This window comes from Pontibacter ummariensis, assembly GCF_900188175.1.
GTDB lineage: Bacteria > Bacteroidota > Bacteroidia > Cytophagales > Hymenobacteraceae > Pontibacter > Pontibacter ummariensis.
Map to the genome: position 1 here is coordinate 1 of NZ_FZOQ01000031.1, position 55,938 is coordinate 55,938.

At 48.3% G+C, this 55,938-nt stretch carries 57 protein-coding genes and 1 pseudogene (1 of these 58 only partly in view); 13 read left to right on the top strand and 45 right to left on the bottom strand.

Annotation, left to right across the window (positions count from 1 at the left end; genetic code table 11):
* Positions 1-297, top strand: a 297-nt coding sequence (locus CHB92_RS22375; protein WP_308701872.1) for a TrkA C-terminal domain-containing protein, incomplete at its 5' end; no start/stop codon positions are given.
* 643 nt (positions 298-940) lie between these two features.
* On the opposite strand, the gene CHB92_RS22385 is transcribed toward CHB92_RS22375, so the two are convergent.
* The 8 genes from CHB92_RS22385 to CHB92_RS22420 form a co-directional block, all read right to left on the bottom strand.
* A complete protein-coding gene (locus tag CHB92_RS22385; protein WP_089321477.1) occupies positions 941-2,590 on the bottom strand; it encodes a bifunctional metallophosphatase/5'-nucleotidase in 1,650 nt (549 codons plus the stop codon).
* A 407-nt stretch (positions 2,591-2,997) separates the two neighbouring features.
* Positions 2,998-3,630 carry a TlpA family protein disulfide reductase gene (locus CHB92_RS22390; protein WP_089321478.1) on the bottom strand — a complete coding sequence of 211 codons (633 nt, stop codon included), beginning with the start codon at positions 3,628-3,630 and terminating at the stop codon, positions 2,998-3,000.
* A gap of 58 nt (positions 3,631-3,688) precedes the next feature.
* Positions 3,689-4,564, bottom strand: coding sequence for a DoxX family membrane protein (locus tag CHB92_RS22395; protein ID WP_245842821.1), 876 nt, complete (start codon positions 4,562-4,564; stop codon positions 3,689-3,691).
* 151 nt (positions 4,565-4,715) lie between these two features.
* Positions 4,716-5,078, bottom strand: a complete 363-nt coding sequence (locus CHB92_RS22400) for a hypothetical protein (protein ID WP_089321480.1) — start codon at positions 5,076-5,078, stop codon at positions 4,716-4,718.
* 83 nt (positions 5,079-5,161) lie between these two features.
* Positions 5,162-6,418: an MFS transporter gene (locus CHB92_RS22405; RefSeq protein ID WP_089321481.1), complete on the bottom strand. Its 1,257-nt coding sequence runs from the start codon at positions 6,416-6,418 to the stop codon at positions 5,162-5,164.
* Between the two features lie 128 nt (positions 6,419-6,546).
* Entirely contained in the window at positions 6,547-6,873 is a 327-nt protein-coding gene (locus tag CHB92_RS22410) for a rhodanese-like domain-containing protein (protein WP_089321482.1), read from the bottom strand.
* 199 nt (positions 6,874-7,072) lie between these two features.
* The gene (locus tag CHB92_RS22415; RefSeq protein WP_089321483.1) at positions 7,073-8,485 is read right to left on the bottom strand and encodes an MBL fold metallo-hydrolase; all 1,413 of its coding nucleotides are present in this window, start codon (positions 8,483-8,485) and stop codon (positions 7,073-7,075) included.
* 104 nt (positions 8,486-8,589) lie between these two features.
* Positions 8,590-9,435: a sulfite exporter TauE/SafE family protein gene (locus tag CHB92_RS22420; protein WP_089321484.1), complete on the bottom strand. Its 846-nt coding sequence runs from the start codon at positions 9,433-9,435 to the stop codon at positions 8,590-8,592.
* 219 nt (positions 9,436-9,654) lie between these two features.
* Here CHB92_RS22420 and CHB92_RS22425 point away from each other — a divergent pair, with 219 nt between their 5' ends.
* On the top strand, positions 9,655-10,041 hold the full coding sequence (locus CHB92_RS22425; RefSeq protein WP_089321531.1) for a DUF302 domain-containing protein: 387 nt from the start codon (positions 9,655-9,657) through the stop codon (positions 10,039-10,041).
* Positions 10,042-10,207: 166 nt separating this feature from the next.
* On the opposite strand, the gene CHB92_RS22430 is transcribed toward CHB92_RS22425, so the two are convergent.
* Both CHB92_RS22430 and CHB92_RS22435 read right to left on the bottom strand, forming a co-directional pair.
* Positions 10,208-10,621 (bottom strand): YeeE/YedE family protein, encoded by a 414-nt coding sequence (locus CHB92_RS22430; protein WP_089321485.1) that lies wholly within the window; start codon positions 10,619-10,621, stop codon positions 10,208-10,210.
* Between the two features lie 13 nt (positions 10,622-10,634).
* Positions 10,635-11,210 (bottom strand): YeeE/YedE family protein, encoded by a 576-nt coding sequence (locus tag CHB92_RS22435; protein ID WP_089321486.1) that lies wholly within the window; start codon positions 11,208-11,210, stop codon positions 10,635-10,637.
* Between the two features lie 307 nt (positions 11,211-11,517).
* On the opposite strand from CHB92_RS22435, the gene CHB92_RS22440 reads away from it, so the two are divergent.
* A complete protein-coding gene (locus CHB92_RS22440; protein WP_089321487.1) occupies positions 11,518-11,967 on the top strand; it encodes a hypothetical protein in 450 nt (149 codons plus the stop codon).
* Positions 11,968-12,163: 196 nt separating this feature from the next.
* Here CHB92_RS22440 and CHB92_RS22445 read toward each other — a convergent pair whose 3' ends face one another.
* A complete protein-coding gene (locus tag CHB92_RS22445) occupies positions 12,164-12,814 on the bottom strand; it encodes a Crp/Fnr family transcriptional regulator (protein ID WP_089321488.1) in 651 nt (216 codons plus the stop codon).
* 354 nt (positions 12,815-13,168) lie between these two features.
* On the opposite strand from CHB92_RS22445, the gene CHB92_RS26520 reads away from it, so the two are divergent.
* A complete protein-coding gene (locus CHB92_RS26520; RefSeq protein ID WP_089321489.1) occupies positions 13,169-13,408 on the top strand; it encodes a YgaP family membrane protein in 240 nt (79 codons plus the stop codon).
* Positions 13,409-13,622: 214 nt separating this feature from the next.
* On the opposite strand, the gene CHB92_RS22455 is transcribed toward CHB92_RS26520, so the two are convergent.
* From CHB92_RS22455 to CHB92_RS22490, 8 genes are all read right to left on the bottom strand, one after another.
* On the bottom strand, positions 13,623-14,282 hold the full coding sequence (locus CHB92_RS22455; protein WP_245842824.1) for a Crp/Fnr family transcriptional regulator: 660 nt from the start codon (positions 14,280-14,282) through the stop codon (positions 13,623-13,625).
* Positions 14,254-14,532 (bottom strand): hypothetical protein, encoded by a 279-nt coding sequence (locus CHB92_RS25575; RefSeq protein ID WP_144266370.1) that lies wholly within the window; start codon positions 14,530-14,532, stop codon positions 14,254-14,256. Before CHB92_RS25575 ends, CHB92_RS22455 begins: the two co-directional genes overlap by 29 nt.
* Positions 14,529-15,518 carry a thioredoxin-disulfide reductase gene (gene trxB / locus CHB92_RS22460; RefSeq protein WP_089321490.1) on the bottom strand — a complete coding sequence of 330 codons (990 nt, stop codon included), beginning with the start codon at positions 15,516-15,518 and terminating at the stop codon, positions 14,529-14,531. The genes CHB92_RS25575 and trxB overlap by 4 nt, the downstream gene beginning before the upstream one ends.
* A gap of 453 nt (positions 15,519-15,971) precedes the next feature.
* Positions 15,972-16,283, bottom strand: a complete 312-nt coding sequence (locus CHB92_RS22470; protein ID WP_089321492.1) for a rhodanese-like domain-containing protein — start codon at positions 16,281-16,283, stop codon at positions 15,972-15,974.
* A gap of 55 nt (positions 16,284-16,338) precedes the next feature.
* Complete coding sequence (locus tag CHB92_RS22475; protein ID WP_089321493.1) at positions 16,339-17,682, bottom strand: MBL fold metallo-hydrolase; 1,344 nt, start codon at positions 17,680-17,682, stop codon at positions 16,339-16,341.
* A 203-nt stretch (positions 17,683-17,885) separates the two neighbouring features.
* Positions 17,886-19,274, bottom strand: coding sequence for a porin (locus tag CHB92_RS22480; RefSeq protein WP_179223134.1), 1,389 nt, complete (start codon positions 19,272-19,274; stop codon positions 17,886-17,888).
* 31 nt (positions 19,275-19,305) lie between these two features.
* On the bottom strand, positions 19,306-20,148 hold the full coding sequence (locus CHB92_RS22485) for a universal stress protein (RefSeq protein WP_089321494.1): 843 nt from the start codon (positions 20,146-20,148) through the stop codon (positions 19,306-19,308).
* A 57-nt stretch (positions 20,149-20,205) separates the two neighbouring features.
* Complete coding sequence (locus CHB92_RS22490) at positions 20,206-20,823, bottom strand: class I SAM-dependent methyltransferase (RefSeq protein WP_089321495.1); 618 nt, start codon at positions 20,821-20,823, stop codon at positions 20,206-20,208.
* 589 nt (positions 20,824-21,412) lie between these two features.
* Between CHB92_RS22490 and CHB92_RS26340 the strand changes: the two genes are divergently transcribed.
* On the top strand, positions 21,413-21,685 hold the full coding sequence (locus CHB92_RS26340; RefSeq protein WP_258179139.1) for a cytochrome c oxidase assembly protein: 273 nt from the start codon (positions 21,413-21,415) through the stop codon (positions 21,683-21,685).
* 350 nt (positions 21,686-22,035) lie between these two features.
* Here CHB92_RS26340 and CHB92_RS22505 read toward each other — a convergent pair whose 3' ends face one another.
* From CHB92_RS22505 to CHB92_RS22525, 5 genes are all read right to left on the bottom strand, one after another.
* On the bottom strand, positions 22,036-23,130 hold the full coding sequence (locus CHB92_RS22505; protein WP_179223135.1) for a PepSY-associated TM helix domain-containing protein: 1,095 nt from the start codon (positions 23,128-23,130) through the stop codon (positions 22,036-22,038).
* Positions 23,131-23,134: 4 nt separating this feature from the next.
* The gene (locus tag CHB92_RS22510; protein ID WP_089321499.1) at positions 23,135-25,477 is read right to left on the bottom strand and encodes a TonB-dependent receptor; all 2,343 of its coding nucleotides are present in this window, start codon (positions 25,475-25,477) and stop codon (positions 23,135-23,137) included.
* 394 nt (positions 25,478-25,871) lie between these two features.
* Positions 25,872-26,924, bottom strand: coding sequence for a S41 family peptidase (locus CHB92_RS22515; protein WP_089321500.1), 1,053 nt, complete (start codon positions 26,922-26,924; stop codon positions 25,872-25,874).
* A gap of 154 nt (positions 26,925-27,078) precedes the next feature.
* Complete coding sequence (locus tag CHB92_RS22520; protein WP_144266371.1) at positions 27,079-27,603, bottom strand: hypothetical protein; 525 nt, start codon at positions 27,601-27,603, stop codon at positions 27,079-27,081.
* Between the two features lie 118 nt (positions 27,604-27,721).
* Positions 27,722-28,150: a carboxymuconolactone decarboxylase family protein gene (locus CHB92_RS22525; protein WP_089321502.1), complete on the bottom strand. Its 429-nt coding sequence runs from the start codon at positions 28,148-28,150 to the stop codon at positions 27,722-27,724.
* A gap of 120 nt (positions 28,151-28,270) precedes the next feature.
* Between CHB92_RS22525 and CHB92_RS22530 the strand changes: the two genes are divergently transcribed.
* Positions 28,271-28,726, top strand: coding sequence for an Lrp/AsnC family transcriptional regulator (locus CHB92_RS22530; RefSeq protein WP_089321503.1), 456 nt, complete (start codon positions 28,271-28,273; stop codon positions 28,724-28,726).
* 99 nt (positions 28,727-28,825) lie between these two features.
* On the opposite strand, the pseudogene CHB92_RS22535 reads toward CHB92_RS22530, so the two are convergent.
* The 5 genes and pseudogenes from CHB92_RS22535 to CHB92_RS22560 form a co-directional block, all read right to left on the bottom strand.
* Positions 28,826-29,251, bottom strand: a pseudogene (locus CHB92_RS22535) (zinc-binding dehydrogenase); the annotation flags it as partial.
* Between the two features lie 11 nt (positions 29,252-29,262).
* Positions 29,263-29,799, bottom strand: coding sequence for a quinone oxidoreductase family protein (locus tag CHB92_RS22540; protein WP_089321505.1), 537 nt, complete (start codon positions 29,797-29,799; stop codon positions 29,263-29,265).
* Positions 29,800-30,634: 835 nt separating this feature from the next.
* A complete protein-coding gene (locus CHB92_RS22550) occupies positions 30,635-31,723 on the bottom strand; it encodes a PAS domain-containing sensor histidine kinase (protein ID WP_089321507.1) in 1,089 nt (362 codons plus the stop codon).
* Positions 31,724-32,334: 611 nt separating this feature from the next.
* Complete coding sequence (locus tag CHB92_RS22555; RefSeq protein ID WP_245842828.1) at positions 32,335-32,964, bottom strand: chloramphenicol acetyltransferase; 630 nt, start codon at positions 32,962-32,964, stop codon at positions 32,335-32,337.
* Positions 32,961-33,653, bottom strand: a complete 693-nt coding sequence (locus CHB92_RS22560) for an HAD family hydrolase (RefSeq protein WP_089321509.1) — start codon at positions 33,651-33,653, stop codon at positions 32,961-32,963. The genes CHB92_RS22555 and CHB92_RS22560 overlap by 4 nt, the downstream gene beginning before the upstream one ends.
* Before the next feature lie 80 nt (positions 33,654-33,733).
* Between CHB92_RS22560 and CHB92_RS22565 the strand changes: the two genes are divergently transcribed.
* Entirely contained in the window at positions 33,734-34,183 is a 450-nt protein-coding gene (locus CHB92_RS22565; protein WP_218824297.1) for a Crp/Fnr family transcriptional regulator, read from the top strand.
* A 1,375-nt stretch (positions 34,184-35,558) separates the two neighbouring features.
* Here CHB92_RS22565 and CHB92_RS22570 read toward each other — a convergent pair.
* The gene (locus CHB92_RS22570) at positions 35,559-36,686 is read right to left on the bottom strand and encodes a DUF3800 domain-containing protein (RefSeq protein WP_089321510.1); all 1,128 of its coding nucleotides are present in this window, start codon (positions 36,684-36,686) and stop codon (positions 35,559-35,561) included.
* A gap of 203 nt (positions 36,687-36,889) precedes the next feature.
* Here CHB92_RS22570 and CHB92_RS22575 point away from each other — a divergent pair, with 203 nt between their 5' ends.
* Complete coding sequence (locus tag CHB92_RS22575; RefSeq protein WP_089321511.1) at positions 36,890-37,570, top strand: recombinase family protein; 681 nt, start codon at positions 36,890-36,892, stop codon at positions 37,568-37,570.
* A 91-nt stretch (positions 37,571-37,661) separates the two neighbouring features.
* Here the strand turns inward: CHB92_RS22575 and CHB92_RS22580 are convergent, their stop codons facing one another.
* The 9 genes from CHB92_RS22580 to CHB92_RS22620 all read right to left on the bottom strand — a co-directional run bounded on the left by CHB92_RS22580 (position 37,662) and on the right by CHB92_RS22620 (position 45,369).
* Positions 37,662-38,264: a c-type cytochrome gene (locus tag CHB92_RS22580; RefSeq protein WP_089321512.1), complete on the bottom strand. Its 603-nt coding sequence runs from the start codon at positions 38,262-38,264 to the stop codon at positions 37,662-37,664.
* A 92-nt stretch (positions 38,265-38,356) separates the two neighbouring features.
* Positions 38,357-39,175 (bottom strand): DUF5602 domain-containing protein, encoded by an 819-nt coding sequence (locus CHB92_RS22585; RefSeq protein ID WP_144266372.1) that lies wholly within the window; start codon positions 39,173-39,175, stop codon positions 38,357-38,359.
* Positions 39,176-39,312: 137 nt separating this feature from the next.
* Positions 39,313-39,732, bottom strand: coding sequence for a RidA family protein (locus CHB92_RS22590; protein WP_089321514.1), 420 nt, complete (start codon positions 39,730-39,732; stop codon positions 39,313-39,315).
* Positions 39,733-39,868: 136 nt separating this feature from the next.
* Complete coding sequence (locus tag CHB92_RS22595) at positions 39,869-40,747, bottom strand: SDR family oxidoreductase (RefSeq protein WP_089321515.1); 879 nt, start codon at positions 40,745-40,747, stop codon at positions 39,869-39,871.
* Positions 40,748-40,840: 93 nt separating this feature from the next.
* Complete coding sequence (locus tag CHB92_RS22600; RefSeq protein WP_089321516.1) at positions 40,841-42,169, bottom strand: GAF domain-containing sensor histidine kinase; 1,329 nt, start codon at positions 42,167-42,169, stop codon at positions 40,841-40,843.
* A gap of 4 nt (positions 42,170-42,173) precedes the next feature.
* The gene (locus tag CHB92_RS22605; protein WP_106219219.1) at positions 42,174-42,605 is read right to left on the bottom strand and encodes a pyridoxamine 5'-phosphate oxidase family protein; all 432 of its coding nucleotides are present in this window, start codon (positions 42,603-42,605) and stop codon (positions 42,174-42,176) included.
* Positions 42,598-43,065 carry a hypothetical protein gene (locus CHB92_RS22610; protein ID WP_089321518.1) on the bottom strand — a complete coding sequence of 156 codons (468 nt, stop codon included), beginning with the start codon at positions 43,063-43,065 and terminating at the stop codon, positions 42,598-42,600. Before CHB92_RS22610 ends, CHB92_RS22605 begins: the two co-directional genes overlap by 8 nt.
* Positions 43,066-43,086: 21 nt before the next feature.
* Entirely contained in the window at positions 43,087-43,821 is a 735-nt protein-coding gene (locus CHB92_RS22615) for a LytR/AlgR family response regulator transcription factor (RefSeq protein ID WP_089321519.1), read from the bottom strand.
* Between the two features lie 669 nt (positions 43,822-44,490).
* Positions 44,491-45,369, bottom strand: a complete 879-nt coding sequence (locus tag CHB92_RS22620; protein ID WP_089321520.1) for an EamA family transporter — start codon at positions 45,367-45,369, stop codon at positions 44,491-44,493.
* Between the two features lie 273 nt (positions 45,370-45,642).
* On the opposite strand from CHB92_RS22620, the gene CHB92_RS22625 reads away from it, so the two are divergent.
* From CHB92_RS22625 to CHB92_RS22635, 3 genes are all read left to right on the top strand, one after another.
* A complete protein-coding gene (locus tag CHB92_RS22625) occupies positions 45,643-46,392 on the top strand; it encodes a DeoR/GlpR family DNA-binding transcription regulator (protein ID WP_089321521.1) in 750 nt (249 codons plus the stop codon).
* Positions 46,393-46,504: 112 nt separating this feature from the next.
* On the top strand, positions 46,505-47,959 hold the full coding sequence (locus tag CHB92_RS22630; RefSeq protein WP_089321522.1) for an MBL fold metallo-hydrolase: 1,455 nt from the start codon (positions 46,505-46,507) through the stop codon (positions 47,957-47,959).
* A gap of 171 nt (positions 47,960-48,130) precedes the next feature.
* Positions 48,131-48,721, top strand: coding sequence for a hypothetical protein (locus tag CHB92_RS22635; protein ID WP_089321523.1), 591 nt, complete (start codon positions 48,131-48,133; stop codon positions 48,719-48,721).
* Positions 48,722-48,835: 114 nt separating this feature from the next.
* Here the strand turns inward: CHB92_RS22635 and CHB92_RS22640 are convergent, their stop codons facing one another.
* A complete protein-coding gene (locus CHB92_RS22640; protein ID WP_089321524.1) occupies positions 48,836-49,729 on the bottom strand; it encodes a helix-turn-helix domain-containing protein in 894 nt (297 codons plus the stop codon).
* A gap of 313 nt (positions 49,730-50,042) precedes the next feature.
* Between CHB92_RS22640 and CHB92_RS22645 the strand changes: the two genes are divergently transcribed.
* Together CHB92_RS22645 and CHB92_RS22650 are read left to right on the top strand one after the other, a co-directional pair.
* On the top strand, positions 50,043-50,588 hold the full coding sequence (locus CHB92_RS22645) for a cysteine hydrolase family protein (protein WP_089321533.1): 546 nt from the start codon (positions 50,043-50,045) through the stop codon (positions 50,586-50,588).
* Positions 50,589-50,950: 362 nt separating this feature from the next.
* Positions 50,951-52,057 carry an LLM class flavin-dependent oxidoreductase gene (locus CHB92_RS22650; protein WP_089321525.1) on the top strand — a complete coding sequence of 369 codons (1,107 nt, stop codon included), beginning with the start codon at positions 50,951-50,953 and terminating at the stop codon, positions 52,055-52,057.
* Positions 52,058-52,189: 132 nt separating this feature from the next.
* Here CHB92_RS22650 and CHB92_RS22655 read toward each other — a convergent pair whose 3' ends face one another.
* The 5 genes from CHB92_RS22655 to CHB92_RS22675 all read right to left on the bottom strand — a co-directional run.
* Positions 52,190-52,822: an NUDIX hydrolase gene (locus CHB92_RS22655; RefSeq protein ID WP_089321526.1), complete on the bottom strand. Its 633-nt coding sequence runs from the start codon at positions 52,820-52,822 to the stop codon at positions 52,190-52,192.
* Positions 52,823-53,248: 426 nt separating this feature from the next.
* A complete protein-coding gene (locus CHB92_RS22660; RefSeq protein ID WP_089321527.1) occupies positions 53,249-53,503 on the bottom strand; it encodes a hypothetical protein in 255 nt (84 codons plus the stop codon).
* Positions 53,504-53,866: 363 nt separating this feature from the next.
* On the bottom strand, positions 53,867-54,841 hold the full coding sequence (locus CHB92_RS22665) for a CobW family GTP-binding protein (RefSeq protein WP_218824298.1): 975 nt from the start codon (positions 54,839-54,841) through the stop codon (positions 53,867-53,869).
* A complete protein-coding gene (locus tag CHB92_RS22670; RefSeq protein WP_089321528.1) occupies positions 54,838-55,170 on the bottom strand; it encodes a hypothetical protein in 333 nt (110 codons plus the stop codon). Before CHB92_RS22670 ends, CHB92_RS22665 begins: the two co-directional genes overlap by 4 nt.
* Before the next feature lie 21 nt (positions 55,171-55,191).
* Positions 55,192-55,938 carry the 3' portion of a polysaccharide deacetylase family protein gene (locus CHB92_RS22675; RefSeq protein ID WP_089321529.1) on the bottom strand. The gene runs 150 nt beyond the window's last position, so 747 of the gene's 897 nt are visible here — the last part of the coding sequence; its start codon lies off the right edge, out of view; its stop codon occupies positions 55,192-55,194.

Genomic DNA, 55,938 nt, shown 5'->3' on the forward strand with positions numbered 1-55,938 from the left:
CTCAATCTAAGCCAGCAGGACAACACACCGAAAAAGGTTAGGGTGGGGGAGGATTTGGGCTACGACGCTAAAAATAGCCTAGTGGAGCTTTACCTGGATAGCAGTAGCCAGGCGGCTGGGAAGTCCATTGTGGAGCTACAGCTGCCCAAAACGTCCCTCATTGTGCTCATAGACAGGGGGGGTAAATTCGTGACACCTAATGGAGCCACTGTGCTGCAGGAAAAAGACAAGCTCATGGTAATGGTAGATAATGATGAAGAGCTGGAAAAAGTGAACAGAGTCCTTCTAGGTCATTAGTAGTTAAGACTACTAATGGCCTAGAAATTAACACATAGTAATACCATGTTTATTACCCTTTTGCTCTTTCTAAGGCTACAGTAGAGGGGTATTTGCTTTCTAGAGGTCATAAGTAACTGCTCCGGCAACTACAGAATAACGGACAGGGAAAAGGCAAGGCTGACGGAACGGTAATGTGACGAGTTATGGGAAGCTCTGGGAAAGTACCATGCGCTATCTTTCTACAAAGGAGATTTGTATTTAACATAAAATAAATTATAGTGACACTTTTATAGCAGGTGTTCCTTCATCGCACATTATAAGTCTTATAACCTTTCTTATGTTAAGTAGTGTAAGCTTGTGCTCCTGGGCTTCGTGGAGTACCACAAACCATACCAGTAGTAGTACAACACAATTATTTAGCGCTACCGCCTCCAGAAGGGAAACGTCTTTATTTTCCTGATCCTGATTCATTTTCCTAACTTAGATTGGAGCTTATCTTGTACTTTTCTCCAAGAGGGATTTCTATAAGGAGCTTACTGCTAGAGGAATCAGAGCCATCAGAAGGTTTTAAGTCCGTCTGAAGCGGCAGCCATACTTAAAAGAAGAGCAGGAAGTAAGACTCCCTGCTCTTCTAAGAATGAAGTTGATGGATGCTGTGATTTTATCTGAAAATGTAATTTACGTTTGGCAACTGCGATAACACTGGGGAATCCAGATCCAGCGCTTTGGCTCTTCCATCAACCTGAGGTGCTACAGTGCCCTTCACTTTAAGGTACTCTTCTATTACGTCGTGCACGGTATAATCCAGCACCTTCGGGTCTTTGGCATTCGGCATGCGGCAAAGCACATGGTCTGGCTCCCCACTTCTGCGGCAGGCAGCCAACGTATAAACCTTGTTCGGGTCAAGCGGCTGGCCGCCCACCGTTATGGACTGCACGCGTTCGCCCTTCGGAGCATTGGCGTTGAAAGTCATCTTCATGCCGGAGAAGCGGATCACCCAGCCTCCAAACCTTTCCAGTGGCTTCTCTGCAAACACATTGTGCAGTTCCTGCTCCATCCACTCCTGTATCTGCTGACCGGTGGCCTTGCCTGTTTTAACGTTCTCGTTCACGGGCAGCATGTTCCACACATCGCTGTAGGTGATAGGAGCTTTTCCCGACTCGTCCGGTATGATGGGTGTACCGAAACGGAAGCCGTTGGAGATAGCTATATCGGCACCAGTCTTCCAGCGTACCGCGTCTGTAATCATATTATCCAGTGCGTTTTCTACCACCAGGTAACGGTAAAGTGGTTCAGAAGTATATCCCAACACCCGCTCCATCTGCTCTTTGTAAGGAGCCATCTGCTCGTCTACTACCTTCTGCACGGAGGGGTCCGCCGGGTACTTGGCGGGGTCCACGTCGATCAGCTCGTAGCGCTGGCCCACAATCTTACCATCTTTCACATCCAGGTCCAGGCGTCCCACAAAAGAGGCGAAGGCACCAGGCTCCACCACCTGCGCATACGTTTGCTTCAGTGGCTTCCGGATACGCTCATGGGTATCGTTACCCAATATAAAATCCACGCCTTTTATCTCTTCCTGGTCAGCCAGGTAAATTTGTTTAGAGATGCCTAAGTGCGTCACAAGGAACAGGAGGTCTACTTTCTGTTCTTCCTTTAGCTCTCTGATTAATGGCTGTAGGTTGTCTTCTATTTTCTTAAAAACTAGCCCCTTGCTGAAAACCGGGTTTTGCCGGATAGGCACTTCCGGGTCATTATAGGAGATAAAGCCCAGCTTCACGCCTTTTACCTCCTTCACAATATAGGGTGGGTAGAGCATTTCTGCGCTGGACTCATCATAAATATTGGCACATATTACCGGCTTTCCGTACGAGGCCAGTACATGGCGCATTTTCTGGCTCCCGAAGATCACCTCCCAGTTGCCCGGTATCAGAAAATCATAATCCATAGCCTTAATCACAGGGCCAAACACCTCCCCTTCAGACAGCGCCGCCACGGCACTCCCCTGTATCAGGTCCCCACCGTCTACAATCACGGTGCCGCCGGGATTCTCCGCTTTTACTTGCTTAAAAATAGTTTGGATATTGGCCACGCCGCCGCGCTCCTTGAACACGAACTCTTCGTTCTCAATGAACATTTCCTGGTGGGGCAGGAGCTGGCCATGTATGTCGGCTGTCTGCAGAATGGTAATAGTCTCAACGCCGTCCCCTTTTGCCTGGGACTCTTCCTGGTTTGCTGTCTGACAGGAAGTCACCCCCAGCCCTACGAGTGGAAGAAAGGCTAAGAGTTTTTTGTTTATTCTATGAAGCATCTTTGGAATCTAGAGTATATTTTCTTAAAAGTTGTTAATGAAATTGCTTTTGCCTGGAGCTGGTATATCCGGATGAAGCCAGTTGAAGCTAGTCCGACAGGAACAAAAAGGAATTCTGTGGATAGCAACTTACCTTGGACCACAGCTAACCGACAACCTGTCTCTACCTCACCCGAAAGCATAGACAGTGGATTAAAAGGAAAAAGAAGGAATCAGCTGAACCTTGGGGGATCAGGGTCTGTGGCGGCAGCCACAGAGAAGTACACCGTCTGCTTGAAAGCAGGTTCCTGGTAGCGCAACATCGGATTAATATCAACCATTGCTTCCGCGGCCGCCGTGTAGAAGATTTTTACAGAACAGACTATCAACTTTGCACTATTTTCGGGAGTGTCCGCTTACATCATCTGCTATTGCTTCTTAACCATGCTTTGCAGAAACTCCCGAACTTCCGGAGTGTCGTATTCTGCCATGCCTTCCTGCTTAGCCACGATTTTGCCCTCCGGGGAGATGATGAACGTAGTGGGAATGGCGTTCGAATAAAACTCCTGCGGAAGCTGACCGGCCGGCAGGTATACCGGGAAAGTAAAACCTTTCTTACTGATGAACTTCTTCACCTTCTCTACACCTCCTTCGTCTACCGAAAGCATTACGAAGGCAATCTTGTCGGAGCCTACCCTTTCGTAGAGGCTTTGGATATTCGGCATTTCGGCGATGCACGGTGGGCACCAGGTTGCCCAAATGTTCATGAAAACTACTTTTCCCTTCAGGCTCTCAAAAGCCACTATTTTTCCATAAAGGTCTATCATCCTAAAACCTGCACCCGCCCTGGAGGATGCCCCTGAAGAAGATTCTACCGCTACCGCTACAGAATCGGATGCAGGTTCAGGCACATCGGCTTTCTTGATACCAGTGGCGAGCAAAAGGCGCTGCACCTGGCCGATGGCCTCTGTGTGTAAACCGGTAAGGTAAAGTATGCCGAACAGGGCCAGCATCATGGCCCAGCCGGGAATGTTTCGAAATGAAAACTTATGCTTATTCATGACTTTCTTTTTTATTGTTAATGGCCCCTCCCGGAAAGAAGAGAGGCGTAACCATAGACTAAAGCTCTACTGTGACGTACCCCTGCTGCTGCAGGTCGAACATGTAGGTAAGGCCATTTGGCACGATGTCTACACCCTCCACCAGTGTGCCGGGGTCAATGTTGAACTGCTTAAGGGACATGCCGCACACTTTATAAGTGATGCCCGCCGCCTGGCCCTTTTTGAACTCCGCTTCCATATTGCTGCCTTTGACAAAAGCCTCTACAGATCTACCGCAAGCCATGACCACTAAGCTTCCTCTGTTATAAGTGCTGTGAGATGTAATAGTCTCTGCGGTGTTGACGGCTGCTTTCAGGTGGTTGGGTTGGCTGATGAGCACGGCATAGTTGTTCTTGGGGTTTGTTTCAGCAAGCTGCTGCGGTCCTGACTGTGCTACCGAAGTGCCCATGGCACAGGCTCCCAACAGCAGCAGTAACCCCGTGGCCAGGACGGAAATATCTCTGCCTCTGCGAAGGCTGTTCAGCCTACTATTAGATTTCCTGCGCCTGGACTGGTCCAGGCCGTAATACATCGCCCCGTTTACGAGAAAGAACAGCAGCATGCCGATGAGCGCCACGTTTTTAAACAAGGGTCCGGCCCCTGTCGGGTTTGCCACCTGTACTGTCAGCGTAATCGGTAGCAGGATAAGCAAAAGCAGCATGGCCGCCAGCCTTGTCTGAAAACCGGCCAATAGCATGAAGCCCCCAAGCAGCAGCCCGATGCCGGAGAGCACGATCAATGTTTCGGCTGGCGCGATCCAGGTGGCTAAAAAGCCAAATGAGGCTTTTTCGAGCCGGGCAGCGGCACCGACTGTGTTTAATAGGTGGTTAAAGCCTGCGGCGATAAAGATCAGGCTGCCCATTATGCGCAGCACCAGAAAGGATATTTTTTGCATAGGAGTGTTTTCCATAATAACTTTTTGTTTCTTTAAAATGACAGTGATTGGCACAGACACACCATGCCTGTGTTCCCAAGAAAAGGGGACAAAAAGGAAACCGATCAGCACACTACGTGCGTATTTCCATAACCCTTACTTATGAGACATTTTAAGAAAAGCGGGGTGGGTCAGGGTCAGTCTTAAGGTGAGGCGAAAGGTACTTCTGTGGAGTTGCCAAGGTGACGCTGCTCCACAAAGGGAAAGATAGAACCCTCTCCTGCTCCTGAGCGAAGAGAGCGGCATACATCGGGGAACTACAGCCTGTGGTCACCCCGGCTGCATCCTGCTGCCGGGAGTGTGACGGGTGCCGGAAGCATTTTTTTGCACAGGTACGCTTCACCAGACGCTTTGCCCCACAATTCTTCATCAGTACAGCCTGCTCCATACTGTTCAAGCTGTTCACGCTACCTAATTTAGGAAGGTTGAACAGCAGGAACACCAGGCTGAAAATTATAAGAAAGTAGCTCTTCATTCGCTTAAAAACTCATTACCAACGCTTGCAGCTGAACGGGTACTAAGCTCAGCCGCATTGGCTTACTCAGTGAAGTTAATCATTTATACTGCTCGGCATAGTCCGGGAACACACGCTTTGCTTTGCCAGAGCATCTTCTTTGTGCAGCACATCCGCACTTCGGACAAAATCCCTGCGCCAACTGTAAGCAGGGCAGTGCCTAGCAATACTGCCTCCAAACCAAACAGGTCACTGAACAACCCCGCTGCCACGGCCCCTGCCACATAGCCGAAGTCGCGCCAGAAACGGAAAATGCCCAAGCTCTGCGGACGCTGGTTCGGGTGGGTGTTTTCAGCCACCACCGAAAGGAAGTTCGGGTACACCAGGGCCGTTCCGGCACCCAACACAACAAGTGCTGTTACCAATACAGCGTACGAACCGGCGAAAAGCAAAAGCGCAATGGCGATGCCCTGTAGCACCATGCCCAGGCTAAGCAGTTGCTTTTTGCAGTATATGTCCCCGAGCCTGCCTGTCACCAGCTGCCCCAGTCCCCACACAACTGGGTAAATACCCGCCAGCAAACCTATCTCTGCCAGTGAGTAGCCCCTTGTGGCCAGCAAGACCGGCAGCAGGCCCCACAGCATCCCGTCGTTGAGGTTGTTTACAAAACCATTGAGCGTGACAGAGCCAAGGTTGGCATGGCGCCAGGTCGTGTCTTTCCAGATGCTGCCGAGGAAGGGAATACTAGTTTGCGCTGCCTCCACTTTTACGTGTCCGTGCGTGTCACGGAGGAAGAAGATAGTCAGCAGCAAGCCCGCTATAGAAAAACCGATGCCCGGCAAGAACGCGTAGGTGACCTCGCCCGTGGCGGAGGCAATGTATCCCGCCAGAAAAGCCACCAGCCCCACGGCCAGGTAACCGGCGAACTCATTGATGCCCATCGCCAAGCCACGGTTCCTCTCCCCGACCAGGTCTATTTTCATCACCACCGTAGCCGACCAGGCAAGTCCCTGGTTTAGCCCCAGCAGCAGGTTTGCAAAGATGACCCACCCCCAACTGTTTGCATACAGCAACAGCCACGGTACCGGCAGTGCAAACAACCAGCCCGTGAGCAGCAGCTGCTTGCGGGTATACCTTGTTGCCAGGCGGCCCATCATGAGATTGGCGAAGGACTTGGCAAGACCGAAGGCTACGATAAAGGAAAGAAGCGCCGTATGCCCGCTGATGCCGAAAACGGATTCGGCTAACTCCGGAATAACGGACCGCTCCAGCCCTACCATCGCACCCACAAAGCCATTGATGAGCACCAGCAGCCAGAACTGCGCTGCGTTCTCTTTCAAGCCCAGTTTCGTTTCTTCCATTCTTTCCATTATCTAACAATTCCAGGTAAATACCGGTGGCTCAGGAGAGCGGCCACTTGACACCGATAGCCACTGCAAAGACCCATTTGCCAAACCTCCTGCGTACCTGTTATACACTGTCGCTTTATTTAGCGTGGCCAGGCCCCCACGCCACCGGACAGGTTGTAGGCCTTGAATCCCTGGTCTGAGAGCATCTGGCAAGCCGAACCGCTCCGGTTGCCACTGCGGCAGAACACATAGTACTCCTTGTCCTTGTCCAGCGTCTTTAGTGCCGACTGAAACTGAGAGGAGGTCACATCAAGGTTCTTGGCTCCTTTGATGGTTCCCGCACTGAATTCCCCAGCAGTCCGCACATCCAGCAGCTCGGCCTTGGGTGAATTTTGAAATTTTGATTTGAATGTCTTCCCGTCCAGGTTTTCGTAGTTCTTGGGAGCGGACTTGAATATATTGAACATCGCTTTCTGTCTTTTAAGTGTTTTCAATGATTGTAATATTGTAACAAAGGTACGGCTTAGGCCCTCCCCTTTCAGTGACTTTGGTCACACAGACAGAAAATGCTTCGTCTGCCCGACGGGCTTTAGCTTAAGGTGAGGTAAATAGCCCAGGCCGGCTTGAAGCCGGTCCGGGCCTACACTAAACGAAACCAAAACGCTGCTACTTTAATGTGGAAGGACAAACATATGCCGTCCTCGGCACACTTGTTTCGGCAATAGCCTTGAAGCCGCCCTCCACATTCACCACGTTGTCAAAGCCCCGGGCTTTCAGGATAGAGGCCGCAATCATGGAGCGGTAACCTCCCGCGCAGTGCAGGTACACTGCTTCCTCCTTTGGCAGTTCCGCCATATGTTCATTCAAGTAGTCCAGCGGAGCATTGCTCGCCGTCTCTACGTGCTCTGACTCGTACTCACCCGGCTTGCGCACGTCCACCACTTTGATGCCCTTGTCCTGCTCGTACAGACGGGCAAACTCGTCAGCTTTGATCGAATTGACAGCATCAACATCCTTTCCAGCTTCTTCCCAGGCGGCAAAGCCTCCCTTCAGGTAGCCGATGGTATAGTCATAGCCCACACGCGCTAACCTGGTCACAACCTCTTCCTCTCGCTCTTCATCCGTCACGAGTAATATCTGCTGTCTGATGTCCGGGATGAGCGTACCAACCCAGGGAGCAAAGCTACCGTCAATGCCGATGTTAACCGAATTCGGGATAAAGCCATTTGCAAACTCCTCCGGCTTCCTGGTGTCCAGCACCAGCGCGCCTGTCTCATTGGCCGTTGCCTCAAAGGCCTCCGGAGTCAGCGCCTGCAGCCCTTTCTCCAGTACCTCCTCTATATTGTCATAGCCCTCCCTGTTCATTTTCACGTTGAGCGGGAAGTAGCTGGGAGGGGGCAATAAGCCATCCGTTACCTCTTTGACAAACTCCCCTTTAGTCATGTCGGCGCGCAGGGCATAGTTTGTCTGCTTCTGGTGCCCTAAAGTATCGAATGTCTCTTTGCTCATGTTCTTACCACAGGCGGATCCCGCCCCGTGTGCCGGGTATACCAGCACGTCCTCGTCCAAAGGCATAATCTTGTTGCGGAGCGAGTCGTACAGGTGCCCTGCCAGCTGCTCCTGTGTCAGCTCAGATTTGGCTGCCAGGTCCGGACGTCCCACATCCCCTATAAAGAGCGTGTCTCCAGTGAAAACAGCATAGTCTTTCCCTTTCTCATCCTTCAGCAGGTAAGTAGTGGACTCCATGGTGTGCCCCGGGGTGTGAAGCATTTTAATGGTCACCTCTCCCACTCTCAGCTCCTCTCCGTCCTTTGCAATGTAAGCGGCATAGGTTGTTTGTGCGTTTGGCCCGAACACTATCTGCGCCCCTGAAGCCCTTGCCAAATCCACGTGCCCTGAGACGAAATCCGCGTGGAAGTGTGTTTCCAGTACATACTTTATTTTCGCTCCTCTTTGGTCCGCCTTCTCTAAATAGGGGCGAGTTTCACGGAGCGGGTCGATAATGACCGCCTCCCCGTTGCTTTCGATGTAATAGGCGCCCTGTGCCAGGCAGCCGGTGTATATTTGCTCAATTAACATGGCTATTTGCTTTAAATTTTTTTTTTGTTTTATGTACAAAGGTACTTTTTGTGGAGGCCTTGTTCAGTGACTTTAGTTACAGAGCAGGACCTTGTGCTTCGCTTTTAGAAGAAAAGCTCTTTTCCGATGATGTAGACGCCCATTGCGAGCACAAACCATCCGAAGGCCATCTTGAGCTTGTCCGCCTGGATCTTAGTGGACAGGAAAGACCCGAGGAAGATGCCCACAATGGAGAGCGCTGAGAAAACACCCAAGAAGCCCCAGTCAATCTCATAGTTGTAGATGTCCCCGATAAATCCGAAGAGCGACTTTGCCGCAATGATGAGTAGGGAAGTGCCTACCGCCATTTTCATGTCCAGCTTGCTGAAAAGCACCAGCGCCGGGATGATCAGGAAGCCGCCCCCTGCCCCCACCAGGCCCGTCAGCGTGCCCACCACGGCACCTTCGGCCAGAATGCCGCCATAGTTGAACTTCGGCTCTTTTAATTTAACTGGCTTACCGTTTTCATCTAAAATGTCGTGGTCTATGTTCTCGTCGGCAGTGCCGCTTGGCTTCTTATTTTGCCTGATCATGCTGATGGAGGCAAAAACCATAAGGCCGGCAAACAGCAGCATGAGCATAATACCCTTTGTCACTTCAAAACCGCCAATCGTGAAGATACTCTCCGGGATGGCCGGCACAATATAGCGGCGCGTGGCGTATACCGCCACAATGGAAGGGAGCCCGAAGACTAGTGCTGTCTTAAGACTGACCAGCCCTTTTTTGTAAAACCTGTAACTTCCCACCAGGCTGGTGGTTCCCACGATAAAAAGCGAGTAAGCCGTTGATATAACAGGACTTAGGCCCAGCAGGTAAACCAGGGCCGGCACTGTTAAGATAGAGCCTCCCCCGCCAATAAGCCCCAATGAAAGCCCGATCACAAGGGCCGCGATGTATCCTAAAATTTCCATTCTCTGTGTTGTATTATTTTGTGATACAAAAGTAGAGAGGCCTGTAGGCCGGTACAGTGACAAAAATCACATAGGAAAAAATGAATCTCATGCTGGTGCTTTTTCCATTTCTTGGACTGCCTGTGATAATCAGGGATGCTTCTCTGCTGCTTCGGGCCCAGCTCTTAAAACGGAGAACAGGGTTTGGCGTATGCTATAGAGAACGAACTACATGAAGCCATGAATTACCACTTTACCAAAAAAGTAAACTACAGCTACAAAGAGGCATTAGATAAAACCAAAGCCGCTCTTAGCAGCGAGGGCTTCGGAGTCATATCAGAGATTGATCTTAAGGAAAAGTTCAAGGAAAAGCTCTATGTGGACTTTAGGGAGTACAAAATCCTGGGTGCCTGCAACCCTAAGCTTGCCTATCAGGCTATCGGGCAGGAAGATAAGATTGGCGTGATGCTGCCATGCAACTTACTCGTACAGGAGCACGAGAATGGAGAAGTAGAGGTAACGGCCATCAATCCCATGGAATCCATGTCGGCTATTGGCAATGATAAACTAGAGGCAATAGCCAAAGAAGTGAGTCAAAGACTGGAAACGGTTATAGACAGTATTTGAAGGCAGCCTTACCCCATCATCAAGCCCACAGCTGCTTCCAAAAGCATCCTAATTAAGCAGTCGTGGGTGTATAGTTTTTTTGACACTCAGTCAGCAAAGGAGTTGTGCCGCTGCTAGACTACCTCCGTAAAGGAATGCCATTGGTGGGGTGAAAAAAAAGCTTCCCCTAATGAGGAAGCCTTTTTCTAAGAATACCATAGGTGAGTGTGCCCAGTATGGCGCTAAACAGGACGACCAGTATCACACCGTACCCATTCCCAATCAGCGTGTAAATCGGGCCGGGGCAGGCACCCGTCATGGCCCACCCTAGTCCGAAGATAGTGCCGCCAAAGAGGTAGCGGGGAATACTCATGTTCTTCGGCGAAAAGGTAATGGGGTCACCGGTAGTCGAACGGAGCTTGTACTTCTTGATGAGAGCCACGCTGATCATCCCCAGGATGACAGCTGATCCGATGATGCCGTACATGTGGAAGGAGTCGAAGCGGAACATCTCATAAATTCTGTACCAGGAAATGGCCTGGGACTTTGTCATGATGATACCAAACAAGGTACCGATTGACAGATAGGTTAAAAACTTCATGCTGTCTTTCGCTTTAAAGTGTAAGGATAACCGGGAGCAGCAGGTAAGTCATGATCAAGCCGCCGATAAAGAAGCCTACCACGGCAATCAGCGAAGGGACCTGCAGGTTGCTCAGCCCGCTGATGGCATGCCCGGAGGTACATCCCCCAGCATAGCGCGCCCCGAAACCAATGAGGAACCCGCCGATAACCAACATCACGAAGCCTCGCAGCGTAAAAAGGCTCTCCCAGCTGAAGATTTCTTCGGGCAGGTAATTTTCGCCAGGGTTATCGATTCCCAATTCCTGCAACCTCTCAATCGTATCCTGTGCTAGCGGAATCGGATCAGGCTGCTGCAGCCAGGTAGAGGCGATGAAACCGCCGATGATTGCGCCCAGCACGAAAACCAGATTCCAGGTTTGCTTTCTCCAGTCAAAGTCAAAGAAGTCACTTACCCTGCCCCCTCCTCCAATGGCGCAGGTCGTCCGCAGGGTGTCCGACACACCAAAGCTTTTACCGACAAACAGCAGCAGCACCATCGTGAAGGCTATCAATGGGCCTGCCACGTACCAGGGCCACGGCTGGCTCATCCATTCAACTAAACTTTCCATTCTTCTAAATTGATTTTTTTATTGTTATCATAATGGCAATACTCTGAGACATATTCAGATACCGTTTTATATTTATACAAAGGTACCCTATACGCCGGTAGGTCACAGTGACATTTATCACACAGCAACCATCGCTGGCAGGGGGAGTGAAAGCTAAGGGTAAAGGAATGGCCCCTTCAGCACAGCGAGGCTGCCGGATGAAGCGCCCTGAGCCCCTGTGGACGAGCTGCGTCCTTTCCTAAAGGCCTGTGGAAACTGCTACAAAGCTTTGTAACACAAGCGTATAACATGCACAAAGACTCAGAGCATGATGCAAGAAACAGCGGGCCGCGTCAGCGAAAGCTCATCGGACAAGGCCAATCAGCAGGTACAGGCTGAAATTATGGAGAACATTGGCAGGTACAAAGGGGCAAGTGAAGCGGTTTTACGGAAGCGGATACAGCAGCTCGACAAAGAATGGGACCTGGAAAGAAGCCTGGAGGTAAACGCCTCCACACTAGCGCTATCCGGCGTACTGCTAAGTGTATTTGTGGACAGGCGCTGGCTTATCCTACCCGGCGTGGTGACCCGCTTTCTGCTGCAACATGGGCTGCAGGGCTGGTGCCCCCCTCTCCCGCTACTCAATAAGCTGGGCTTCCGGTCCAGACGCGAGATAGATGAAGAGAAGTTTGCCCTTAAACTACTGCGCGGGGATTTCCAGGGTACCTCGGAGAGCTCGGATCCTGCCGCTGTTCTCAAGGCGTTCAGGAAAAGGTAAGGGATTTAGAGCAGCTCGTTTTCATTCACCGGCACTACATCCTGCTGCCCACGTGCTTTGCTGCGCAAAGAGGGATAGTTTTCTCCTATTGCAGAAAGCCTCCGGTGCACCGGTGATGGTTAGTATGAACGAAAACTACCCTTCTTCAATCCAAAGGCTTAGAGGCTTAGCCTCAAAAGGTTAAGGAGGTTCTTGCTTAACGGCTCACCTCCTCCAGTAACGTCTCCAGATCATCCCTCACGTATATTTTGTTTCTTTCCAGCTCCACCAGCTTTCGTTTCTCCAGTTGTTTCAGCAGCCTTGAGACAACCTCCCGGGAGGTACCCAGCTCACTGGCGATTTCCTGATGCGTGACCGACAGCTCCAGCGTCTTTAACTGCTTTGACTTGAGGACCAGGTACTTGAGCAGGCGCTCATCCATCTTTTTAAAAGCAATGTCATCGATGGCCTGAAACATAGCCTGAAAGCGCTTCTGGTAGGTCATCGCGACAAAGTCCTTCCATTGGCTGAACTTGTTTGTCCATTCCTCGTGCTTGCGGACAGGCACTCCCAGGACTTTTGTTTTTTCCTCTGCCACCGCTTTTACATCGCTGGGGCTGGAGGTGCTGCAGCAGGTTAAGGACACGGCGCAGGTCTGGCCGCTGTCGAGGTAGTATAACAGCAGGTCATGCCCTTCCTCATCGGTACGCATCACTTTGACAGACCCCTCCAGGATAATGGGAACCGTTTTCAAATACTGCCCGGGCTCTATGATAGGCTGCCCTGGCTCAAAATCCTGAATTTTCCCATGTTTCTCCAGCTCTTCAAGAAGAGTTGGATCTGTAATAAAAGGGATTTGCATGCTCATACAACTGTTTATGTTTAGTATAAAGTAATGTTTACTACTTGCGGGCTTACTTGGTTGATGCGAATGGTGCAGTAGCTATGGCTTTGTTGGCGTTCGTTTGTTTTCTGTGAGCTGTTTTTTCACTACAGCCAGTGTCTAAGGAAAACACAAGGCGGATACGGCGGAAGTTGTTACAATGCGGCCATAAAACTTTTGTAGGGTATACCTTTTCGCTTGCCAATACTACATAAGGTAATCTGAGGTGACTTTGAAACAGGACCTTCCGAATTTCCCTCCCTTGGCAGTATTCTTGGAAGAGAAGCACGTATGCGTAAGAAACAAGAAATTTTTTGGAATCATTGAAGCGTCGCAGCTATGGAAAAGTTTTTTCGATTTATAGGCTCTCACAACGGAAGAACAGTAAGAGTTGCAGCAGGGTTAGCGCTGATTGGGGCAGGTACCATGCGAAAGGGAAAGCCCTATTGGCCTTTGATGGCGGCAGGACTAGTCCCTCTTTCAGCAGGTTTGCTGGATAAGTGTGTTTTAGGCCCCCTGGCGGGCAAACCGTTTTCCGGTGAACGCCTCCGTGAGCAGATGAGCCGACAAAAAGTATAGCTGCCCCTTTCAGTGGCTGTATTTCCTCCTCACAAGCCGTTGCATTGTTGCGGACATAGCCCGCGGCGAGGAAGGGGGTAATTACATACACCCGTTCATGAAATGACGGCTTTTGCTGGCTTTCAGGCGTAATCCCACATCAAAGGGTGCCCTTCACTTTACCTGTCACCTGCCCTCACAGGAAGGCCTAAGCGGGGGGCGGGCTATATCACCGTTACACCCCCTCTAAATTAAGAACCTCTATGGAATTCCTGTGCAGCTTGACGGCACCTGCCTGCTCCAGCTTTTTGAGCAGACGGGAGATGACCTCCCGGGAGCTGCTGAGCTCATCGGCAATCTGCTGGTGCGAAAGCTTTAGCAGATTGCCGCTTACCTTCACGTGGCGCTTCAGGTAAAACAGAAGCCTTTCGTCCAGCCCCCTGAACACGACACTGTCCAGGGTCAGCAGGAGCTCTTCGAAGCGCTGGCGGTAGGAGGCGATCACGAAGTTGTGCCAGGACTTGTATTTGGCCAGCCACGATTCCGACAGGTGCGAAGGTATCAGGATGATTTCAGAGGCCTCCACGGCCATGGCCATGATCTGGCTTTTCTCGTCGCGGGCTGTGCACATCATGGAAAGGGCACAGGCATTGCCCGGCTCCAGGTAATACATCAGGAACTCCTTGCCTTCCTCGTCTTCGCGGTAAATTTTAAGCAAGCCTTTGGAAAGCAACACAGTCGATTTAATGTACTGACCTGTTCGCAGGGCTTCATCGCCTTCTTCAAGTTGCCTGAAGGTGCTCTGTGTCATGATCTCATCCAGAAGGGGCTGCTCTAACTGAGAAAACTTCTGCAGTAACTCACTTTTATTTGCGCTGTTCATATGCTTGCTCATTACGTTTTTCCCGAGTGCTAGATCCCCTGGTATCTTTATTTTGTTTTCCGGTCTGGGAAACGCTGCATCCCGATGGACCGCAACAGCCTGAATTCGTGACAGCCTGACCTAAAAGTAAAAAAGCAATTGCACCTACCAGTACTTCACTTGTGGCTATAGCCTGTACAAGCAGTGCTGTTCCGAGCACCAAACGAATCCAACGGGCCAGGTGCCAGCCTGTAAAGAGTTGATATTTTAAGTTCTTTATCATGCCTTTTCAGGTAAGCTAAGCGCTGCGTCCTGTTCCTGTTCCATTGCAGGCCCCGACTCCAGGGAAGCCAGGTAACGTTCCGCATCCAAGGCGGCCATACAGCCTGAACCAGCAGCTGTTACAGCCTGGCGGTAGGTAAAGTCCTGCACGTCTCCGCAGGCAAACACACCGTCGATGTTCGTTTTGGATGTACCTGGTATCGTGCGGATGTAGCCATTCCCATCCAGGTTCAGGTAATCTTTAAAAATATCGGAGTTAGGCTTATGACCAATGGCCACAAAAAAACCTTTCACCGGTATTTCACGCGTTTCGTTCGCTACCACATTCCTGACTCTGACACCTTCCACAGCCTGGTCGCCCAGGATTTCCTCGGTCACGGAATTCCAAAGGATCTCGATGTTTTTAGTTCGCTTCACACGCTCCTGCATGATGACAGAGGCACGCATTTCATCGCGCCGCACGATCATGTAGACTTTGCTTGCCAGGTTCGCCAGGTAGGTGGCCTCTTCAGCGGCCGTATCGCCGGCGCCAACGATAGCAACATCCTGCCCGCGGTAAAAGAACCCATCACACACGGCACAGGCCGAAACGCCACTGCCGTTCAGGCGTGCTTCGGACTCCAGCCCCAGCCACTTGGCAGAAGCCCCTGTTGAAATAATAACAGTTTCGGCTTCTATGACCTTCTGGTCGTCTATCGTGACTTTATGCGGTTTGGATGAGAAATCAACAGCAGTCGCGACACCGTAGCGCACATCCGTGCCAAAGCGCTCTGCCTGGCGCCTGAAGTCTTCCATCATCTGCGGGCCGTTGATACCCTCCGGATAGCCGGGGTAATTTTCCACGTCGTTGGTGATGGTGAGCTGGCCGCCTGGCTGCAGGCCCTGGTACAACACCGGTTGCAATCCTGCCCTGGATGCATAAATAGCAGCTGTGTACCCAGCTGGCCCGGAACCGATTATCAATACTTTTACCTTCTCTGTTTCCATAAGAAATATATTGTTGGCACAAGACCGACTCTCTCAGCCCTTATGCAGTTATTGATGTAGTATGACAGCAGCCCAAGTCCCATTGAACGAGGGCAGGCATGTCTAGCAAAGGTAAGATTTTCAACAGCCGTTATCCGTGATTTTAGTCACACAAGAAAGTGACGGGAGGTTGAAGAAGTCTGGTGAAGCAAAACTGAATCCTTGGTTTATGAAATAGAAACTGCCTGTGCTTACACAGCACAGGCAGTTTCTGGAGACATTGATTTCTTTGTACCCGAGGCAAGCCCTCTGCTCAGCAGGGCACCTGTTACAGTGCCATAAAGGGTGCTGCTTAGAGGACTGGAGCTGATCATACAGCTTCCGTTACAACCGTAGAAGGCGTAAAACAGGTAACCTGAAACGGCGCCTAATAGCATTCGCAACACCAGCTTGGAGCTAGCATAAGGTGCTAGTTTATTCAATTTCATACGGCCAACCGCCTATTCCCCCGTTCAGGTTATACAGTGTATCGAACCCTCTTCCTGCCATATAGTTACAGGCCTGCGCACTTCTGTTGCCGGATCTGCAGTAAACCACGTATGGCTTGGTTTTGTCCAGCGCTTCAACCTTCTGCATAAACTGGCGGTCCATCAGGTCTATTACCTGTGCGCTTGGTATCCTGCCCTGGCTTACCTCCATAGGTGTGCGCACATCCAGCACAAGGGCATCGGGTTGCTCCTGCTGAAGCCTTAACATTTCCTCAGCGGATATATCTTTATAGTTCATCGCAACAGTAATTAGGTTTGTAAGGAGATCCTTCTGCAGGATCTCCTGGTATGATTTATTTTTGCTTCAACTCCGTTACAGCTTCGCTCATGTCGAGTACCTTCACGTCCGGCAGGGCAGCCGCCACAATGCTGCTACCGGCTGCAGAGCGGTAACCGCCCGCACAGTGGACCACCACCGGCTTGTCTGCAGGAATCTCACCTGCCCGCTCCCTGAGCTCCGGTAGCGGAATGTTGATCGAGTGCTCGAAGAACTTGCCAGCCTTTACTTCTGATGAGTTGCGGATGTCGACGATGGTGAAGTCATCCTTGCGGGCTTCAAACGAAGCGCTGTCAAATGCATCGCTCATCTCACCGTCCTGCTGGTCATATACAAACACACCTTTTATTAGCAGCTCATACCCGATTCTGGCAGCTTTGGCGATGAGCTCATTCAGCTGCTCTTCGCTTTCACCGACCAGGTAATAACTTTCGTTGGGTCCCATAATGCTGCCCAGCCAGGTTTCAAATTTGTTGCCGTTCTGGATATTTATCGCGCCTTGGTAATGGCCTTTCTTGAACACCTTTTCGCTGCGGGCATCCACAATCACGGCACCTTTCTCGGGTTTGAAGTTTTTCTCCAGTCTTACGACGCCTTCTATGCTTGGCTGAAGGGCAGGAGCTCCTTTCTTGTTCAGGCTAACATCATAACCGAAGTATTTAGGTATAAATGGCTGGTCTTCTGTCAGCACCTTTACAAACTCGTCCTCGCTCATTTGCTGCAGGGCGTAGTTGCTCGCTTTCTCTGCCCCGATAGTGCTGCTGTTGGCTTCACTGAGCCCCTTGCCGCAGAGCGTGCCTGCCCCGTGGGCAGGATACACCAGCACGTCATCCTCCAGCTTCATCAGCTTATTGCGGGTGCTGTAGTACATCTCGCGTGCCAGTTCCTCGCGCTTGGCCGTTACATTACCGGCACTCTCTCGCAAGTCGGGGCGGCCCACGTCACCAATAAACAAGGTGTCTCCGGTAAATACGGCCTTATCTTTGCCCTCGTGCTCCAGCACAATGCTGATGCCGTCAGGAGAGTGACCGGGCGTGTGCAGCGACTTCAGCTTTATGTCGCCCAGCTGCAGCTCGGCTCCCTCGTCAAAAGCCTCGTGCGGGTAGTCTGCCCCTATCAGGCTATGCGCGTAAATAGTGGCTCCCGTCTTATGGTGTATTTCCAGGTGCGAGCTCACAAAGTCAGCGTGCGGGTGGGTTTCTATCACACCCACTATTTTGGCATTGTTCGCCGCAGCATAGTCATAGTAAGGCTGCGGGTCCCGTGCCGGGTCAATCAATACAACCTCACCTGTAGTCTCGCTTAAAACCGCGTATCCGTACTGCGCCAGGCCTTTGTCTTCAAACTGCTGTATTTTCATAGGTCAATTCTTTATGTTGTGATGATTCTGATTTCATTTTCTGATACAAAGGTACCGCACAGGTCGATGGCTCACAGTGACATATGTCACACAGGCCTAAGTCAATGGAGGAGCTACAATTTGAAACGTGTTTTCCCGCACTTCAGGCAGCCACAGGGGGCAGCGGATGCTTCAAGGTTAGCTTTTGGGCTACCTGCCCCCCTCTAAAAAGTTACTTGTGTGATGAAGTTCAGGTTATGGAAGTTAGTGTTATAGTACATATCCTTCAGCGGGATTTCTGTCCCCGGGGAAGCCCTTCCCACATAAAGCAACCTGAAGCTGAGGCCGTGCAATGTAGGGGTTGCCGGCCTGTAGTTTAGGTCGGCCTCCCAACCCCAGTAGGCGGCCGCGCCATACTTGTTGTGCTGGAAGTCCTTCGGGGAGGGGATCCAGGACTTGGCGACGGCGGCCTCTGAGAAGAGGGTCTCCGACCATTGCCTGCGGACTTTTGCCACCAGCAGGTCCGCGTCACCAGTTCCTTCCATCCTGCCCCTTGGCAGGGTGGCAAAAAACTGCTCGCGTCCCCACTCCCGCGGGAACAGGAACCTCCCCTCTCCCCCGATATGCAGGTAATCCAGCGACAGGTGCCAGTTTTCAGGTGCATAGGCCAGCATGCCGCCCAGCAGCCACTGTTTCTGGTCCGGGAAATACACCCGGCTGCTTTCAGGGTTGCCTCCGCCTCCTACTTGAACCTGGTAAAGGCCTTCCACCCCCACCTTTACCTGTGGGGCCACTTCCACCACCGCACGGCCATAGCTGTTGTTGGAGATGTTGTCAATCCAGTAGTTCCAGGCTTCGGCGCTGATGCGGCGGCCGGGGTGCAGTCGCAGGCCTGCCACGGCCACACCCTTTGTGCTGGTGTGGTGGGCATAGGCGGATAGGTTCCCCTGTGTATCCACCCCTGAAGGGAAAATGCCGATGGTTTCATTTGCCGGGAACCACTCTACCGTGCTGCGCGGGGAGAAATGGTCGAACCAGGCAAAAGTCAGCAGTCCTTTCTGCCAGAGAGGCACCTGGACGTTTACTCCCTGAAACGCGTAAGGCTTCATGCGCCCGTCCTGGGGGTTCATGAGCGGAGAGCGGAAGCTGAAGCGACCTATCTTCGCATGCAACCACTCCGTTTTATATTCCAGGTACAGCTCATCCAGGCGATCCAGGTCTGCCTTGTTCTCCGGATCCTGCAGGTCGAAGAGCTCCAGCTCCAGCCGCGGGAGCTTCCCCGAGAGAGGGTCCCGCCGGTTCATATCGGAAGAGAACAGGTTGTAGGTAAACAGCCCCGCAAAGCCAAGGCGGAAGCCGTGGTAGGAAGCTGTTTTGTATGCGATTTCCGCCCCGATGGCGTTGGCATGGTTGTCTGTCAGGTCACGGTGGTTCCAGGTGGCCATAAAATAGTTCCTTACGTGGCCCTCCACTTTCCCTTTTGTAAACAACTCCTGCACACTGTGTATGGCCACCGTGTCAGCCTGCTCCCGTGTTGGATGTTCCTGGCCGAAGGCAGCACACCCTGCCATCAGGAGCAGGAGTGCTGTTGCCAGTGCTTTTGTGTACTGCATTGATTTTAACGATAGACGATACGCTTCTTCTTTAGTTGAGGTGGTAGGTCATCAAAGGACGGATGCAATGGTTAACAAGTGTCTCGGCGATGCTTCCATAAAACAGGTGGTGGATGCCTTTCCGGGCATGTGTGCCAATAAGCACCAGATCCATCTCCGTTTCCTGATTGAAGTTTCGGACTCCCTCCGGCACCTTGTAATTATGGTGCAGGTGCAGCTCATAGTTTTGCAGGCCCAGGCGCCGGGCGAATTCCTGCATGTTCTGCTTTATTTCCTGGCTTCGCTTTTCATCTTTTCTTTCGATGATCTGCAAGAGATGGATCCTGGCTTCAAACAGCCGCTGAAACAGTTTTATGGTGGCGATACTCTGCTCCGGCTGCTTTTCTGCCTGAAATTCCGCTATCCAGAGCAAATTATGAATGGGGGTGATGGATGCCTGCTGATGCACCGTGATAACGGGTACATCCGTAAACCGCACCACGTGCTGCGCCTCCGAACCGGATACTTTCTCCAGCCACCCGTCGGCACCTGCTGTGCCCATGACGACAAAGTCAATGTTATGCTGGGCGGTATAGCTGGCAAGGGTAGTGGTAAGCCCGCCAAACAGCACCTCGCCGGTGAATTTGAAATCCACGTGCTGTTTCAGTTCCGTGAACTGCTCCATTGCCTTTTGCTCCAGTGCCCGGAAGGCTGCCTTGTCGATGGTGTCGGATGAGGCGATGGTGCCTCCCCAATCCGCAGCATTCATTTCTACCACGTGCACCAGGTGCGTGTTGATGGGGGTGGTCTCCATCAGGAAGGTCAAAAACTCCAGTGCTCTGAAAGACACGGGTGTAAAGTCCACCGGCACCACCACGTTTAACTTCTTTTCCATTTTCTTATTTGATTTTATGGCCTAAGCCTGTTTTGTGTATAAAATGTGCATCTTTTCTTATGCCTTGCTTTCTGCCGCTCCCGGTTTGGTGGCGACCATTCTGGTGACACAGCCTGCCCCGCTATGGTAAGCGCCTTCTTTCAATAGCGTTTCCTGTTCCTCCAGCAGGTTTATCTCCAGTGGAGTGAAATCGGAGCGGAGCATTCCGGCGGTATAAAGCATGCGCTGGTCTTTCGGCCCGCCGGAAGCATAGGCCAGTTGACCTGGATGAAAGGCTTCCAGTATCACCACTCCGCCCGGCTTCAGCCATTGAATCACGTTTCGATGCAAACGCTCCCGCAGGACAGGGAGGAAATGCGCATAAATCAGAGCCACCGCGTTAAGGCTATTTGGCTCCCTATCGAACTCAGCGGCCTCAGCCAGTCTGTAATTTATGCTTACTCCCTGTTGTTGGGCAAGCCACAAAGCTTTGGCACGGCCAGCCTCACTATAGTCGAAAGCCAGCACCTCCCAGCCTTTGAGGGCGGCGTGTACAGCGTTCCTGCCTTCGCCTTCAGCAGGCAGCAGCAGTTTGCCAGGAGTTAGTTTTTTTAACTGCTCACGGAAGAACACGTTAGGCGCTGAGCCGTAAGTCATGTCTTCCTGGCTGTACCGGTTGTTCCAGAATTCCTGCATCGTTTTATGTATTAGGATGTTGAAGGAGGAGGCTGCGGATAACAGATCGGCTTTACCGGCATGTTACAGTTGCTGCCACATTCCCCATATGTTCCATTTAACTTGTGCAAAGGTGATCAATAAAAGGAGCCTGTTCAGTGACATTGGTTACACAAGCAGACTTCAATAGAAAGAGACTGTTTAAACAATACAAAGGATAGGAGGTAAAATGGCTTGTCTTTCCTGATGGGCGGCTAATGGTGTTGATCCAGATGAAGGCTCCCACGGGCGTCTTAGAACCCTGCTAAAATGGCTCCGTATGCAACCGGTAAGCTTCCGCCTCGCTAGAAGGCTTGTTGATGCTCTCCAGCTACTTGTAGGTTTTTACCTGTAAAAGAAAACCAATGATAGAGAGAGGGACGTGCCAGAATCCCCTACCCTTAGTAACTCATGCAGCACTCGTCCTATCACAAAGCCCACGGCGGTATCCTCTCCAATGGGTACCGCTGCTAATGATTGTGGCTGTCACTGTTGTTTATTTGTGTGCCGCCTTAAGTGGTATGAAGCAAAGAAGCAACTGTAGTGGTTGGCGTACCAATTGCTTCATTGCTTGGCGTCTTCTTACTCGGGGTGTTCATGCTGCCGTCTCTCATGCGGCGGGCATCAGGAACTGCGAGGGCACATGGTGCAACACTTGCTGATTGGCATGTTCGCACCGCTGTTCCTTGTTTTGGGAGCAGCCTGCACTATAACCCCTGTCGGTCAAAGCTGTGCGGGGTGTCACAGCTGTACCAAGAAGCAGGGTATTTCAAGTACTCCACCTTTTACCAGGCCTATCCTATTCTTCATTTTTATCATAGTTATGATGATACGCTTTCAGTGAGTATCAACATTGCCGGGCTGATGAAGCTCAAGTACCATGCTGAACAGTCCCGCGTTCAGCCACATGCATGCGGAACTACACCTCCTACGGGATTCCCTAAACAAACTGTTTAAGCACTTAAAAAGAAGGTTCGGACAAAAATCCTGTCAGAAAACAGAGATAGACTGGCACCGGCTAAACTTACCAGATAGTCTGTTCAAAGAAGGTTTATCAAAAGATCAAACCTTACCAGAGCGAAAGGTTTGGACAAGTTTTCTATCCTCTAAAAAAAACAAGAGTTGGAAAGATATATGCTCTGGTGCAGTGGCTTTTTTCCTGTTGTTATGGCAATGAGTTTGCCCTGTAGGAACTTACCTGATCACCTTGGCAGCTCTGGTAGTCTTTACTGGCTTGCCTTGCCTACGGCAGAACCATAACAGAGAGCCTGAGATGGACAGCAGGGCGGGCATTAAGCCGAAGAAAGCATACAGCAGCTTTACCGGCAGCCCTGCAAAATCACCGAAGTGAATTGGGTGCAGAGCAGTTAGGAACCTGTCCAGCAAGGGTTGCTCGCTCAGAAAGAAGGGCTGCCCCAGCTCGCCTGTCTCATAATCCAGGGGTATTTTACTGTAGAAACGGCCGTAGTAGGACGGATCAGACCTTAGCCTACCCAATAGCTGCACCTGCCCCTCTGCGTTTACTGGAAAGCGAAGGTATGTAATCTCAAAGTCGGGATAGGTAGTGCCTGCCTCTGCCATAGCGGCGTCCACAGAAGCTGTTATCTCCGGCACGGACACTTCCTTTGTGCCCCCCTTTAGGGCGGCATTCACAACCGTTATGGCAAGCGAGAGCCCTGTCACGCACATGAGCAGATTAAAAGCCAGTGCCCATACCCCCACGACACGGTGCAGGCTAGAGAGCAGGCTACGCCGACTCTTGAGGGAAACTCTCTGCCGAAAGGTTAATACCTTGAGAACAGACTTGCGGTACAGCAGAAAGCCGGTTACCGTGAGCAGCAGTAGTGCCAACCCCACCAGTAGCACCGCAACTTTGCCGGGCGTGCCTGAAAGTAAATTATAGTGCAAGTTGAGCACCACGTAGGAGAAACGGTTGTGCGCCTGTTCGACAGTGGAGAGCTTCTTGCCGGTTTCAGGGTGTACGAATAGCCACCTGCGCAGCTGCCCCTGCCGCAGCTCGTACAGCAGCGCCTTATCAGACGAGGCCGGAAGCGCAGGCACACGTATGTCCCATCCCTGGTTTTCGGCTCTTACCCATCCAATCGACTTGTCAATGCGCAGTGCCTGCGCTGGTGCTCCTAACTGTGCGTGGCTTTCGTAAATGACTTCGTCTATCTTGTCGTCGAAAACCAGTATAACACCAGAAAGGCTGATAGCCAGGATAAATATCCCGGCTATCAGCCCGCTCCAGTGGTGGATAGAAAACGCTCGTTTGGTTCGCTTCTTCAAACCGTTACCACTTATAAGACGCGCCTGCCTGGAATCTGGCTCCGTTTGCTCTGGTGAAGTTATCGTCGCGCCCGTACCAGTATGCCTGCGGCAGGTAGTATGCCTTGTCCAGCAGATTCTCGACACCCAAGTTTAGGCTCAGCTTGTCCGTTGCTTTGTAAGAGGCGGCTAAATTGAAAACATCGAACGCCTTCACCGGTCCCTGGCCTGAGCTATAGGCGCCTTTGGCGTTGCGCTCAAACCTGTCGCGCTCCCCTGAGTAGATCCACTGCAGGCTGAGATTCAGATTTTGCGTAGGCCTCAGATTAAGGTAAGAGGTGAACTTGAACGGTGGGATGCGCAGGCTCGTCAGGTACTTGTCCTCACCGTTGGTATATTCGCCATTGTTGTCAATATCCGCCTTTCCCTCGCTATAAGAGGCGTTGGCACCCAGTGTGAGCTTCTCCGACAGGAACAGGTCCACCAGGGCCTCGAAGCCCGCCACGCGCTCCGGCGCGCGCTCAATCTCATACACGCCCTGCTCATTAGCGACCAGGTTGGCGCCCAGCTTGGAAGTGCTGATGAAGTAGGCCCCACTGAAAGAGGCGATGCCTAGCTGACTGTGGAAGCCCGCTTCGTAGTTATTGACGATCACCGGCTCCAGGTTCATCTGCGAAATAAAGTCTTCCTTGGCGCCACGCACGTAGCGGCCTACATCTATCATGGAGAAACCCTGTGAGTAGCTGACAAAAGGTTTGAAATAATCCAACGCCGAATAGCGGAGGCCAGCGTTGAAGGTGTTGGCGTTGAACTCAAGCCTGCCGCCCTGCACGTAATCGCCGCCTGCACCACTGGCCAGCACTAATTGCTGGAAGTCTTCAACAGTGACAGACACATTATCAAAGCGGTAACCAGCCTTAAAGTTAAGGTGCTGCAGGATGTCTAGCTGCAGCTGTGCGTAAGGGGCGAGGTTCTTCAGGTCCATCTCGGGCACCCACGTACGCCCGTCTACCAGAGGCTGTGAGGTTACGTCGTTAAGGTAGTCCGCTCCGTAAGCAACACTACCGCTTAAGGCACGTCCCAGGCTAAAGGGGGTATTCAGATTCAGGCGCACACCTTTCTTGCTGGACTTAATGGAGGACTGTCCTCCGTTCTGGAAGTAAGGAGTGTAACCGTAAACCGTAAAGAAGCTCTGCATGTAGGCGCTCAGCTCCAGATTAGTATTTAGGAAGAGGTTCTTGCCGATGTAGCGCAGCTGCGCGTTGTGGTTATACTTGGTGCCTTCCGGTTCGCCCAGCACTTCACCCCTCACTCCGATGGTTGGCGTCTCTCCGTACTTGCCCGGTTGCAGCACGTAGTCTGACTCTTGCCGGCTGCCGAAGTAGTTGTACATAGCCTCCACGCGGTGGCCGGAGCTAAAGTTATAGCCGGCTTTGGCAAATCCGTTGTACAGGTTTGTCTCTCCCAGCCCATAAACGGGTGAAATCACTTCCCCCTCTCCGTCGCGCATCACGCCTGTCTTCTCGTAAGTGCCACTGGCCACGTAGTCAAAATTCTTGAGCTTACCGGAGAACTGCTGGGAAACCCGCCCCCCGAAGGTACCATTCGGGTGAAAGAGCATGCCTGTTCCTGCAAGAGAGGTGGAGGCACTAAAAGGTTTGCTGGTACTCGGCTGCTTCGTGATATAGTTAATCAGACCACCGTCGGCGCCGTTACCGTACACGGCAGTCGCTCCTTTCACTATCTCTATGCGCTCAATGGCGGCAGGGTCAATGGTGCGCACGTCACGGCTGCCATTGCGTAAGGGCGTAGACTGAGGAATGCCGTCCACCATGATCAGCACATTCCTTCCCCGTAGTGTCTGTCCCACGTTGCTGGTGGTATTGCTCTGAAGGGCTAGTCCGGGAACGGTATTTGCCAGTATCCTGGAAACATCAGTATTGATCTGTGACTGCAACTGCAACGTGCGCGAGTCAATCACGTGTACAGAGGCAGGCGTCTCGTCCAGGGTCTCCACTGAGCGGCTTGCTGACACCACCACTTCCTCAAGGGTACCGGCGCTTGGCTGCAGGACAAAGGCTAGGTCCAGTTCATCACCGGCCTGCAAAGTAATTGGTTGACGCACTGGCTTGTACCCCACTCCGCCCACACGGAGGGTGTAGGTTCCTGGCTTGATGTTGCGGAGGACGAATGCTCCAGCAGCATCTGTGTTCGTACCGAGCACCGTACCCTCCAGCGCTACTGTTAGGGATTCCAGGACTTGCCCCTCCGCGGAAGTAACTTTTCCGGACAGGGAAGCGTTCTGGCTTTGTGCCCGCCCTACGGATAAGGCGAAAAACCACAGAAACAGGAGTAAATATTTTTGCATGCAGTCGTTGTTTAGAATGATTATTGATAAGCCAAAAGTAGGCGCTGCTCCTTTACGGGACAAATTTTATTTAAACTAATTCTAAACAACAATAGAGCGAAGGGATCCCGGCTTAGCAGTACATGCCTTGAAATTGCGGTGTATGAAGACTTATTAGCGGCCCAGAACTGGTTAATGCTCTAGTAAGCAACATGCCTGTTAAAGCGATGTGTCCTGTGGGGGCACACCTGTTGTGAAGGCTCCTGGGTCTTCCTGCCAGATGAGTTGTATGCTACCCGGACGTGAAGTGTTTTGCCGTATCTGCGCTTCTTGGTGCAATGCGCTGTCTTATGATTACCTTTCAAAGAAAAGAAGCACCTATCTACTGCAGATACGGTGCTTCTTATTTCTTCCTCTATGGGAGCTGTGCCTCGGCCTTCAGATAGCCTTTGATATATGACACAGGATCCTCCAGGTGCTTGGGTAGCTTTACCTCTGGGGCGATACCAGCTTTGTCTACCGATGTTTCGGGCAGGCGTGTCGAACGGGAACTTGGGATGCCGACCAGGTAGGGCATGCTAGGCAACGGTAGTTCTGTTACGTTGGCGTAATCCAAGGCTCCTTTTGTGTTACTGGTCCCGAACGTGGTTACCTTGTCGCTTTGAAGGGCGTAGAGTAGAAACTGCTCGGCAGCGCTTGCACATTTCTGGTCCTGTATAACCGCTATGCGAACCGGTGTCTTGCTTACTGACTCGTATGTTGCCACCGACTTCTCCTCTCCAAATGGCACAAACTGTCCTGGCCTTGCCTTTAGCGTCGCAACAAGCTCCTCTACCACTTTCCTGGTATTTGCAGGAATCTCTTCCTGAAGCAGCGCCTCGAAATTCGCTATGTTGTCTTCTGAGGCGAGGAACTCAACTCCATGTACTTCATAAGGGCGGGTATACATCAGGGGTAGCAAACCGAAGTAAGGGCGGTCTCCTCCCCCGCCGTTTCCCCGAATATCAATAATGAGCTGGGGCGTTGGGCTGTCTTTAAAAGCTGCCACCAAGCTGTCTATAGCTTTAATGTGTCTGATACTAAAGGAAGGAAGCACGAGCAGTGCTGTTTGCTCGTCCAGCCGTGCTAAATTTGGCTGCTTTACTACAGCCGGGGTGAGCGGTTTAGGCGCAGCTTTATCCTGGGGCGATAAGTAGACATGCCCGTCATGGAAGGTGTTGAGCCAACCGGTGATAACCTCAGCGCAACTGTCAGTTGTAGCTGCTTTTCTGGCCTTTCGTTCCGTCTTTGCCTTCAGTCTGGCATAGGCCTTCTTCTCTGAAGCGGGAACCTTATCCGGAAACCTAGCATAGTTCATTTCCAGCTTTTGGACCACGTAGTCAAAGTTCTCTGGGCAATTGCATTGCTGGGCGTTTGCGGCCACACTAAGTGCACAAACAAGCAAGGCCGTACAGATGCTTTTATTCATGTAGGTCTTAATCAAAGTAAGTAATTGATGAGATCAGCACCTGTGATATAAGCCTTCTTCATTGGGTAATTCAGGTCTTAATACTGAAGGGAACAAGCTTAAGGCTCCTCCTAAAGGCTTTCTAAGCTAAGTGCAGGCGCTGGAGAACACTCTGCTAAATTCTGTTGCCCTTCGCACGGTCGAAGACAAGGTAATCGACCATGCGCCAGTTGACACCATCCTTGCTCAGTTCAAAGGTCATTTTAAAGGAATCTTCTGAGAGCCTCTCATAAATAAAGTGCTGCCACATGGTGCCGCCCTGTGGGTGCTCTTGCTGGTTTGTCAGTACCAACTTGCCGTTTCGCCAGCCATCCCCTGTAAACTTCCGGCTCCCACCAAGGCTGTCAAATATATAAGCAACAAATTCCCCGGTCTGCTGGTCTGTTCCCCACCAGGATGTAGCCTTATATGAATTGGGCGCCCGATCGATGTGTTCGTACTCTATCCAGCTACTGTCTAGAGAAGCTTTAAAAGACAGGTCTGCGGATATAGGTTTGCCACTAGCAAATTCCCCCTCACCCGACCATGACCCGGCAAAGTATTCCAGCACTTCTTTCGATGGTTTTTTTACAGGTCTTTGCTGTGCCTGTAATTGCAGTGCCCCTAAGACAAGGGCAGCGGTAAGCATAACTTTTTTCATAGTTTTAGGGCTGATGTATTGTGCAGCAAATATGTTTAAAATCTGTTTTAATTGGGTATAGTAGCTTTCTAAAAAAAGCATCTAACTTTCGACTGAAAGAGTCAGAAGTTAGATGCTTTTAGTTTTGCACCTTTAAGCCAGGAGTTAGGTTCATGACAGCTCCCAAACGCTGAGCACCCGTGATAAAGCAAACGAAGGCGCAAAGCTCCACGATTTCTTTGTCGGAGAAGACCTCCCGGAGCACCTCAAAATGGCCGTCGTTAATACTCAAGTGGTCCAGCAGGAACAGTTCCGCAAAAGCACTTGCCAGTTCCTCCCGCTGGTTCAGGTTCTCTGTTTTGGGCTTGCCTTTCGCCATGCAGTACTGACACTGGTTTCCGAAAGCAAGGGTACGACGCACCTGCTCAAGTAGCTCAGGGCTTAAACCGGTACAGGTAAAGAAGGTCTCCTCTAAGCCGGCCCACTTTTGCATTAGGTCCTGGTTATACCCTAAGAGTTTTTGGAAAGGAGTCTCACCATTGGGAGACAGGTTAATTCTTGTTTTCATGTGTCTTATTTTGTTTCTGCAAATTTCAGGAAAACAGCCTCCCCTCTTACTTTAAAATCCACAGTTCTTACTACCTTTCCTTTTGGAAACAAAGGGATTTTAGGGGCTTTGGTTTTGTAAATGATGGATAAGCTAAATTGGTCGATATTAAAGCTACTGCAGGAGAATGCCAGACTCTCTTATGTGGAGATTGGAAAGCAAGTAGGCCTTTCTGCCCCAGCAGTGGCCGAACGCATAGCTCGCATGGAAGAAAAAGGACTGATTGAACATTACAGGGCTTGCTTAAACCTAAGTGAAATAGGCCTTCCCTTAACAGCTTTTGTTTCCCTAAAAGTACGCGTAGGCAAACTGGATGAATTACTTCGCCTGGTGCCAGATCTTCCAGAGATCTACGAGTGCCATCGGGTAACAGGAAATGAGTGCCTGATCATGAAAGCAGCCCTGAGAAGCCCCGCGCAACTAGAGCAACTGATCAACAAGCTGATGGAATATGGAGAGCCAACTACTTCCGTTATTCTGTCTAGTCCTGTCAGCCATAAGGTCTTTCAAGATCCCAGGGCTGCCTTAAGCGAATAAGAGGTGTTAGGGGCAATGCCAAATTGTTGTAGAACTCAGCTTGGCTACTATTTAAGGAAGCAAATCGGGTAAGAAGGCATACGCCCCCCTTGTCGCTTCCTAAACGTTCCAAAACGCCAGCTTGCCTGTTATATCCTGATGATGTTGCTCACTACAAGCCTCTTTGTAATTATCAAACGCACATTTCCTGCCTATGTCCAGTTTAAATTCTGGATCGGATAACTGCTCAACGAGTTCCTGAGCCATTCTGATTTTCTGATCTGCGTTAATGCCACTCAACCAGTTGTCTAACCCGAAGCCCTTTATTGTTAAATACTTCATGATGACAGAGGCATTGTAAAACTGTACCGGTTCCTGGCTCAGCAAGCCGTACAAAATAATACTCCCATTAGCCTCGACACAGTCAAATAAACTTGTACCAATGCTACCGCCTACTGCGTCCAATGCTACTTTTACACCTTTGCCAGCTGTTAGGCTTCGTACTTTTTCCACCCATGTACTCTCCAGCACGTCTAACACAGCCGTAGCACCTAAGGCTAATGGTCCGTCTCATCCTTCTTTCCTCGGGTGGCCGCTATCACATGAATACCTCTTTTCCGGGCCAACTGTATGATAACCCTGGAAACCGTGGAATTTCCCGCAGTTAACAAAAGCCAGCTGTTTTCCTGAACCTTCGCCTGTTCCAGTAATGCCCACGCCGTAATCTGGTTCAAAGCGAACTGGCAAGCCTTCTCTAATGGAAACGCCTTTGGCAAAATATAAAGTTTTTCAACGGGCACGGAGACAAATTCAGCCCAGCAGCCGCGGTGTCGGAAAGAAACAAGGGATCCGACAGGCACTTTTCCCGCTTTGTCCGCCTGCACCACGACCCCTGCTCCCTCTAATCCTGCAATCTGAGGAAGGACCGGCTGCACCCTGTATCTGCCATGTATGAATATGTAATCTGCCGGACTCACGGGGCTTGCTGCTACTTTAACCAGCACCTCGTTTTCCTGAGGTGTGGGCTTATGACTGTCGCCAAATTCAAGAACAGCCTGCGGGGCCCCGAATGCTTTAAAGTGTAACGATTTCATTCTTTTACATTATAGTCTAAGGCAGGGCTCTAACACGGATTAGTCTCGTATGGCCTGTTAATTCACTTTCCAAAAGTAGAAAATCTTTTAAAGATACAGACCTGTCTGTTTACAAAGGTTTACATATACTTGCCGATGTCTCCTTTACCTAAAGAAACAAGTAATGCTGCTTCCGGGCTCTGTCGAGTGATCCTCAGGGACATCATCCTTACCCCAAAGCAAGCAAGTGGTCTACCAGTAAGCGGCCGTCACCATCAACGTCTATGATTTTTGCATCTTTCGAGAGGCTGATCTGCTTCAAGAAGTCCAGCTACGAAGTTGGTGCCGGCTGGTACCCCTCACCTCCGCTTTTTACTTTAATCTCAAAAAACTCTGCTTTCCTTTGCCTGTCACTTTTAGTCACTTTTACTTACCTAACTTTAAGTGTTAGTTCCGTTTTAGTTGATGATCAAGACTCGTATAATTGTCTATGTCGTTTTTGTTTGAGTATATTAAAAAGGTCAAAGCCCGAGAGCTTGGGGTAGATGAGGTAAGGCTTCATCTATTTTACCTGGACTACTTGTGCAAATCAGATGCTGCCGTTGAAAGAAAAAGTAAGCTTGTCCGTAAGAAGCTAAACGCCAGGCTACATGAACTAAAGGAAGTTAGCAGATGATAATATGGCTGATAGTCGTTTACCTGATAAACCCAGCCGCTCTAAGCAAAAAGCAATTTTCTGTTATACTTAATTCAACAGCCCTCGACAATGCTCTAAATCATGGTGGGCTTGCTTGCGCTTCCAGAAGATTGAAATCCACTTTCTATTTAGTAACAGGTTTGAAGTAAGGGCTATTTGTTACTCTTTTGGCAACTCTATGTAAAAAGTAGTTCCCTCGTTTTCCGCGCTCTCGAACCAGATTCTTCCCTTGTGCCACTCCACGATTGTTTTGATGATGCTCATGCCCAGCCCGGTGGAAGGTTCCCCTTTCAGCCCCTCGCGCCTGGCTGGCGTGAACCTCTCAAACAGCTCGTCATGGTAGCGGTCCGGAATACCAATACCGTTGTCCTTTACCGTAATCAGCACCGTTGCCTCCTGTTCGCTTATGTCAACTACTATCACGCCATTATCACGCGTGAACTTGATAGCGTTCGATATAAGGTTGTTGATCACCTGCATGAACTTATTCTGGTCGAGGTTAACATAAAGTTTCTCGCTGGAAGAAGTGAACTGGAACTCCTTTTTAATAAGGTCCTCCCCGTCTCCATACTGTTCCATCACCTCTTTCACCTTCTCTATCAGGTTGACGCGCCTCTTGATCACACCCGTATTGGAGGAGGAGAGAAACTCCTGTTCCACGAAGTCTCTGATCATACGGATGCTCTTCTCGCTACTGTCTCGGATTATCCTTATCACGTTGTCAACCTGGCTGTTCTCATACTCCCTGGTGTAGTCGGAGAGCAAGCCCGCCAAGCCCTGTATGTTGGCGATGGGACCAGCCAGGTCATGGGAGAGGATCTCCAGGATAGAGTTCTTCTTGGCAGCAAACTTTTGCAGGTTGGCGATGTTGTCCTTGGCAACGGTGATGTCCTCTACTATGCCAGCGATAAGCCGCTTTCCTTGCTGATCAGTGACTAGCTTCGGGTTAAGCAGCATCCAGGAGACGGATTTGTCAGGCAGGATGATTCGAAACTCTACGTCATACTTTATGATGCCATCCAGTAGTTCCCGGTACTCCTTTACAAGATAATCCCTGTCGTCAGGATGAACGGTGTCCAAGATGATGCTCGGATTTGCTAAAACACTCTCCCTCGTCCTGTTCCACAGGTAGGGAAAAGCAGTGTTAAGATGGGTGAATGAACCTGAGTCCACATCATAAGAGAAGAGAACCTTGCCTGTCTGCCTTATTAGTTCTTCGAATACCTGGTAATTGCTGCTTTCGTCCATTCATTGAAGGTACAGTTGTACTACCTGTTTACTACAAGTGCTCAAGTTGCGTTGCGGTAGCTCTTTTTCCCTTGCTTGGACAGACAAAGCTTGCCCACGTTGTTTCGCCCTACAAAAGGGAAGGAAGACACAGGGGGTAAAGAGTCTCTGAGATTGGACATGATCCGACACCGTTATTTCTATAAATTGTTTTTTTGCTAAGCAAACGCAATAACTTTATGAAACCCTTTGAAACAGGGGGGTTATACTATAACGCTATCGCAGCTGTTATAGCAATGCACTACCTTGACAACCTAACTAACCATGCGTACACTGCTAATAAAAACAAACGTTTTCTTTGCACGTGGCTTTTATGGATGGCCATTAGCTCATGTTTCAAGGTTAAGAAACCTTCCAATAAATCATAGTAAGCTTATTGTCAAGTTTGGTGAGTTTCCTTACTATTACAGTAGCGCATTATTAACCACTACTCACTTCAAGCTGGAACTTTCGGGGATAGGTTGCACATGAGTTTATGACTACAAGCCTATAAAATTCAAAAAGCGGTTCGAGCACATGCCCAAACCACTTTTTATCTCAACTATTGGTCTTAGCATTTCAAAATGAATCACTTAGTTGTCGTTCATCAACCTTTGGAATTCCTCTACAAAAAGCCCCACATGATAGCCATCCGCTAAGCCGTGATGCACGTGTACGGAGACAGGCATTGTCCTGACACCGCGCTTCTCTGTCACTTTCCCAAAGGAGACTTTCGGACAACTATCTGAAAAGGTGAAACTCCTTGCGTGGGATATAGATGTAAACTCCATCCAGGGAATGGCGGAAAAGTGAATTACATTCTTTCCTGAAACGGCAGGTATCAATCCCTCTGATTGCTGCACACCCTTTATAATTTCATTTGCCTTCTCATAGAAGTTGCCTTCATCTTCCTCATAGTCCATATAGGCAAAGCCAAATGTATGGTCTGCTCTGCTGATTGTTGAAGAAGCGTTCACCTGCTCGAAAACATACACTTTACCGTTGATGGTGCGATAGCGAAACGCCTCCACAGTGTTCGCTGCCTGTAAAGCCCTATACAGGTAGTATAGGAAGAAAGACTGGTTATTCTTCTTTACTTGTTCATAAGCCTTCGTGCAGTCAATCTGAATTGTTATACCGAAGAACGGCTCTTCAAATTGTGAGAAGAAAAGATAATGGTCTTTTCTATTCCAATCTGATATGTTTATCTCTTTTTTCATCATGTTAAATATGGTATTATCTCACTTATGGCATTTAACTCTATCAGATTTGGATGCTCTAGCGTACGCTCGTGTTGCTCGTGCGTCCACGTGGTGTGATAAGGCACATGAGCCGCATAGCCTTGCAACTCCAAAACAGGAAGCACATCCGGCTTGATGGAGTTTTCAATCATCAAGAACTTCTCAGGCACGCAGTCCAGGTGTTTTAACAGCTTCTGATAATCAGAGGCTTTCTTGTCGCTCATAATCTCTATATGGTGAAAGTAATTTTCAAGTACCGACTGCTTCAGCTTTCTCTCCTGGTCCAGTAAATCCCCTTTGGTCACCATCACCAACCTGTACTCCCCGAGAAGCAAGTCCAGCACCTCTTCGACCCCCTCTAACAATTCATTGGGCTTTAGCAGCAACTCCTGCCCCAACTGAATGACTTCATCGATTAGTCTGAAATTCGCCTTACCGTTGGAGACCCTGTAAGCAGTCTCTATCATGCAGAGCATGAATCCCTTAATGCCATACCCGTACAGGTGCAGGTTCTTCATTTCAGTCTTGAATAATTGCTGAGAGGTCGAATGATGCGGCAGGAAGTCTTCCAGCAAGGCGCAGAACTTGCGCTCTGTCTCCTGAAAGTAGGGATCATTTACCCGAAGTGTGTCGTCAGCGTCAAAGGCGATAGTCTTTATTTTGTTTATCATCCTTACTTCTGTACTTTTTCAACTGCAAAATTCATTGAAGCCTTTATTAGTAGAAAGGACATTTGTCCTAATAAGAAAATATGCTGCGGACGAATATTTCTTCCCTGTCATTTATCGAGCGTCTCCACGCGAAAAAGGAGCATAATGGAAGCCTTACGCTAGAGACATTTCCAGCAGGAGACTTGCTGTTGAAACAGGGAGAAAAAGCCACTAAGGTATTAATTGTAAAAACTGGTATCACAAAATGCTTTTTCAGCGAGGAAAACGGCAAGGATTATATCCTCGAGTTTTTAGGAGAAGGAGAAATCGTAGGAGAGATTGAATTTCTCAGGCAGATTAAATGCTTATGTAGTGTTGAAGCTGTAACAAAGGTTGAGGCATATGCCATCGCAGTACCTTTTTTCAGTAACCTGTTAGAAATTAACCTTGAATTGAATAAACTACTGTTGGACGAGTTGGCTGAGCGGATAATCAATACAAGAGTAGCAGGGCATCTTTTCAACAGCTATACACGGTTGAACATGGGCTAAAGAAACTGCTTCAACTCCAATCCAAGTTAAATATCAACACCTCAAAAGAAGACATGGCTGCTTATTTAGGAGTTACGCTTAGGAGCCTGAACAGGACTTTGAAGAATGTAGTGTAAACTCTGCTTCTCTTGCACTCACCCATCAAGACCAATACTTGGAATACACCTACTTCCTCTTATATGCTCTCTGAGCAGAACACTACACTTTTTGCAGTACCAGATAGACGTTCTAATGTTTTGTTGACTTTTACAGGGGGGGTGGGTAGCGGCTGGAGCAGAAAAACCTGGTTTGTGCGAAGCCGAATTGTTTGGGTGGTGTATTGTTTGGTAATTCTATAAAAGCAAAAATATCTACATCATTTAAATATAGGCAACTCTTTTAATGCTGAATAGGGGCCGCTTGTTGGTGTACCCAACAAACTCCAAAACATTTCCCTCAGAGTCATAAAAAAGTACTTCCCTACACCATTTTCTACCGCCTCTCCTACATCCACCCATTCTCATGTAATTCCTACGAACAAGTTTAAATTTTGCGTTTCGAAGCTGGGGCAGGAAGCAATATGTTTGTTAGCCTAAACTTTCTTATCGGTCGCCAGAGAGTTAAGCTGGTCGGGCTGTCGGTATCTAGGACAAGAAGTTTAGTATCTTGCTCATCCCAAACCACACCAAATACCAGCTTTTCCTGATACTGCTAAATTGATGCACCTACATCTGAAACACTAACCTTTTCTCTACTTAACTTTCATTAGCAGTACCACCTGTCAAATACAGCTTTTTATAATAAGCAAAACCACTGAATTACTCGAAGTAGGATAACAGACTTGCCACACTAATTCCTTTAACTTAGAATACAAAGGATGGAAAGAAATTTAGTCAACCTGGCTGAAATGAAAAGAAGTGTCAAATTAGTATTTCAGATCCACTTTAAGTTAGATGAGCAGTTGAGTCAATTTTTGTACTATGTCGTAGTTTTTACACTGCAAGCTAATAATAGAATCCTTGCCATTTCATGTAGTTAAGCACTACACCGATGTGATGTTTTAACTTAACAGTGCCTAGATACTCGCGTTGCAGGTTTCCCTGCCGTACTGAGAAGAGGAGTAATGTAAGCAGTTTTGAAATGTATAAAGTATAACAAAACATATATATGTTGGCTGACTGCGGGTATCAGTTATGTATTTGCCCAGTCTAAAGTAAGATGTACCTATGTTAATAAGACAATATGCTCATTCTATCCTTCTTGAGAAAATTAGAGCCGTTAGGTTAATAACGATAATTACAAATATGAGGTTAATTAAACTTAATTATATTGTTTGTACAAATGTTGTTAACATGCTTATATGAAATCCTTTAAGTATTGCAGTGTAGAACATGTATTAGGCAAGCAGTTTCTTTAAATTGGTATATCCGGCCTCCTCTAACACATTCAGCTCTCCCCCAGTAGCAAGGCCCAAGGCCTTATGGCATTGGTTAAGCCTGTTGAGCATAGGCTGAATTTGCTGGTTATAGTAATTGAAGAAATTGTATATGTCTTTGGAAGAGCATGGAAGCTTATAACCCGCGCTAGAGCTGACAATTAGTACCCCCTCGTCTCTTACTGGCCCTACTATTAATGAGCGGAAGCGATGCTCAGAGAAGTGCTCATATTTATAAGAGTTCAGGTGCTGCAGCAACTCATAAGTATGAATAAATCTGGTTTTATAGTTATAGGTAAATATCATCAGCAGGTACTCCACAAACAATACCCTACACTTAATGACCGGGTCTTTACTACCGGTGTGTTTCATGATGTAGTTTCTGGCTCGCAATTGGGCAGCCTCTGTAATTGCCTGATCATAATAATCTACGGCTTCTTCTATGTCTACTGTATAAGGTACGTGTTGACCAGGCCAGCTTTCTACTCCGACGCAATGGGCGTACAGTTCCTTCTGTACGTTTACAGCCAAAAGCCCTGCATTGTACTCATTCAGCGACCAGCCCAGAAGGTGTGCTAGCTGTAGGATAATAGCTTCCTCTCCTGTAGAAAAGGTAAAAGAAGCCGGGGAGAACAGATCCACCTGGTGATTCTCCTGAATGTAGCGCCTGAAACTCTGCATGAACTCCGATGAGCCCATTTCATTCGCTATGATAGCCAGATTGCGGACAGTCCGGTACAGGTTATTGTAAATAAGGCCGGAGAGGAACTTATAGAAAGTGCCTTTATACTGGAGTGGCGACTCTTGGTGTAACTTCCGTTTATCTATTAGCAGGGAGTGAAAGGAAAACTTCAGTGTCTTTAGCTCCGCTAGTATCTCCCTGAGCTTTTCCGGTTCGATGGCCCCTTGATGAATATTTAACTTTCCTTCCGGAAAGAACTTGTGCCAAATTTGGAGAAGCCCTTCCTCCACTTCCCTCCTGTTCTCTTCCTCGACCAATACGACAGTAACAGAAAAGTGAGTGCTTGCCGGACTTTCATACTTAAATCCATGAGATCCTGCCTCACTTACAAAACCGACTTTTGCCATAGCCTTATATTTTATGAAGGGTGAACTTGTTGCTGCTTTACGTCTGCTCTCTTAAGATACTAATAGTATTACCATATAGCAATATACTGCTAACGTATTTAGCTATTGATGGTTTGTCAAGCTTCTTAAACGGACGTTTATAAAGCTTGACAGAGCCATTTTTATCGGTAACTTTGTCATGTCAGGTAAAAAAAGGGAGGAAAGTGAAGACTTACGTGGCGTACTATCGGGTATCAACCAAGTCGCAGGGCCAAAGTGGGCTTGGGTTGGAAGCGCAACGCGCCGCTGTTCGCTTGTTCGTAAAATCCGAGGACCAGATTCTGGAGGAGTTCACCGAGGTGGAGAGCGGCAAGAAGAACAGCCGTGAACAACTACGGGCAGCAGTGGCACTGGCGAAGATGCGGCAGTCGACCCTGCTCATTGCCAAATTGGACCGGCTCAGCCGAAACGCCGCGTTTATTTTTACGCTAAGAGACAGTGGTGTTGATTTTGTCTGTGCGGACATGCCCGAAGCAAATACCCTGACCATTGGTATTTTCGCTGTACTAGCCCAGCACGAACGCGAGCTTATTTCGCAAAGGACCAAGGCAGCCCTGGACGCGAAGAAAGAGCAAGGGTTTAAGTTAGGATCTCCGAAGAACCTTACGGAGGCAGCTAGACTCAAGGGGCTTGAAGTTCGACAGCGGAATGCCAGTTTAAACAAAGCTAACCGGCAAGCATCCAAGTTGATCCGGATCTATCGGGAGCAAGGCTATACCTTTCAACAGATCGCGGAAGAGTTGAATGAGGAGGGGTATGTTACCCGCAATGGAAAGCCCTTTTTAAAAGGTACGGTGCATTACTTGTATCAAAAAACAGTCGCTACTTTACCAGAAGTTGAGTGACAGAAGGTTCGATTCCCCTACGGGCTACCAAAGTAAAAAAGCCGCTTCATGTTGTGTGGAGCGGCTTTGATGAAGTCAAACAGATATGAGCTTACGAGCTTATATCTTGTAGCGGCATAGGAGGAGGCACCACGTTTTTTACTGGTTTCGTTGATTTTAGATAGGCAAGAATTGCTCTTAAGTCATCGTCTTTCAGTCTTGAATAGGTTTGCCACGGCATGGGAGGCAGTAAGTTTCGGTTATTAGCAAGCCCTTTAGCCTTTCCTTCCCGCATAGCTTTAAAGAATTGCTCTTCTGTCCAGGTTCCTATTCCAGTTGGATCTGACGTAATATTGGCTGCAAATGAAACACCCCACGGTCCTATCACTGCGGTACTGTGAGAGTTAAACATTACCCAGCTTTTGAGTAACGTGGTATCTACTTTTGCAAGTGCATAGTTGGCAGGATGACCTGACAGCAAACGCTGCGCATCTGGTACTGGCCCATTCGGGCCATAAACCTTTGGAGAGTGACAATCATTACAACCCATTATAGTTACCAGATACTCCCCTCGGAGCACCTGTTCCTGGCCAAGCAGCTCGTTGGTTTGGTATGGTTTTACATTTGGCACGTCATGTGACGTAGACTGGGTGCAGGAAAACTGTAAGAAACTTATACTCCCCAGCAGGACTGATTTGAAAATTAGAGTCTTCATCGTTTTCTTAAATTCAGGTGAGTTTAATGGTAACTAGTCCTGCGCTTCAGGCATAGGACTAGTTCCGGTTATCTATAGAGACAGTTGAAAAATTACTGTTCTTGCTGAAATGTCAGTTCCGCAAGGTAAACTTTGTGCTCCTTCCTAGATGCGTCATACTCCACACGGTAACTTTTTGGGTAGTATCCGGCTTTTTGATATGCAGCAGGCTGCTTAACAGGAATACTCGCTTGCGGTTTGCTCATGATGTAATCAAGTGCAACCATCGGCTCGTAAAAAATCACATTACTTTGGTAACCGCCATAAATGAATGTCTGTGTAAATGGACTACCATGTAGTTCAGGCGAAGTGACATCTATAAAGTGAGTTCCCATAGCTGGCATCCTGCCGGGAAGCATAACATAATTCGCTGGGAGATACTTAGCCGCAGGAGGAGCAGGATCAAGCTCAGTGGGTGCCAAGCCAGGAATAGTCTTGCGCAACTCATTAGAAATCATATAGAAATGAAAGTCAAAATGTGGCTTATCGTATACGTTTGCTGGCTCGTGCCCTGAAGGGTTCCAATCTACGGTAACAAATTTAAAAGGCGTCAGCTCTGCGGCCTTAGGAAACTCTAGCACCGTTTCATGGGAGTTATGACTACCTTGATGATGCTCACCGGATTGCGGTAACCCCAAAAGTGCCTTGTCTGACATGGACACCCCAATGGCCGTAGGTACTCCATTTTTACCTACCGTCACCCATGTCCGCACAATGCCATCTCCTAATGGTTTCGCAGGACTATAATAGGTTGTAGCCTGAGTAGCTTTGTCATAAACCTGAGAATCAAGGATGGGATTGACCTCCTCCGCTTTTTCGCAGCTGGCAAAACTAAAGGCAAGGGCTATAAGAAATGTTGATAATTTTTTCATGGCATTATTTTGCTTGTATATAGTTTGTTCATAGCCAGTGAGTATATAAAACCGGGTTGCCTGTATATGCACTTCACCTGACTATCGATAAACCGATGTTATTTTGAAATCACTTTGTGAGAGCTTTGATTTAAAATTTACTTTACTGCTGTAGCTTCAATTTCAATTAAGAGCTGGGGAAACGCTAATCTTGATACACCGAGAAGAGTGGAAGAAACTTTCGAACCTGACTCGGCAAGACGATTTAAAACAACATCATAATGTTGAAAGAAGAGGTCTACATCTGTAGTGTAATAATTTAGCCTTACAACGTCTGACAGACTATAGGCAGCCTGCGCGAGCACCGTCTCCAAATTGTCCAGAGCGTAGCCAATCTGTGCCCGCATGTCCCCCTCCCCTATAGGCTTCCCTTCCGGACTCATGGCAGTTTGGCCAGCACAGAAAAGGGTCTCTTGATAGTTTTTTACTTTTATAGCCTGCGCAAAACCTAACTGATCTTGCCATTGCCAAGGATTAATAGCTTGTTTTTCGGTTTCTGGTTTTGTTAAAGTTTCCATTTCTACTTGTTTATGTATGGGTTAAATAGAGTTTTTTTCAATTGTACATGCTCAAAAAGCACATTTGTGCAATACCAGTTATGTTCTGATCTTGATAGCGGTGCGATAAATTTGCTGGAGGCCATTTTTGTGTTAACTAGGCAAGTGCAGGAACCTGAACAAAGCGGGCTCTGTAATCCCGAACAAATTCTTCGAAGCTTCGGGGCCTTCTTCCTAATGCCAGCTCTGTTGCTTTAAGATCTTCTGCTGATGCGGCCAGACCGTTTTGCTGAAAGAAGCTGTACATCAGTTTCCAATCTTCCACAACCCAATCGGGTAAGGTTTTCTTTGCTTCTTCAGACCAGGCTTCAAGATCATCGCCAGCATAGTGCACTCCCACTCCTAGTTCTTGGGTGTAAATTCGAGCTGTTTCTTTACCTGTTAGTGACTGAGGGCCTACCACCGGTACGCTCAGCCCGTTGAAGAGGTCAGAAGTTAAGGCATTTACAGCGGCTTCTGCCACATCGCGCACATCTACCCTACTTAACCCAATGCCCCCGATTGGCTGCGGGTACAACCTGTAGTTGCTGATCACCTCGGCAAACCAAAAGTCATTCTGGTAGAAGTTGTTAGGGCAGATGAAAACATAACGCATCCCCGACTTCATCACGGCTTCTTCGATAAGAATCTTCGCTTTGAAGTGTGGTATTTCGGGGGAAGTGCAGACATTATGTATACTTTGGTATACAAACTTTTGAACGCCAGCTTCCCTGGCAGCCTTTACGGCGTTCAGGCCCTGCGTTACTTCTGTTTGGCTTGTCCCGTTCAGCATAAAAACGGTGCTTACTCCTGTAAACAAGCCATCCAGGCTTGCCGGGTCCTCAAGGTTACCTACAAAAGCTTCTGCACCATCTGGCAACTCTGTTGCCTTTTCAAGGGATGTGGTGAGCACCCTTACCTGTACCTTTTTTTCGAGTAACAGCCGTACAATATGGCTCCCTACGGTGCCAGTACCGCCTATAACCAGTGTTTTCATAATTTTTTGATTTAAATTATGAACAAAGCTACAGCGCCGTTAAAAAAGGCTTCCGGAAAAGGAATGAACTGAGAAATAAAAGGCGCGAAGGAATTACTTTTGAGCGCGAACGGAATTAATCAATGATGAGCAGGCAGGAAGTCTCAGGATTACGGTAGTTCCTTCTTCCAGGTGGCTGAGTACTTCAATTTCGCCACCTGTCTTCTCTAGGAGTTCCTTCACAAGCACCATCCCCAGGCCTGTTCCCTTTTCTTTGGCCGTCCCCTTACTGCTCTTCGGGTGATGCAGGTCAAACAGAATCTTCATTCTTTCGGGCGAAATACCTATCCCATTATCCCGGAATAAAATCCTTACCCTGTCGTCTTCAGTTTTTACCTCAATAGTTACAGCTCCACCCGGACGTGTAAATTTGATGGCGTTACTTAAAAGGTTACGAAGGATGGTCAATAAAGCATTTTTATCTGCCATTACCTCAGCATCCTCTAGACCAGACAGGCCGATACTGATATTTTTTGAGAAGGCAAACTCGTCATGCAGCTCAACAACATCCTGTAAAAGCGGATACACTGCTAAAGGCTCTATCTGCAGCTGAAGATCACCGGTTTGGGAAAGCGACCAGTTGAGCAGATTGTCCAGCATACTGTTAATGCCACTTGCAGCGCGTGCAGTTTTGCTGCCTAATTCCAGCAACTGCTGTACATTGCCTTTCTCGTGATAGTACTGTATAAGCTCCGCCACATGCTGCAAAGCAGCGGCAGGGCTTCGCAGATCATGGCCGATAATAGAAAACAGGCGGTCCTTGCTGGCATTTAGCTTTACCAGTTCAGCTGTCCGCTCCTGTACCTTCTGCTCCAGCTGCTCCAGTATAACGGCATTCTGAATCGAAATGGCCAGCAACTGCGACAATGTCATCAGGAAAGCTTCATCTTCAGGGCTGAAGAAATTATGGTCTCTGCTCTCCACCGAAAGCACGGCAACCAGCTCATCATTAGAAAGCAGCGGTATGGCCACCTGGCTCTCGACATCCTTTAGCCCTGGAAGCAAAACATCAGTGCCGGCTTCTCCTATTCCAGCGGCGGCTTGCAGATATTGCCGTTGCCGCGAAATATTGGCCATTCGTAACCTGCGCTTTCGCAAGGCCACTACTCCAATGACGCCCTCCCCCATCTTTACCCTGGCACCAAGCCCCTGTTCCTCAAAACCCCGGCTGGCAAATACGCTTAAATAGTGCTGCTCCCGGTCTGGCAGGAGTAGCATGCTGTGCTTTAGCTGGAAATTAAGGTCCAGCATTGCCAGTATGTTATCAAGCTTTTCCTTTAAGCTCGCCAGCTGGCTTAACTCAACTGATAACCTGCGGAGAAAGTCGTTCTGGCGCCTTTCCTGCTCCAGTTCCTGCGCCAGATGATGCAGCTGCTCATTCATGCATTCAGATGTTTGCTCCTGCGAAAACAGGCTCCACTGCTACAATCCTGCAGATTAGGGCTGCGTGTAAGCTAAAGTCGATATGATGTGGGGTTGCCAGCGCCATCAGCTGCATTTCCATTTCTTCAAAAACAGGCCCTTCTTTTACTTCCTGTACAAACTGCAACTTTAGCTTCCACATGGCCATGGTGTCGGCAAATGTAATAAAGGCTGTGCAGGCGGTATTCTCCGTTAGATTTCGCCATGTTTTGTTCATAAACTGGTACGAAAGCCCCACATGCGCTTCATCTATTTTATACAGCCGTGAGATAAACGTGATGTTCGGCACACCATCGGACGACGAGGTAGCAACCACGGCAGGGATAACACCTTCCATGGCACTTCTTACATCGGAGGGTATGATTACTTGCTGTGTCATCACCAGATCATTATCCAATTTTATTCCCTGTACCTACCTTAGGCGTTTGCTCATACATCTCTTCTCCCCGCATCTCTATGCACAGGCACGGCTCTTGTAGGTACTGCTCGAACAAAGAGGCTGTTTTGATCCTGATGGCATGCATACTCTGGGCAAAACCATGCATGTAGTTTCTTTGATAGGTTACCTCTTCAGAAGTGCAGGGTCTTTGGCTTATGAAAAGACCTTTCACTTGGTAAGATTCGAAGGTTTGGATAGAAGCAAATAAAAAGCTGATGTGGGGATTGGCCCCGACATTTGAAATAAAGGCCCGTGTGTAGCGCTCTGGCACAAACAGGTTTATGTGCTGCCTGTCATCCTGCACCGTTGCGCCGGAAAGCCTTATTACTTCTGCTTGGTCGTCGGCTGCACAACTGCCCGCCCAGATGGAAGTATAAGGTGCCTGAAGGAGCGCTATTTTATGATCGTCCAATAACATGACATTCTGCGTTCAACCCAATCAGATTGTTTTAAGCCGGGAAAATAGTTTGTCCTTGAAAGTTTTGCCAACCGGGATCTTTTTACCCACCACTTCGATGCTGTTCGTCTGGATGCTGATTTTCTCTATTGCCTGAAGGTTGACTAAATAAGAACGGTGTACCTGTAGAAACTGGTCTTTGGGGAGCGTATCTGCAAAATCTTTCAACCGGTTACTTACCATGTGCTTTTTGCCCGCCGCAAAAACAAAGCAGTACTTATCATACGCTTCTACAAGAGCAATAGACTCCAGCATCACCCTGATAAGCATTCCGTCTTCCTTTATAAAAAGGGACTTATCCTGCAAAGCATCTTTCAGCGGCATGTCCAACTTTTCTGGGGTCTGCTTCTTTTTTGACAGGGCCAGTTCGATAGCAGCCTGTAGCTGACCGGCATCATATGGCTTGGTGATATACCCGTCAGGCAACGTTTTCATCGCTTTTCCAATTACCTCTTTGTTTATAAAAGAGGTTACATAAATAACAGGCACATCCCTTACTTCATTAATCCTGCTCACCAACTCGATACCGTTCATTTCACAGCCTAAATCAATGTCTACCAGTAACACGTCCGGATCAGTAGCCTTGAGTAAGCTTAATGCTTCCTTCGGGTCATGTGCTATTTCGATCAGGTGATAACCTAACTGATCAAGCCGCATACGGAGTGTATCAGCATAAAGCTCATCGTCTTCTACCGCCAATATTCTTACCTTGCTCATTTAGCTGCACAATATATTTTTGACCGTTTGTATACAACTTTAACAGCGTGTAAAAGAAATAAATTTTTGTGGTATTCCAACAACGTTTATGCTGTACTTTTCTGAATTCGAAGACAGGTTATATGTAAAAAAACTTTAAAGAGGAGAGGGTCATGCTTGTATGATACTGGAGAGTAAGTTATGCATGTGTCCAACCATAAATTAAAATTTACATTGGGCAATAACTTTAATCTGCTTCTGTCTCTAAATACTCAGCTAGTAATTTATAATCCCTGTGGAAATGGTTCGATAATTCCATCCTTCGGTCAACAGGGAAGCCCCTCAGATGCTCTTGAGGGGCTTTATTAAGGTCTTCGGACACTAATCTGATCCTACACCTTACCACTCCTTCTTATGCCTCTTAAGTGTCTAGAAGAAGGAGCTACAGCAGCCGTGTTTTTATCACTACCAGTTTGCGTTCCTCCCCTGCTTGGTTTTAATCAATGAACCTGTCAATAAGCCACGACTCTTGACCTCCCCCTAAAATCAGACATTCGAGCGTTACGCAATGACCCTTATGAATCCCCCCTCCCTTTCTCAGGACAGCAGCAACTCAATACAAAGAACCTGCCAGTCTAAAATGAAGCTCTTTTAAAAACCATGCATGCAACGTTTATCCTGTTATAGGTTTTATAGAAGAATGATAATAACCGAACCGGCAATCATCAACACAGAGCCGACCAGTTTTTTTCGGATCTCAGTCTCTTGAAAGAACCTGTACCCAAGTAGTATACTGACAACTGTAGAGAGCTGAAAGAGTGACAGCGCATACCCCACCGGCATGTGCGCAAAGGCGTAATTGGTAGTGAGCTGCATCGTGCCGATACAAAGGATGAGCAAGCCAAATTGACTTAGGTCCGCTAGTTTAAGCTTGCCTATTTCTTCTTTAAAATCCACTCGATAGAGGAGCAGGAGCATAAAGGAGAAGAGGGCCCCAAACCAACACCAGCTGATGAAAGCTGTTGTGGTGGAGGAGAGCAGAATCATTTTCTTCACAAATACGGCTTCTATGGCCGTCAGGACCATGGCCCAAATGCGGTACTGAATCTCCTTTCGCTTCAGCAATGCCCAGGAGAAGCCTACGCCCGTTGTGCCTAACACAAAATAGCTGCCATACACAATGAGGGTCATGCCTATTACTCCCCAAACACTTGGAATTTCATGAAGCAGAAAAACACCAAAGACAATACTCACTACTGACTTGTAAGAGTTGATAGGGCCAAGCACAGAAAGATCTCCCTTCTGCAGAGACCTCACCAGAAAGAAATTTCCCAGCGCACCGGCCACACCGTCCGCTACAGCATAAAGCCAGAACGCTGACGGCAGACTGTGCCATGAAACTCCAAAACCAAAGACGAGGCACACCAGCGACAGGAGCAGGTAGGTAAGGAAATTAACCAGCAAGGGGTAGTGGCCCTTTGCGGTTAACTGTTTTTGAAAAACGTTCCCAAGAGGGTTGGAAAGAACCCTTAAGAAGACGGCAATGAAGGTAAGAACAGCAACAGCCATTTTAAGAATGGTTTTAAGAGAAACAACTCCAAGTGACAGTTTGCAATATATTGCATTTGCTTGCAATATACACCAACTAGCGGCAAGTAGTTTGTAGAATTATATAGGAAAGCGGTATTGGTAGCCCAATCTTTGAACAGAAAATGTAAATTGATTATCAGTACATTATACAAAATAAGCAGTTTATTATTCGTTAAGGAGGTGAGAAAAATCAACCCTCACAATTGCAATTTGTTGCAATATATTTCTTATTTTTGCTTTATACCTAATTATATGTTTAAAGAAGAGCGCTTACAACTCATCCTGGATTCAACTAACCGGGAGCGGAAGGCATCTTTCACTGCCCTAAGCAAGCTTTGCCGGGTATCGGAAGACACCATCCGGAGGGATATAAAGGAGCTGGCCGAACAGGGATTGCTTAAGGCCGTGAGGGGCGGCGCCATCGCACACTCTCCCATCCCCCATCATTACCGTGACCGGGAGAAGCATATTGTCCATGAAAAGGTAGTGATTGCCAACAAGGCACAGTCATTCTTGAAAGATGGACAGGTAGTTATTTTTGACGGTGGCACCTCTGCCGTGGAGGTGGCGCGTCACTTGGACCGCGCTTTAAGGATCACGGCGGTCACTAACAGTTTTCCCGTGGCGAGTCTTTTAGAAGACCACCCCAGTGCAGAAGTCATCTTTTTGGGAGGCAGGCTAGATAAGCCTTCCTTTACCACCAGGGGCTACGACACCGCGAAAGCCCTGGAGGAAATACGGGCAGATGTGTGCCTGCTGGGCGTTTGCAGCATTCACCAAAGGCTGGGTTTGACAGTCATGGATTATGAAGATGCGCAACTGAAGAAGGTCATGGCTGCCAATTCAGAAAAAGTGTTCGCTTTGGCAAACCTGGAGAAGATCAATACGGCTGAAAACTACTTTGTCTGTCCGGTAGGCACTTTAGATACTATCATCACCGAGGTAGAACCAAGCCATGAAAAGTTAAAAACTTATCAGAAAATGGGCATCAACATTGCGTAATAAGCCCAGACAGTCAGACTGACAGGAAGAAGCTTTCAAAGCAAGCCTTCATATCCCCGAGCGCTGCAAAACAACAGGGCAGACGCCGACAAAATAAATAGTTGTAGAAGAAATGGAACGAAGAAACTTTTTAGCTAATCTGGCTGGCTTGGGCATACTGTCCTTGGTAAAGCCATTTTCCGTGTTCAGCAAAACCGTCGCTGTCTCGGGTGATTACACCATCGAGCAGTTTGAGGATATGGGGCTGGCGCACTTCTCCTATGCTGTTATTGCCGACGGTAAAATGATGGTCATAGACCCACAGCGGGATCCACAGATCTACTATGATTATGCGCAAAAGAACAATGCCAAGATTGTAGGTGTTATTGAAACGCACCCGCATGCGGATTTTGTGAGTTCGCACCTGGAAATTTACAAGAAGCTCAAAGTGCCTATCTACTCCAGCAGCCTGACAAAGCCCAACTATCCTGCAACTGCTTTTGATGATGGAGACATCATCAAGCTGTCCGACAAAATAGGCTTCCGTTCCATGCACACGCCGGGCCATGCGCCGGATCATATATCAGCCGTATTGTTTGGTATCGGAAAAGATATAGCCGTGTTTACAGGCGACTCTCTGCTCTTTGGCGACGTGGGCCGACCGGACCTGCGCGACTTCTCCAATAATATCGAGACGCAAAGACAGCGGCTGGCGGAGATGATGTATGACACGATCCATGGGAAGTTCGCAAAGCTGAAGGATGATGTGCTGGTCTATCCGGCACACGGCGCGGGCTCCTTGTGTGGCAGGTCCATTCGAAAAGCGTCCAGCTCCACAATTGGCTATGAAAAGCAGCATAACTACGCCTTCGAGAAAAGGACTAAAGCCGAGTTTGTCTCCTTGCTGCTAAGCGACCAGCCTTTTATTCCGCAGTACTTCTCATATGATGTTAAACTGAACATCAAAGGTGCTCCTGATGTAAAGTTCAGTATTTCCAAAATAAAGCGCCTGCCTAAGAATTATCAACCAGATGCAAAGGCGCTGATCATTGATAGCCGCCCGGCATCGGCCTTCAAGGCATCCTACTTACCTAATGCCATCAACATCCAGGGCGGTGGCGCGTTCGAGACCTGGTTGGGCAGCATAGTGGCCCCTGATGCTGCCTTTTATCTGGTTGCCGGGGATGAGGAGGGGCTGGAGACTGCTATAAGGAGGGCTGCTTCCATTGGATACGAAGCCAACATAAAAGGCGCTTTTGTATATGATGCAAAGGACGGAAAGCAGTTTGCTGCCTTCGACAGAAGCACCTTCCATCCCGAAGAGGACAAGTACACCTACCTGGACGTGAGAACAGGGAAAGAGGTAAAGGAGGCGAGCGTTTTCAAGAACAGCATCAATATTCCGTTGCAGGAGCTGAGTCAGCGCATTTCAGAGGTACCGACTGGAAAGCCCGTCCTCGTAAACTGTGCATCCGGCTACCGTTCCGCTGCGGCAAGCAGTATGCTTAAGAAACTACTGCCTGCCGTACAGGTGTATGACTTAGGTGCCGCCGTGGTAGACTACAAAAACACAGAAGCCAAAAAGTAAGGCCATTACTTGAACAGCATAGCCTGGCTCTACAAAAGCCACCTACCAGGCTGTGCTATTTGCTGGCCATGCTGTACCGGCCTTCTATATAAGCAGAAGTAAAAGAGACTAATTAGAATGACGTAGCCTGTGTTACCTAAATGAAGCCTTTCACAACATAATGTATTGTATATGAAAAAAACACTTATTACCGCTGTTCTGGCGCTTGTAAGCGCTGGCGCCTTCGCACAGGCGAACGTGCCTTCCTCAGAGGCCCAGATTAAAGGCGCCGTACTGGCTGCCCCTTCCGATAAAAGAGCGGGTGCCACCGTTTTCGGCTACAATGCAAAGGGGGAGTTTGTGCAACTAAGAAAAGGAACAAACGAAATGGTTTGCCTGGCGGATGACCCTAATCAGAAAGGCTTCTCAACTGCCTGCTATCATCAGGACCTGGAGCCTTTTATGGCCCGTGGGCGGGAGCTAAGAAAAGCGGGGAAGAGCAACCAGGAGATTTTTGAGATGCGGGAGCAGGAAGCCAAAAGCGGAAAACTGGCTATGCCGAAGCAGGCTTCTACCCTGTTCGTCTACGCAGCCCCTGAGGAAAACTACGACAGCTCAACCGGCGAAGTGAAAGAAGGGTATCTGCGTTACGTGGTGTACATACCTTACGCCACGGCAGAAAGCACCGGCCTGCCCCTGAAGCCCCAGGCACCCGCTATGCCCTGGATCATGCATCCAGGTACGCATGGCGCGCATATCATGATCAACCCTCCTCAACAATAAGTTCTAAAGCACCGCTAGGTTTATCAACTGCAGATTTATAAAACTCAAATTGATTAAAATAATCAGATAGCAGATTAAATTGGCATACCCACAAAGGCTGCAGGGCAGGCGTATTCATTCACTGCTCTGCAGCCTTTGTGATAAGAGGCTATTTTGGTAGTCTGTTATAAATTCAGTAGTCGTAAGTCCCGTCTGCGTCTTGAAAAAGCGCATCAGGTGATTGGGTTCCGAGAAATTCAGTTGATATGCTATTTCGCTAACCGTCGAATTCGAAAACATCAGAAGATTCTTAATTTCAAAAAGCAACCGTTGTTTAAGTAAATGGGTAGCTGTGACGCTAAACTGCCCTTGTACCGCTTTGTTCAACGCTATTCTGCTGATTCCCATCAACGAAGCGTAATCATTTATTCGCCGTTTCTCTTTTATATGAACCTCTAGAAGTCTTTTAAACTGATAAGCAAAATTGTTCTGCGGCTTATCAAGAGGCAGATGGTTGTGTCTGGCATAATACCGGTTGAGCTTCAGCAGTAAATAGTACAAAAGAGAACGAATAATATGATCACTGTCATATATCGGCTTTTTTAGTTCCGAAGCTATTTCTGATAAAGATTCGCAGAATTTCTGAATATCCTCACTTTGAACCGCCATGCTCAGCGGATAATCCAGTTGGTAAAAATAAAGCAGTCGGTAAGTAAACAATTTGTCGGCAAAAAACTCATTTAAAAACTCTTCCTGAAAAATAAGGAATGTAAATTCTAGATGATGAGGATCTAGTCTCCACTGTCTTTTCTGAAAGGGAGAAATAAAGACAATGGTGTTGTCGGTGACATCAATTCTTCGCTGATTTAAGACCAGGTACCCCTTCGCTTTCTTGAAGAATAGAATTTCGAAATAGTCAGTATTGTAAAAATCCGTGAAAGTATAATTCTCTTTCAGTTCATGGCCTGAGGCTACTTTAAGTAAAAAATCTACCCCACACTCGGTTTTATTGAATCTTATGGTTTTCAATTCTTTATTCTGTTTTTTTTACACTAAACGATTAAGGACTTCAAACTAGTTAACATAGTCTCGCATAGCTACCGGTTTATAGGTAGATTAACTTTCCGACCTTGAAACCAAAAAAAAGAGGCCTATGCCTGAGAGCCTGGAACTGGAGAGCTTCCTTATGGCACTCTGTTTCCCAAAAAAAGAGAGTGACTACCACAGCAAATATAACAACAGGTTATCAAAATGGTATCAATTCATATTCATTTGGTAGAAGTTAGGTTACAACAACCCGCTAATTTTGCTTCATGATTTTAACTTAGCTAGTCAGAACAAAATGAGCAAAGCATTAATTGTCATCGACATCCAAAACGATTATTTTGAAAATGGAGCAATGGAACTTGTAGGAGCATTGCAAGCCAGTGAAAATGCAAAACAGCTATTGACAAAGTTCCGCAACGAAAACTTGCCAATCGTACACGTTCAACATATTGGTATGTCTCCAGACGCTACATTCTTTCTGCCTGATACAAAAGGAGCAGAGATTCACAAAAACGTGAAGCCTGAGGACGGTGAAAAACTGATTGTAAAATACTACCCGAATAGCTTCAAAGAGACAGACCTTTTAGACCACCTCAAATCATTGGGTGTTACAGAGTTGGTGTTCACAGGCATGATGACGCACATGTGTATCGATGCAACTGTAAGAGCTGCAAGAGACTTCGGTTTTAAATGCACAGTCATCGGAGATGCCTGTGCAACGCGAGACCTTGAAGTAAAAGGAGCTCATGTAAAGGCTGCCGATGTGCAAACTGCATTCTTAGCAGCATTAACCTTTTTTTATGCTAACATCCAGAATACGAAAGAGTATTTGGCAGTTTAATTGACGCCATACTTTTTGAGTGATTTAGAATGGGTTGGAATTTTTGTTCCAACCCATTTTTACTTAAATCAAGGATAGACGCTTTAGTAGAACATAATCACAGCACCCCCAGATTGTCTCGCAGTTAACACAGCCAACAACATTACCGGATTTGCTATTAAATAAGGCATAGCACTTCCGCCATTCTTTGGAAAAAGTTACTTCCATTATCAAAATGGTAGAATGGAACATAAAAAAGGTAGTCCTTCCCGCAAGCTGAGAAAGTAATTTTGTGAACGGTTATAAAATTCAGCCACACCTTTTTTTAGAAGGGTTAGGAGTTATTTGGAACCAACAGAAATATAAATTAATCACGCTTTGAAATGAATAACATAGACTCAACAAAAGGCAACGGGGTAAAAGGAACTCGCCGGGGAAACGCTCCTGTGCCGCTCTCCATACTTGATTTTGTAGTTACTGGTAAAGGATATTCGGCAATAGAAGCTCTGGAGGCAAGTCTAAAGCTTGCCCGCTTGGTAGATCGCCGCGGATTTACCCGTTACTGGGTGGCTGAGCACCATGCCATGCCCGGTGTTGCGACGTCTTCTCCGCCCATACTACTCTCGCGCCTTATAGGCGAAACCAGACAGATACGCCTTGGATCGGGAGGAATGATGTTGCCTAACTTCCCCCCTTTGGTAGTCGCCGAGCAGTTTGGCTTGCTGGAAGCACTTGCACCCGGCCGTATTGACTTAGGCTTGGGGCGTGCTCCAGGTACAGACGGCTATACAGCTACGGCATTGCGACGCGGCAATATAAGTGTTGAGAATTTTCCGGAGCAGCTGGAAGAGCTGTTTAGCTTTCTCGATGATGATTTTCCAGAGGATGATCCTTATATAGATAAAGTCTATGCTGTGCCCGGACCTGGACAGGATCGTGAGAACGGTGTATCCCGGTCATTTCAGCACCCTCCGGTTTGGCTTTTAGGTTCCTCAGGCTATTCGGCTAAACTTGCAGGACAGAGGGGCTTGCCATTTGCATTCGCCGCTCAGCTGGCACCCGAAAACCTCATGATGGCCTTCGAGATTTACCGAAAAAACTTTAAGCCTTCACATATGCTCGAAAAACCTTATGCAATGGTTTGTTTTGGTGTATTCGCAGCTGAAGACGAAAACGAGGCCTATCGTCAGTCCCGGTCGTTTGCCCATAGCATGATGAGAATGATGTATAGAAAGTCCTATGTACTTCCCTCCCCGGAAGAGGTGGAAGACTATCAATATGACGAGCTTGAACTCAGGACGATCAATATGTGGAACAACAAAGTGCTTTACGGAACCCCGGAACAGGTGGTGGAAAAACTCAACCATTATCAGGAAACAACGCAGGCTGATGAATTGATGATACTGAATCTTGGCCATTCTCCATCCGCGATTTTCCGTTCGGCTGAACTCATAGCCGATGCCTATGAGATGCCTGATTTAACGACTTAGGATATATTGAATCTGATTGTCGAAAGAGTCATCGCCTGAAGCAATCCAAAAAGCCGAACCACCTTCTGAGTGGTTCGGCTTTTTGGATTCAGATGATGGAACAGTTTATTGTTTCAATCTTTAGTTACCAATCTACATCCTTTGAAGCATTTGTCGGAACTCGGATAGGATCATGGAAGTTGCACCCCAGATGACATGACCACTCAGGTTCATTACAGGGACCTCTATGCCTCCTGTGGTTGGTAATGCCATCATCTCCGGTTGCTCACTCAAAGAAAGAAATCTAGAGACGGGGCACTCGATATAGTCCGCAACTTCCGACTTCTGAAGATAGAATGTGGGGTTTCTTTTTGTATACGAGATGAAAGGATACACATAAAAATTGCTTGGTGGCACGTACACCGGTGACATTTCCCTTATGATACGGATATCCTGCCTGTCTATTCCAACTTCTTCATGGGATTCACGAAGTGCCGTCTCTGCGAATGAAGATTCGAAATGCTCCTTTTGCCCCCCGGGCAGAGCAACTTCTCCACTGTGTTTATCATGTTTATATCGCTTCCGCACAATTAATGGAAAGCACCATTCACCGTTTTTTTGATACAAGATGATGTTCACAGCTGCGAATCTCGGGCTTCTCAACATGATGTCCTCGTAAGACAAAACAGGAACGATAGTGGGTTTGTAAGTCTGATGTGCATCTGGCATTAAGGTCACTTCTTTTATTTTCCTGAGCAATTGTCTTACTGATGCACTTCTGTCCATAGTTTAGATGCTTTGAATGGTACAGGAAATTTGCTCAAGCCTCTCCCTGTTTATATCGTGGATTAAAATCATTTATTTACAAGATACGCATCAATAGCAACTTGTAAATACACTTCATTTTCTCCAAGCCCAGCTTACTCACTGTTGGCGTCCGCTTATCCCTTCGCCTCAATTCCTTTCCTCTCACCTTGGCCTTGATAAACAGGTAATCATTTGCAGAAGAGGGAGTTCACTGCCCCTCTCTTACCTTCAGATAATTATCCACAGTCTCAAGATCATCGTGGACATGGTTCGATAGTTCACTCCTTCGGTCTACTACAGCAAAGAAGCCGCTCCATGTTAAATGGAGCGGCTTCTTTGGTTCGATAAAATCCAAAAATTCTCCTTGGGTTAATTTAGCTGTCTATGTGGTGGCGTATTTTGTGACTACTCCGACAGCTGTTTTAGTAGCTCACGCTTTACCTCCCGTTCCACATCAATAGTATCAGTTGAACGTATCCTTGTTGCCAACGAATCAACTCCTGTTTGTCTCTGCAGCTCCTCATTGGCTACATTCTGCAACGAGTCTAAAGCCATGTTGGCACCTGTTTCAACAATGTTTCCGAAAGTTTCCTGCAAGTCATTTCTCTCTGAGCAAGAGACGGCAAATAAAACTATTGCAAGGTATAATATCTTCTTCATCTAATTTTTGTTTCTTAATGTTTAAACCCAATTAAAGCCTAATTACCTTCACAAAGCTCTTGAACAGTTTCCCGAATGTTCTCCCGGAACACCGCTCTACCTTAGCAGGGGACTCCAAGACCAGTTCTTCACCAGAGGGCCTCTTCAACGCTGGCAGTGGCTCGGTACAGGCGGGTGCCCTTGAAAGCCAGCCTCCCTGAGCCCTTCCAGTAGCCGGCCTCCTTTATGTATCATTCTGTAGGTGTCATACCCTGAAAGCAACAAGAACTACGCCACCTTTTTTATTTTACCAGTACAATAAGTACAACTGCCAGCAAGGTTCTGATGCCCGTTAAATGTTCCGTCTCTTGAAACAGCAGCATGTTATTGAAGTACTTCCATCACCGGCATGTTATGCTGCACATCAAAAGCCATCTGAAAAGCTTTCAAGGAGGTTAGTATATCCTCAGGAGAGACAGAACGCATTATAAAAACCAGGCGGGACGCCCGCTCCTCTGATGGCCATGCCTCCAGGTGCTCGGGTGGATGGATGATGTGCTGCACACCATTCAGCACCACGGGGCCTGATCCTCCAATATCCAGCAAACCTTTTACCCGCATGATATTCTCTCCCTTGGCGTGCAGCAGCATACTCAGCCATAGCCCAAAAGCCGTCCAGTCCAGCGGCTCCCGAAAGGTGATGGAAACAGAGCTCACATCCTGTGTATGCGTCTCTTTCTCCTGATAACCAGGAGCTGTGGCTTCTTTTCTTTGCCTTATGGCAGCAGCCGGACTGAATAGCACAGCAGCATCAATGGCGCCGTAGGCGGCTTTATGTATTTCGGAGGAAGGATTGATAGCTTGTAAAGCTCTGTTCAGTTGATCAACTTCTTCACCAGGAGCCAAATCTGTTTTGGTGATGATGAATTTGTCAGCTACCAGGGCCTGTTTTACAGATTCCGGCTGGTGGCGCAGATGGATGAGTCCGTTCACGGCATCTACCGTTACGATTACATTCTGGACATAGAAATGATGCTGGAGAACAGGATGAGACAACACGGTAAAGACAATAGGTGCCGGATCAGCCAGGCCAGTGGTTTCGATAACGACTTTGCTAACATGATCCCTCTGCACCCTGTTGAGCAGCTGTGTCAGGCCCTGCACCAGGTCGTCCCTGGTACTGCAACATACACAACCGCCCCCTAACAAAATAGTACTTTCTTTCAATACCTGCAGCAGGTGATGGTCCAGCCCCACTTTACCAAACTCGTTAACCAGCACGGCGGTATTTTGCATACCAGGTTGCCGGAGGGCCTGCCGAAGCAGGGTCGTTTTGCCACTCCCCAGAAAGCCAGTCACAATGGTGAGACATCGTGTTTCATTTTCCCGATCAGGACGGGGTCCAGTGGGTTTAGATTATACCCTGCCAGTTTTTCCGCGGCAGGCCAAAGCCCGCCCAAATCGTCTATAATTTCCTGCCGGCCTTTGCGGTCGCTGAGGACAAACTTGCTCCCGTTCCAGTCTTCTACCTTTAATCCATAATGGTACAATATCCTATTGGCCAGGTTGGCCCGGTGCAGGCGTTCCCTCCTGTAAAACCTAAGCTGGTCTCCTCCGGGTACACCTTCCCCAATTCTTCTGTCGGTCCAATGCACTTGCAGGATGGCACCTGTACATAACACACACATAATATTATACCTGGCTTTATATTATACCTGGCTTTGTTTGTTTCTTGGGAAGCGGCGGGCAAAGTCATCGGCAATCTCGTCGCATGTTACCCAGCGTACGCCCTCATGGCTGTTGATGTACTCGATCAGTCTTTCGTGCATGAGCAGTACCTGTGGCCGCCCGCTCACGTCAGGGTGTATGGTCATCGGGAAGATGGCATAGTCATACTCGCGGTACACCCAGTCGAACTGGTCTTTCCACATCTGCTCAATATCTCTGGGGTTCACAAAGCCATGGCTGTTAGGAGCCTTCTTAATAAACATCATCGGCGGCAGGTCATCCAGGTACCAGTTGGCCGGAATCTCGATCAGATCCGTTTCCACGCCCCGCTCCAACGGCTTCATCCATGTCGCTGCCCGCTGGGTATAGTCGATCTTGGTCCACTTATCACCCACGCGCACATAGTATGGATGGAAATCATTGTGCATCAGGCTATGGTCATACTTAATCCCGTTCTTCAGCAGCAGTTCGTTGGTGATGTTGGAGAACTCCCACCACGGCGCAACATAACCGGTAGGTCTGCGCCCGGATATTTCTGTTACAAGGTCGATACACCTGAGCAGCACATCCTCCTCTTGCTGCGCTGTCATGGCAATAGGGTTTTCGTGCGAATAGCCGTGCACCCCTATCTCATGGCCGGCTTCCACCACCATGCGTGTTTGCTCCGGAAATGTATCGATGGAATGGCCTGGTATAAACCAGGAGGTTTTAATGTTGTACTTATCAAA

What these genes read in the sequence shown, in the direction of transcription:
- CHB92_RS22590 (WP_089321514.1), bottom strand. Translation starts at nt 39,732, where the DNA reads ATGGAAACTTTAACAAAACCAGAAACCGAAAAACAAGCTATTAATCCT.
- CHB92_RS22410 (WP_089321482.1), bottom strand. Translation starts at nt 6,873, where the DNA reads ATGTTCAATATATTCAAGTCCGCTCCCAAGAACTACGAAAACCTGGAC.
- CHB92_RS22525 (WP_089321502.1), bottom strand. Translation starts at nt 28,150, where the DNA reads ATGAAAACAAGAATTAACCTGTCTCCCAATGGTGAGACTCCTTTCCAA.
- CHB92_RS22580 (WP_089321512.1), bottom strand. Translation starts at nt 38,264, where the DNA reads ATGAAGACTCTAATTTTCAAATCAGTCCTGCTGGGGAGTATAAGTTTC.
- CHB92_RS22445 (WP_089321488.1), bottom strand. Translation starts at nt 12,814, where the DNA reads ATGAGCATGCAAATCCCTTTTATTACAGATCCAACTCTTCTTGAAGAG.
- CHB92_RS22435 (WP_089321486.1), bottom strand. Translation starts at nt 11,210, where the DNA reads ATGGAAAGTTTAGTTGAATGGATGAGCCAGCCGTGGCCCTGGTACGTG.
- CHB92_RS22620 (WP_089321520.1), bottom strand. Translation starts at nt 45,369, where the DNA reads ATGGCTGTTGCTGTTCTTACCTTCATTGCCGTCTTCTTAAGGGTTCTT.
- CHB92_RS22520 (WP_144266371.1), bottom strand. Translation starts at nt 27,603, where the DNA reads ATGAAAAAAGTTATGCTTACCGCTGCCCTTGTCTTAGGGGCACTGCAA.
- CHB92_RS22555 (WP_245842828.1), bottom strand. Translation starts at nt 32,964, where the DNA reads ATGATGAAAAAAGAGATAAACATATCAGATTGGAATAGAAAAGACCAT.
- CHB92_RS22635 (WP_089321523.1), top strand. Translation starts at nt 48,131, where the DNA reads ATGAAAAAAACACTTATTACCGCTGTTCTGGCGCTTGTAAGCGCTGGC.
- CHB92_RS22595 (WP_089321515.1), bottom strand. Translation starts at nt 40,747, where the DNA reads ATGAAAACACTGGTTATAGGCGGTACTGGCACCGTAGGGAGCCATATT.
- CHB92_RS22625 (WP_089321521.1), top strand. Translation starts at nt 45,643, where the DNA reads ATGTTTAAAGAAGAGCGCTTACAACTCATCCTGGATTCAACTAACCGG.
- CHB92_RS22440 (WP_089321487.1), top strand. Translation starts at nt 11,518, where the DNA reads ATGATGCAAGAAACAGCGGGCCGCGTCAGCGAAAGCTCATCGGACAAG.
- CHB92_RS22475 (WP_089321493.1), bottom strand. Translation starts at nt 17,682, where the DNA reads ATGAAAATACAGCAGTTTGAAGACAAAGGCCTGGCGCAGTACGGATAC.
- CHB92_RS26520 (WP_089321489.1), top strand. Translation starts at nt 13,169, where the DNA reads ATGGAAAAGTTTTTTCGATTTATAGGCTCTCACAACGGAAGAACAGTA.
- CHB92_RS22530 (WP_089321503.1), top strand. Translation starts at nt 28,271, where the DNA reads ATGATGGATAAGCTAAATTGGTCGATATTAAAGCTACTGCAGGAGAAT.
- CHB92_RS22670 (WP_089321528.1), bottom strand. Translation starts at nt 55,170, where the DNA reads ATGTGTGTGTTATGTACAGGTGCCATCCTGCAAGTGCATTGGACCGAC.
- CHB92_RS22395 (WP_245842821.1), bottom strand. Translation starts at nt 4,564, where the DNA reads ATGCAAAAAATATCCTTTCTGGTGCTGCGCATAATGGGCAGCCTGATC.
- CHB92_RS22560 (WP_089321509.1), bottom strand. Translation starts at nt 33,653, where the DNA reads ATGATAAACAAAATAAAGACTATCGCCTTTGACGCTGACGACACACTT.
- CHB92_RS22405 (WP_089321481.1), bottom strand. Translation starts at nt 6,418, where the DNA reads ATGGAAGAAACGAAACTGGGCTTGAAAGAGAACGCAGCGCAGTTCTGG.
- CHB92_RS22540 (WP_089321505.1), bottom strand. Translation starts at nt 29,799, where the DNA reads ATGAAATCGTTACACTTTAAAGCATTCGGGGCCCCGCAGGCTGTTCTT.
- CHB92_RS22515 (WP_089321500.1), bottom strand. Translation starts at nt 26,924, where the DNA reads ATGAATAAAAGCATCTGTACGGCCTTGCTTGTTTGTGCACTTAGTGTG.
- CHB92_RS22390 (WP_089321478.1), bottom strand. Translation starts at nt 3,630, where the DNA reads ATGAATAAGCATAAGTTTTCATTTCGAAACATTCCCGGCTGGGCCATG.
- CHB92_RS22650 (WP_089321525.1), top strand. Translation starts at nt 50,951, where the DNA reads ATGAATAACATAGACTCAACAAAAGGCAACGGGGTAAAAGGAACTCGC.
- CHB92_RS22645 (WP_089321533.1), top strand. Translation starts at nt 50,043, where the DNA reads ATGAGCAAAGCATTAATTGTCATCGACATCCAAAACGATTATTTTGAA.
- CHB92_RS22430 (WP_089321485.1), bottom strand. Translation starts at nt 10,621, where the DNA reads ATGAAGTTTTTAACCTATCTGTCAATCGGTACCTTGTTTGGTATCATC.
- CHB92_RS22400 (WP_089321480.1), bottom strand. Translation starts at nt 5,078, where the DNA reads ATGAAGAGCTACTTTCTTATAATTTTCAGCCTGGTGTTCCTGCTGTTC.
- CHB92_RS22415 (WP_089321483.1), bottom strand. Translation starts at nt 8,485, where the DNA reads ATGTTAATTGAGCAAATATACACCGGCTGCCTGGCACAGGGCGCCTAT.
- CHB92_RS22420 (WP_089321484.1), bottom strand. Translation starts at nt 9,435, where the DNA reads ATGGAAATTTTAGGATACATCGCGGCCCTTGTGATCGGGCTTTCATTG.
- CHB92_RS22660 (WP_089321527.1), bottom strand. Translation starts at nt 53,503, where the DNA reads ATGAAGAAGATATTATACCTTGCAATAGTTTTATTTGCCGTCTCTTGC.
- CHB92_RS22425 (WP_089321531.1), top strand. Translation starts at nt 9,655, where the DNA reads ATGAATTACCACTTTACCAAAAAAGTAAACTACAGCTACAAAGAGGCA.
- CHB92_RS22510 (WP_089321499.1), bottom strand. Translation starts at nt 25,477, where the DNA reads ATGCAAAAATATTTACTCCTGTTTCTGTGGTTTTTCGCCTTATCCGTA.
- CHB92_RS22655 (WP_089321526.1), bottom strand. Translation starts at nt 52,822, where the DNA reads ATGGACAGAAGTGCATCAGTAAGACAATTGCTCAGGAAAATAAAAGAA.
- CHB92_RS22570 (WP_089321510.1), bottom strand. Translation starts at nt 36,686, where the DNA reads ATGGCAAAAGTCGGTTTTGTAAGTGAGGCAGGATCTCATGGATTTAAG.
- CHB92_RS22610 (WP_089321518.1), bottom strand. Translation starts at nt 43,065, where the DNA reads ATGTTATTGGACGATCATAAAATAGCGCTCCTTCAGGCACCTTATACT.
- CHB92_RS22565 (WP_218824297.1), top strand. Translation starts at nt 33,734, where the DNA reads ATGCTGCGGACGAATATTTCTTCCCTGTCATTTATCGAGCGTCTCCAC.
- CHB92_RS22385 (WP_089321477.1), bottom strand. Translation starts at nt 2,590, where the DNA reads ATGCTTCATAGAATAAACAAAAAACTCTTAGCCTTTCTTCCACTCGTA.
- CHB92_RS22550 (WP_089321507.1), bottom strand. Translation starts at nt 31,723, where the DNA reads ATGGACGAAAGCAGCAATTACCAGGTATTCGAAGAACTAATAAGGCAG.
- CHB92_RS22630 (WP_089321522.1), top strand. Translation starts at nt 46,505, where the DNA reads ATGGAACGAAGAAACTTTTTAGCTAATCTGGCTGGCTTGGGCATACTG.
- CHB92_RS22615 (WP_089321519.1), bottom strand. Translation starts at nt 43,821, where the DNA reads ATGAGCAAGGTAAGAATATTGGCGGTAGAAGACGATGAGCTTTATGCT.
- CHB92_RS22585 (WP_144266372.1), bottom strand. Translation starts at nt 39,175, where the DNA reads ATGAAAAAATTATCAACATTTCTTATAGCCCTTGCCTTTAGTTTTGCC.
- CHB92_RS22485 (WP_089321494.1), bottom strand. Translation starts at nt 20,148, where the DNA reads ATGGAAAAGAAGTTAAACGTGGTGGTGCCGGTGGACTTTACACCCGTG.
- CHB92_RS22600 (WP_089321516.1), bottom strand. Translation starts at nt 42,169, where the DNA reads ATGAATGAGCAGCTGCATCATCTGGCGCAGGAACTGGAGCAGGAAAGG.
- CHB92_RS22480 (WP_179223134.1), bottom strand. Translation starts at nt 19,274, where the DNA reads ATGCAGTACACAAAAGCACTGGCAACAGCACTCCTGCTCCTGATGGCA.
- CHB92_RS22490 (WP_089321495.1), bottom strand. Translation starts at nt 20,823, where the DNA reads ATGCAGGAATTCTGGAACAACCGGTACAGCCAGGAAGACATGACTTAC.
- trxB (WP_089321490.1), bottom strand. Translation starts at nt 15,518, where the DNA reads ATGGAAACAGAGAAGGTAAAAGTATTGATAATCGGTTCCGGGCCAGCT.
- CHB92_RS22455 (WP_245842824.1), bottom strand. Translation starts at nt 14,282, where the DNA reads ATGAGCAAGCATATGAACAGCGCAAATAAAAGTGAGTTACTGCAGAAG.
- CHB92_RS25575 (WP_144266370.1), bottom strand. Translation starts at nt 14,532, where the DNA reads ATGATAAAGAACTTAAAATATCAACTCTTTACAGGCTGGCACCTGGCC.
- CHB92_RS22470 (WP_089321492.1), bottom strand. Translation starts at nt 16,283, where the DNA reads ATGAACTATAAAGATATATCCGCTGAGGAAATGTTAAGGCTTCAGCAG.